The 57671-nt window shown below is 32.4% G+C and carries 47 protein-coding genes and 2 tRNA genes (1 of these 49 running past the window's edge); 18 read left to right on the top strand and 31 right to left on the bottom strand.

The window, feature by feature from the left end; genetic code table 11:
• The 5 genes from CXF54_RS05470 to CXF54_RS05450 form a co-directional block, all read right to left on the bottom strand.
• Nucleotides 1-192, bottom strand: partial view of an OmpH family outer membrane protein gene (locus CXF54_RS05470; protein ID WP_101202762.1) — the 5' portion only. It extends 309 nt beyond the left edge of the window; only the first 192 of its 501 coding nucleotides appear in the window; the start codon lies at nt 190-192; its stop codon lies beyond the left edge, outside the window.
• A gap of 230 nt (nt 193-422) precedes the next feature.
• The gene (locus CXF54_RS05465; protein WP_101202761.1) at nt 423-1283 is read right to left on the bottom strand and encodes a class I SAM-dependent methyltransferase; all 861 of its coding nucleotides are present in this window, start codon (nt 1281-1283) and stop codon (nt 423-425) included.
• Between the two features lie 109 nt (nt 1284-1392).
• Nucleotides 1393-3264 (bottom strand): tRNA uridine-5-carboxymethylaminomethyl(34) synthesis enzyme MnmG, encoded by a 1872-nt coding sequence (gene mnmG / locus CXF54_RS05460; protein ID WP_101202760.1) that lies wholly within the window; start codon nt 3262-3264, stop codon nt 1393-1395.
• A gap of 138 nt (nt 3265-3402) precedes the next feature.
• Nucleotides 3403-3819 carry an rRNA maturation RNase YbeY gene (gene ybeY / locus CXF54_RS05455; RefSeq protein ID WP_101202759.1) on the bottom strand — a complete coding sequence of 139 codons (417 nt, stop codon included), beginning with the start codon at nt 3817-3819 and terminating at the stop codon, nt 3403-3405.
• The gene (locus CXF54_RS05450; protein WP_101202758.1) at nt 3812-7261 is read right to left on the bottom strand and encodes a DUF4175 family protein; all 3450 of its coding nucleotides are present in this window, start codon (nt 7259-7261) and stop codon (nt 3812-3814) included. Before CXF54_RS05450 ends, ybeY begins: the two co-directional genes overlap by 8 nt.
• Nucleotides 7262-7511: 250 nt before the next feature.
• Between CXF54_RS05450 and gltX the strand changes: the two genes are divergently transcribed.
• Complete coding sequence (gene gltX / locus CXF54_RS05445) at nt 7512-9020, top strand: glutamate--tRNA ligase (RefSeq protein WP_101202757.1); 1509 nt, start codon at nt 7512-7514, stop codon at nt 9018-9020.
• Nucleotides 9021-9092: 72 nt separating this feature from the next.
• Here the strand turns inward: gltX and CXF54_RS05440 are convergent, their stop codons facing one another.
• On the bottom strand, nt 9093-9776 hold the full coding sequence (locus tag CXF54_RS05440; protein ID WP_090837104.1) for a hypothetical protein: 684 nt from the start codon (nt 9774-9776) through the stop codon (nt 9093-9095).
• Between the two features lie 77 nt (nt 9777-9853).
• Here CXF54_RS05440 and CXF54_RS05435 point away from each other — a divergent pair, with 77 nt between their 5' ends.
• Both CXF54_RS05435 and CXF54_RS05430 read left to right on the top strand, forming a co-directional pair.
• Complete coding sequence (locus CXF54_RS05435) at nt 9854-10780, top strand: SPFH domain-containing protein (RefSeq protein WP_101202756.1); 927 nt, start codon at nt 9854-9856, stop codon at nt 10778-10780.
• Nucleotides 10781-10850: 70 nt separating this feature from the next.
• Nucleotides 10851-11363, top strand: a complete 513-nt coding sequence (locus CXF54_RS05430; RefSeq protein ID WP_090837100.1) for a hypothetical protein — start codon at nt 10851-10853, stop codon at nt 11361-11363.
• A 35-nt stretch (nt 11364-11398) separates the two neighbouring features.
• On the opposite strand, the gene CXF54_RS05425 is transcribed toward CXF54_RS05430, so the two are convergent.
• The 3 genes from CXF54_RS05425 to CXF54_RS05415 form a co-directional block, all read right to left on the bottom strand.
• Nucleotides 11399-12559 (bottom strand): GNAT family N-acetyltransferase, encoded by a 1161-nt coding sequence (locus CXF54_RS05425; protein ID WP_101202755.1) that lies wholly within the window; start codon nt 12557-12559, stop codon nt 11399-11401.
• A 98-nt stretch (nt 12560-12657) separates the two neighbouring features.
• The gene (locus tag CXF54_RS05420; protein ID WP_101202754.1) at nt 12658-14004 is read right to left on the bottom strand and encodes a TPM domain-containing protein; all 1347 of its coding nucleotides are present in this window, start codon (nt 14002-14004) and stop codon (nt 12658-12660) included.
• A gap of 46 nt (nt 14005-14050) precedes the next feature.
• Complete coding sequence (locus CXF54_RS05415; RefSeq protein WP_101202753.1) at nt 14051-16063, bottom strand: glutamine--tRNA ligase/YqeY domain fusion protein; 2013 nt, start codon at nt 16061-16063, stop codon at nt 14051-14053.
• Between the two features lie 153 nt (nt 16064-16216).
• On the opposite strand from CXF54_RS05415, the gene folB reads away from it, so the two are divergent.
• Together folB and CXF54_RS05405 are read left to right on the top strand one after the other, a co-directional pair.
• A complete protein-coding gene (folB, locus tag CXF54_RS05410) occupies nt 16217-16579 on the top strand; it encodes a dihydroneopterin aldolase (protein WP_090837092.1) in 363 nt (120 codons plus the stop codon).
• Nucleotides 16580-16629: 50 nt separating this feature from the next.
• Nucleotides 16630-16700, top strand: a tRNA-Cys gene (locus tag CXF54_RS05405).
• Nucleotides 16701-16889: 189 nt separating this feature from the next.
• Here the strand turns inward: CXF54_RS05405 and CXF54_RS05400 are convergent.
• The 6 genes from CXF54_RS05400 to CXF54_RS05375 all read right to left on the bottom strand — a co-directional run bounded on the left by CXF54_RS05400 (nt 16890) and on the right by CXF54_RS05375 (nt 22075).
• Nucleotides 16890-17240, bottom strand: a complete 351-nt coding sequence (locus CXF54_RS05400; protein WP_101202752.1) for a ribose-5-phosphate isomerase — start codon at nt 17238-17240, stop codon at nt 16890-16892.
• A gap of 9 nt (nt 17241-17249) precedes the next feature.
• The gene (locus tag CXF54_RS15700; protein WP_410503938.1) at nt 17250-17714 is read right to left on the bottom strand and encodes a GldL-related protein; all 465 of its coding nucleotides are present in this window, start codon (nt 17712-17714) and stop codon (nt 17250-17252) included.
• Between the two features lie 69 nt (nt 17715-17783).
• Entirely contained in the window at nt 17784-18461 is a 678-nt protein-coding gene (locus CXF54_RS05390) for a LysE family translocator (protein WP_090837085.1), read from the bottom strand.
• Nucleotides 18462-18585: 124 nt separating this feature from the next.
• A complete protein-coding gene (locus CXF54_RS05385; protein ID WP_101202750.1) occupies nt 18586-19266 on the bottom strand; it encodes a head GIN domain-containing protein in 681 nt (226 codons plus the stop codon).
• A 61-nt stretch (nt 19267-19327) separates the two neighbouring features.
• Nucleotides 19328-19630 carry a YbjQ family protein gene (locus CXF54_RS05380; protein WP_101202749.1) on the bottom strand — a complete coding sequence of 101 codons (303 nt, stop codon included), beginning with the start codon at nt 19628-19630 and terminating at the stop codon, nt 19328-19330.
• A 186-nt stretch (nt 19631-19816) separates the two neighbouring features.
• Nucleotides 19817-22075, bottom strand: coding sequence for a ribonuclease R family protein (locus CXF54_RS05375; RefSeq protein WP_101202748.1), 2259 nt, complete (start codon nt 22073-22075; stop codon nt 19817-19819).
• A gap of 702 nt (nt 22076-22777) precedes the next feature.
• Between CXF54_RS05375 and rpiB the strand changes: the two genes are divergently transcribed.
• Genes rpiB through CXF54_RS05360 form a run of 3 tightly spaced genes read left to right on the top strand, consistent with a single transcriptional unit; the run spans nt 22778 to nt 24595 of the window.
• Nucleotides 22778-23212, top strand: coding sequence for a ribose 5-phosphate isomerase B (gene rpiB, locus CXF54_RS05370; protein ID WP_101202747.1), 435 nt, complete (start codon nt 22778-22780; stop codon nt 23210-23212).
• Between the two features lie 2 nt (nt 23213-23214).
• Complete coding sequence (locus CXF54_RS05365; RefSeq protein WP_101202746.1) at nt 23215-24126, top strand: cation diffusion facilitator family transporter; 912 nt, start codon at nt 23215-23217, stop codon at nt 24124-24126.
• Between the two features lie 22 nt (nt 24127-24148).
• Entirely contained in the window at nt 24149-24595 is a 447-nt protein-coding gene (locus CXF54_RS05360) for a GNAT family N-acetyltransferase (RefSeq protein ID WP_101202745.1), read from the top strand.
• A 337-nt stretch (nt 24596-24932) separates the two neighbouring features.
• Here the strand turns inward: CXF54_RS05360 and CXF54_RS05355 are convergent, their stop codons facing one another.
• From CXF54_RS05355 to CXF54_RS05315, 9 genes are all read right to left on the bottom strand, one after another.
• Nucleotides 24933-25823, bottom strand: coding sequence for an OmpA family protein (locus tag CXF54_RS05355; RefSeq protein ID WP_101202744.1), 891 nt, complete (start codon nt 25821-25823; stop codon nt 24933-24935).
• 60 nt (nt 25824-25883) lie between these two features.
• Nucleotides 25884-27518 (bottom strand): S41 family peptidase, encoded by a 1635-nt coding sequence (locus CXF54_RS05350; RefSeq protein ID WP_101202743.1) that lies wholly within the window; start codon nt 27516-27518, stop codon nt 25884-25886.
• A gap of 37 nt (nt 27519-27555) precedes the next feature.
• Nucleotides 27556-27930, bottom strand: coding sequence for a ribonuclease P protein component (gene rnpA, locus CXF54_RS05345; RefSeq protein WP_101202893.1), 375 nt, complete (start codon nt 27928-27930; stop codon nt 27556-27558).
• Between the two features lie 143 nt (nt 27931-28073).
• Entirely contained in the window at nt 28074-28574 is a 501-nt protein-coding gene (locus CXF54_RS05340; RefSeq protein ID WP_101202742.1) for a hypothetical protein, read from the bottom strand.
• Between the two features lie 101 nt (nt 28575-28675).
• Nucleotides 28676-30499: a M1 family metallopeptidase gene (locus CXF54_RS05335; protein WP_101202741.1), complete on the bottom strand. Its 1824-nt coding sequence runs from the start codon at nt 30497-30499 to the stop codon at nt 28676-28678.
• A 67-nt stretch (nt 30500-30566) separates the two neighbouring features.
• On the bottom strand, nt 30567-32183 hold the full coding sequence (locus tag CXF54_RS05330; protein ID WP_101202740.1) for a S8 family peptidase: 1617 nt from the start codon (nt 32181-32183) through the stop codon (nt 30567-30569).
• Between the two features lie 19 nt (nt 32184-32202).
• On the bottom strand, nt 32203-33063 hold the full coding sequence (locus CXF54_RS05325) for an MBL fold metallo-hydrolase (RefSeq protein WP_090837059.1): 861 nt from the start codon (nt 33061-33063) through the stop codon (nt 32203-32205).
• 72 nt (nt 33064-33135) lie between these two features.
• Nucleotides 33136-35322 carry a SulP family inorganic anion transporter gene (locus CXF54_RS05320; protein ID WP_090837057.1) on the bottom strand — a complete coding sequence of 729 codons (2187 nt, stop codon included), beginning with the start codon at nt 35320-35322 and terminating at the stop codon, nt 33136-33138.
• Nucleotides 35319-36167 carry a universal stress protein gene (locus CXF54_RS05315; RefSeq protein WP_101202739.1) on the bottom strand — a complete coding sequence of 283 codons (849 nt, stop codon included), beginning with the start codon at nt 36165-36167 and terminating at the stop codon, nt 35319-35321. The genes CXF54_RS05320 and CXF54_RS05315 overlap by 4 nt, the downstream gene beginning before the upstream one ends.
• A 168-nt stretch (nt 36168-36335) precedes the next feature.
• Here CXF54_RS05315 and CXF54_RS05310 point away from each other — a divergent pair, with 168 nt between their 5' ends.
• From CXF54_RS05310 to CXF54_RS05295, 4 genes are all read left to right on the top strand, one after another.
• A complete protein-coding gene (locus CXF54_RS05310; protein ID WP_090837053.1) occupies nt 36336-38180 on the top strand; it encodes a cation:proton antiporter in 1845 nt (614 codons plus the stop codon).
• 103 nt (nt 38181-38283) lie between these two features.
• Nucleotides 38284-40656 carry a TonB-dependent receptor domain-containing protein gene (locus tag CXF54_RS05305; protein WP_101202738.1) on the top strand — a complete coding sequence of 791 codons (2373 nt, stop codon included), beginning with the start codon at nt 38284-38286 and terminating at the stop codon, nt 40654-40656.
• Nucleotides 40657-40677: 21 nt separating this feature from the next.
• Nucleotides 40678-41688, top strand: coding sequence for a sensor histidine kinase (locus tag CXF54_RS05300; protein WP_101202737.1), 1011 nt, complete (start codon nt 40678-40680; stop codon nt 41686-41688).
• A 4-nt stretch (nt 41689-41692) separates the two neighbouring features.
• The gene (locus CXF54_RS05295; RefSeq protein ID WP_101202736.1) at nt 41693-42457 is read left to right on the top strand and encodes a LytR/AlgR family response regulator transcription factor; all 765 of its coding nucleotides are present in this window, start codon (nt 41693-41695) and stop codon (nt 42455-42457) included.
• A gap of 74 nt (nt 42458-42531) precedes the next feature.
• Here CXF54_RS05295 and lepA read toward each other — a convergent pair whose 3' ends face one another.
• Nucleotides 42532-44328, bottom strand: a complete 1797-nt coding sequence (gene lepA, locus CXF54_RS05290) for a translation elongation factor 4 (protein ID WP_101202735.1) — start codon at nt 44326-44328, stop codon at nt 42532-42534.
• A gap of 158 nt (nt 44329-44486) precedes the next feature.
• On the opposite strand from lepA, the gene CXF54_RS05285 reads away from it, so the two are divergent.
• Nucleotides 44487-46886: an outer membrane beta-barrel family protein gene (locus tag CXF54_RS05285; protein WP_101202734.1), complete on the top strand. Its 2400-nt coding sequence runs from the start codon at nt 44487-44489 to the stop codon at nt 46884-46886.
• Between the two features lie 94 nt (nt 46887-46980).
• Entirely contained in the window at nt 46981-47379 is a 399-nt protein-coding gene (locus CXF54_RS05280) for a DUF4345 domain-containing protein (RefSeq protein WP_101202733.1), read from the top strand.
• Here CXF54_RS05280 and CXF54_RS05275 read toward each other — a convergent pair.
• The 4 genes from CXF54_RS05275 to CXF54_RS05260 form a co-directional block, all read right to left on the bottom strand.
• Nucleotides 47350-47568, bottom strand: a complete 219-nt coding sequence (locus CXF54_RS05275; RefSeq protein ID WP_101202732.1) for a hypothetical protein — start codon at nt 47566-47568, stop codon at nt 47350-47352. The two genes, CXF54_RS05280 and CXF54_RS05275, sit on opposite strands and share 30 nt — an antisense overlap.
• Nucleotides 47565-47759, bottom strand: a complete 195-nt coding sequence (locus CXF54_RS05270; RefSeq protein ID WP_101202731.1) for a hypothetical protein — start codon at nt 47757-47759, stop codon at nt 47565-47567. The genes CXF54_RS05275 and CXF54_RS05270 overlap by 4 nt, the downstream gene beginning before the upstream one ends.
• A gap of 62 nt (nt 47760-47821) precedes the next feature.
• The gene (locus tag CXF54_RS05265; RefSeq protein ID WP_101202730.1) at nt 47822-49213 is read right to left on the bottom strand and encodes a radical SAM protein; all 1392 of its coding nucleotides are present in this window, start codon (nt 49211-49213) and stop codon (nt 47822-47824) included.
• 138 nt (nt 49214-49351) lie between these two features.
• Nucleotides 49352-50101, bottom strand: a complete 750-nt coding sequence (locus tag CXF54_RS05260) for a prolipoprotein diacylglyceryl transferase (RefSeq protein ID WP_101202729.1) — start codon at nt 50099-50101, stop codon at nt 49352-49354.
• 70 nt (nt 50102-50171) lie between these two features.
• Between CXF54_RS05260 and dusB the strand changes: the two genes are divergently transcribed.
• Nucleotides 50172-51167: a tRNA dihydrouridine synthase DusB gene (gene dusB, locus CXF54_RS05255; protein ID WP_101202728.1), complete on the top strand. Its 996-nt coding sequence runs from the start codon at nt 50172-50174 to the stop codon at nt 51165-51167.
• Nucleotides 51168-51411: 244 nt separating this feature from the next.
• Here dusB and CXF54_RS05250 read toward each other — a convergent pair whose 3' ends face one another.
• Both CXF54_RS05250 and rbfA read right to left on the bottom strand, forming a co-directional pair.
• Complete coding sequence (locus CXF54_RS05250) at nt 51412-52617, bottom strand: ABC transporter permease (protein ID WP_101202727.1); 1206 nt, start codon at nt 52615-52617, stop codon at nt 51412-51414.
• Nucleotides 52618-53013 (bottom strand): 30S ribosome-binding factor RbfA, encoded by a 396-nt coding sequence (gene rbfA / locus CXF54_RS05245; RefSeq protein ID WP_101202726.1) that lies wholly within the window; start codon nt 53011-53013, stop codon nt 52618-52620.
• 83 nt (nt 53014-53096) lie between these two features.
• On the opposite strand from rbfA, the gene mce reads away from it, so the two are divergent.
• From mce to CXF54_RS05230, 3 genes are all read left to right on the top strand, one after another.
• Nucleotides 53097-53498, top strand: a complete 402-nt coding sequence (gene mce, locus CXF54_RS05240) for a methylmalonyl-CoA epimerase (RefSeq protein WP_090837029.1) — start codon at nt 53097-53099, stop codon at nt 53496-53498.
• Nucleotides 53499-53554: 56 nt separating this feature from the next.
• A tRNA-Ile gene (locus CXF54_RS05235) sits at nt 53555-53628 on the top strand.
• 608 nt (nt 53629-54236) lie between these two features.
• Nucleotides 54237-57671 (top strand): PKD-like domain-containing protein (locus CXF54_RS05230; RefSeq protein WP_157823398.1); only part of this gene is annotated, 3435 nt, incomplete at its 3' end.

Genomic DNA, 57671 nt, shown 5'->3' with positions numbered 1-57671 from the left:
TAACTGAAATACTTGTCTAAAGCTATCCACTTTTTTCTGGAATAAAGAATCTTTAGTATTGTATCTAGATTCTAAATCTAGCTTCTCATTTATTTCGTTTATAATAACACCATTATCAACGAATACAATTTTTTGTTTTTGACAAGACGTAAAAACTAACCCAAGTAATACTAAACCTAATATTTTTTTCATTTTTATTTTTTAAGAATTTGAGCAAATGTAAATAATAAAATAAACTAGAAATAAATTTTAATCACACATTTTAACCCAAATAAGAAATACTTATCACAAATTTGGACATTTATAGGGAATCCCTATCAAAAACGGGGTCAAATAAAGCCATTTAAGCACGTTTTAAAAAAAGCTAATGTGATAACACATTATAGTGCTTAATAAATTAACAGCGAATCTTATATTAAATTTTAGCTGTTTTTAAGCACATAAATCAATGAAGAATACTCTCCAGAAGACTTTGCTTTGTAATTTGATCTAAATCCAATCCAAAATGCTTTAAAGATATTCATCCATCCAGATTTATATTTTTCAGAAAGCAGACTAACATAATACGAGTCAAAAACCATTGGCAACGTTTTTACAACCGACATATTAATTTTTGCAAACAACTTAGAAACTGATTTTTGATTAAAATGCCACAAATGTCGAGGCACATCTAATGCTGCCCAAAACTGTTTATAGTAGTTTGAATCGTAACTTTTATAGTTTGGAACTGCAATAATTAAAACTCCCGAAGGTTTTAATAAGGCTTTTAGTTGAGCAATTTGTGCTTCTAAATTTGGAATATGTTCTAAAACATGCCATAAAGTAATGACATCAAAACTCTCTTTTTCTAAGTTATTTATATAATTAGAATCAAAAACGGATTGATTTGTTTTGCTATTTGCAATCAATCTAGCCTCTTTATTTGGTTCGATTCCTGACACAATCCAATTGTTATTTTGTGCAGTATTCAAAAAATCACCTGTACCACAACCAAAATCTAATAGTGTTTTTTGTTCCGTTTTAAACGAATTAATCAACTTTAATTTACGCTTTAAAGATATTTCTCTGATACTATGATATACCTTTTCAAACAAATTGCGTTTAGAATCTGTATGAGAAATGTAGTCTTCTGTCTGATAATATTCAGGTAATTTGTCTAAAGAAGGCTTAGGAATTGTTTCTAAATACCCATACGTTTTGTTCTCAATTAATTGAAATTCTTCTCCAGAAACAGAGTAATCTTTAACCTTAATAAATGCGTTTTGGATGTTTTGACTTGACACTATTAATTAAATTTAAGCTGAATTTAGATGTAATACTACAGCTGATTTATACTTTTAAAGACAAAAAAAAGCGAACGTTCCACGTGGAACGTTCGCTTTTTTTATTGATTTATCGACCCATAAAAACCAACAACACCGAAATATCTGATGGCGAAACGCCACTAATTCTTGATGCCTGAGATATGGTTACCGGTTGAATTTTAGTTAATTTTTCTCGTGCTTCCAAACTCATAGATTGCAGTTTAGAGTAGTCAAAATTAGCTGGAATTTTTATGTTTTCAAGACGCGTTAACTTGTCTGCATTGTTCTTTTCTTTTGCAATATATCCAGAATATTTCACCTGAATTTCGGCTTGCTCTATAACCTCACCATCCAAATTATTAGTCTCGATATATTCTGAAACCGATGCCACTTGCTTCATATCGTCAATACTAATATTAGGTCTAGCAAACATTTTAAACATCTTATCTTGCTGTCTAATTGATGCAGAATTCTTAGCTTCTAACACAGGATTTATCTCGTCCGGAGTAACACTAGTCTCTCTAAAAAACTGAACAAATTTGTCTGCTGCACCATGCTTTTCTTCCATCCTACGCAGTCGCTTTTCTGAAGCCAAACCAAGATCAAATCCTTTAGGCGTTAATCTAATATCAGCATTATCCTGACGCAATAACGTCCTATACTCTGCTCTAGAAGTAAACATGCGATACGGTTCTTCTGTACCCTTAGTAATCAAATCATCCACCAAAACACCAATGTATGCCTCATCCCTTTTAAGGATAAAAGCCTCACGTTCCTGAACCTGTAATGCTGCATTTATACCAGCCATTAATCCTTGAGACGCTGCTTCTTCATAACCCGTTGTTCCGTTAATCTGACCAGCAAAAAACAAGCCATCAATCAACTTAGTTTCTAACGTGTGCTTTAATTGTGTTGGTGGAAAATAATCATATTCTATAGCATATCCAGGTCTAAAAAACTTCACGTTTTCAAAACCAACAACACTACGTAATGCTTTAAATTGAACATCTTCTGGAAGTGATGTAGAGAATCCATTAATATAATATTCAACCGTATTCCAACCTTCCGGCTCTACAAATAATTGATGTCTATCCTTATCTGCAAACCTGTTAATTTTATCTTCAATAGACGGACAATATCTTGGCCCTAAACTTTTAATTCTACCATTAAACATTGGCGAACGATCAAAGCCTTCACGAAGTAAATCATGAACCTTTAAACTTGTATAAGACATGTGACAAGAACGTTGATGCGTTAATGCTTTTGTAGTATCTAAATAAGAAAACTTTTCCGGGTTTACATCTCCAGGTTGCTCGACCATTTTCGAGAAATCTAAAGACCGTCCATCAACTCTTGGCGGTGTTCCAGTTTTCATTCTACCAGATTCAAAACCTAAATTAACCAACTGTTCTGTAATTCCAGTTGCAGCTCTTTCGCCTGCTCTACCTCCTCCAAAATTTTTATCTCCAATATGGATTAACCCATTTAAAAAAGTACCATTTGTAAGGACAACAGTTTTTGATTTTATCTTCACACCAAGCGATGTTGTAACACCACAAACTTTTCCGTTTTCTACAATTAAGCCCGACACCATCTCTTGATAAAAATCAAGGTTTTTGGTTTGCTCTAAAAGTAAACGCCAATCTTCTGCAAAACGCATTCTGTCACTTTGGACTCTTGGACTCCACATTGCAGGCCCTTTAGATTTGTTTAGCATTTTAAATTGTATTGCAGAGGTATCACTCACAATTCCGGAGTATCCTCCAAGCGCATCAATCTCTCTTACAATTTGTCCTTTTGCAATTCCGCCCATTGCCGGGTTACAAGACATCTGTGCAATGTTTTGTAAATTCATGGTGATAAGCAAAGTCTTGCTTCCCATATTAGCTGCGGATGCTGCTGCTTCACTTCCTGCATGACCACCTCCAACTACAATTACATCGTAAACTTCGTTAAACATAATATTTATTTGACTAAACGATTTTGAAACTAGAACACTCTAACTACAAAATAATTTAAGTATGATTTTTAATAATTGTTCCACGTGGAACGTTTGACTTTTTAAAATAATTTAAGCGTGCAAATATACAACAAACTATTACATTGCATTTAGCAATGCTAAAGCTTCGTTTTCTTTGTTACGCATTTCAGCTGCATCTGCTTCTGACTTATCCTTATATCCACAGTAATGTAAAATTCCGTGAACAATAACACGATGCAACTCAGATTCAAATTCAACCTTAAAATCTTTTGCATTATCTGCAACACGCTCTACAGAAATAAAAATATCACCTTGTAATGTTTTTCCTACACTGTAATCAAAACTAATAACATCCGTTAAAGTATCGTGATCTAAGAACTCTACATTTAATTTATGTAAATACACGTCGTCACAAAACACATAGTTTATCTCGTCCTCCTTGCAGTTTTCGTTATTAATTATATTAGATATCCATTTAGATATTTTAGCGTCGTCAAGAAGCTTAAAATCGGTTTCGTAGTTAAAATTAATCATTTTGCTGTTTAAAATACTGTTGTGCTTTTTGCTTATAAATTTGTTGCAAAGGTAATGTTTGCTTATTCAAAATTTCTGTCGTGTTAAAATATTGTTTTGCCTTATCTTCTTGACTAGTTGTTGTATTCTTAAATTCTTTAGTATTTGATTCCGATTGACGTTTTTGTTCTTGACCTTGTTGCAACGCTGCATTTTCTAATTTTAAAAGTTGATGCTGAATATTTTTCATCTTACTCAACGTTTGATTAGTAAACCCATTATTGATTAAATCTACCTCAACCTGCTCCATATCCTTTAATAACTGTCTCGCCTCTCTGCTGTCTCCTAAACCTTCTTTATCCAAACGTTGTTCTAAAGCTTGACGTAACATTTGTTGTTCTTGATAAATTTTAAATAATTCGCCATTACTATCTTCATTAAAACCATCGCCTCCTTGCTTCTCTCCATTAGGCCCTTCTCCATTCTCTCCACCTTTACCTTTATTACCTCCTTTACCATTTTCGCCTTGTGCTCCATTCTCTCCACCTTCACCACCTTCTCCTTTATCACCAGATTTACCTTTGTCACCCTCTTCTCCTTTTTCGCCTTCCTGACCTTCTTTACCCTTATCACCCTTCTCCATGCCTTTCTCCATCTTTTTGGTCAACTCTTCTTGACTAATAATTATGTCCGGCATTGGCATACCACCTTCGCCTTGACCGGGAGAAGGCATTCCCATTTGATTTTGTAAATTATCTAGAGCGCCACTTAAAAAATCTGCCAAATTATTAGCAGACGTAAAAGCATATTGCTGCGATGACACACCACGATGCAACATATTCTCAGAAAGCTCTGCTAACGCTTTGTCTATATTAAAATACACTTCATTAATTTCTGTATTAATGTCTTCAGAAAACTTAGGTTGACGTAACGATATAGCAAATAAACTATCATCCACATGTTCAAAATGTGTTCTTAACTCTTTTTGCTTTTTAAGATAGGTTGCATATTCATTATGATTAATTTCAATGCTCTTAAATTGTTCCATCAACGCTTCTTCATCCATAGAGAAAATAACCAGATTATCTAAGATTTGACGTAGCATTTCAATATCTTCCTCTAACTGCTCCTTAGCAGCACTAGCCATTTCGCTTTGCATGCTCATGCTCATCTTTTTCATTTCCTGAGCTGCCTTTTTTTGTTTTTGTTTCGCAGATTGTTGCTTAGCCTCTTTTTCTTCCTGACTTCCTGCTTCTTGTTTATTCTTTAAATCCTCGCTAGCGCCTTGCTGATCATCGTTAATGTTTTCCTCAGTATTTTTGTTACGCGGTAAATCCATCGGCTTTTTCAAGTCCTTGTTATCCTTATCTAAAGTATCTAATTGGTCTTGTAGCTCTTCAAACTTACTATTTAACTCGTCTTGCTTTTCTTTAGTATTTTCTTCAGGTTTACTATTAGCTAATTTGTCTTGCTCCTTGGCCAACTTATCAAGTTCCAAACCAATTTTCTCCATTTTTTTAGACACATAATAACGTTTAGTCAACTCTACGATCTGCTCTAAACTACGTTTTTGACTTTTCGCTTTTTTAGCCAAATTATCCAACTTCGCAGAAAATTCTTCTTTACTAAATTTTTCTCTTAGCTTTTCTAATTCCTCAAGCAAACGTTCGTCTTCCTTAAGTTGCTCCTCATTATCTTTTAATCGTTCTTTTAAATCTTTTTTAAATTGATCTTCTTTGTCTTGGTCCTTCTGGAATTCGTCTAAATTATCTTTCAATTTTTTATTGAATTTTCTCATCATCTGCTCCTGCTCCTTTTGACGTTTCAAGAAGTTATCAAATTTCTTTTTATCGTTAAAATTAAGCTCAGACTTTTCTTTTTGATTTTTAGACAACTCTTGTAATTCCTTTTGCTGTTTATCAAATTTCTCTAACGACTTATTTAAATTCTGAATCGTTTGATTTTGCTCTTGAAGTTGTTTTTGTTCTTCTTCGTCTTGTGTTCGTTTTCTATAATTAAACACTGGACTTTTTGTACTCTTACTTTTATTTACGGCATCATTATCAAAAACCTCAAAATACAAATCGTAAGGCGTACCTTCTTCAAGATCTAAAGTATTAGGAAACGCTTTAATAAACTGATCAAAATTAGAATTACTAATAGGAATATTTACCATTTTTTTAGCGCCTTCATTCCCATTAGGGTAATACACTAATTGCAGTTTTCTTAATCCATAATCATCACTAACCTGACCTTTAAAATATAACGTTTGCTGATCTAAACTATCTGTTTTTGCTTCTAGCTTTAACTCTGGATATTGATCTTTAATAACCTGAATGCTATACGCTAGATTCTCGTAATTACGGAGGCTTTTATTACTTGTACTTATATTATAATCAAAGTTAGAGTAAATGCTTTTAGAGGTTTCAAAACCGCCTAATTTGTTGCTAGAAAAAGCAATAGTATCGCGACCAATCAAATCTACCTGTTCCGTTGCTTTAGTCTTTAACTGCCATGTCACCTTTGTCCCTTGCGGCACCACAGCATTACCAATACCTTTTAATATCTGACTACGCTTATTGGTATAATTTGGATAGTTTAAAACCATATCAAAACTAACTAGTGTTGGCACTTCTACCACTTTTAAAGTATACGGTTTAGACGTAATCCCATTAGCAGATAATCTAAATGTAATATCTTGTTTAGGCTGCTCAAAAACATACTCAAAATTACCCGCTTGAAGTTGTTGTAAAACATAAGTTTCTGTGTCAAACGTAATTTTTACATCTTCCGGACTAACCTGACCTTCTGTAGTCGCTAATAATCTAAATTCTTTATTTTCGGTAGTTTCTAAAGTTTCGTTTAAAACAAAAAACTGAAACGGTGCAGGTGGCTCATACGCTGTTTGATAATTAACCACACGTTTGTAGCTATCGCTAAACCAATTCATCTTACCAGAAATAGCAGCAATTACAACTATAGCAACAGGAATTGCTGCATATTTTAAATATTTTACGTTTTGTTTAAAGTTAACTGCTAGTTTAAACGGAATTGGATTAAGCTCTTCCGCCTTTTGATCAATACTTGCTAACAGTAATTCGGATGCATTTTCAGATTCTTTTAACTGCAATACATTAAGAAGCTTATCATTAACTTCTGGAAAATAACTACCAATAATAGTTGATGCTTCTTTATAATTAATTCCTTTTTGAAGCTTAAATAACTTTGCCAACGGTAAGGCAATAAACTTAACAAACAAGGCTAGTTCTACAACTATAAACAACCAAAACAATACGGTTCTAGCAGCCGAATTTAGCCATAGAAAATGTTCTAGTAAAAGCGTGAATATAAAATATAGTAACCCAATGCTAAAAAATAAAATAGCACCTTTTATCAACTCATTAGTATAATATTTTCTAATAAATTGCTCTAATTTAGACTGTATGTTATTAAAGTTATTCAAGTAATTGGTATTTAACTGACTAAATTACTGTTTTATTTTTACACTTATATAGTTACCAATATAAGTTAATGTTAAAGATTACCGCTTTCGCGGAAATTATGCCCTGTTAAAAATTGTTCTTTATTATTTCTTTGCTCTTTCTACTACTCTATTCTATCTTTGCACCTAATATCCTGAAACACGTTTAGGATGACAATTTATAGCTAACTTAAATACATCATGTTTAAGTGCTATTTTTTTACAAAACAACATGTCAGAACAAGTCAGAGTGCGTTTTGCACCAAGTCCAACAGGACCTTTACATATTGGAGGCGTACGTACCGCACTTTTTAACTATTTATTTGCTAAAAAGCATAACGGAACATTTGTATTGCGTATTGAAGATACAGATCAAAATCGCTATGTTGAAGGTGCAGAACAATACATAATAGACGCACTTAATTGGTGTAATATTCCTTTTGATGAAGGCCCAGGAAAAAACGAAAAATTTGGACCATACAGACAAAGTGAACGTAAAGAATTATACAAGCAATATGCAGAGCAATTAATAACTAGCGGAAATGCTTATTACGCTTTTGATACGTCAGAAGAGTTAGATTATCACAGAACAGATCATGAGTCTAATGGTAAAACATTTATCTATAATTGGCATAATCGTTTAAAATTAAGCAACTCTTTAGCACTTACGGAAGACCAAGTAAAAGCTAAATTAGATGCTGGAGACGATTTTGTAATTAGATTTAAAAGCCCACAAGACCAAACATTACATTTAAAAGATATTATCCGTGGTGATATTAAGATAGACACTAATGTTTTAGATGATAAAGTATTGTTTAAATCAGATGGTATGCCAACTTATCACTTAGCTAATATTGTGGATGACCATTTAATGGAAATTACACATGTTATACGTGGAGAAGAGTGGTTGCCAAGTTTAGCGTTACACTACCAATTATACACTGCTTTTGGTTGGGATAAACCTCAATTTGCACATTTACCATTAATTTTAAAACCTACTGGTAAAGGTAAATTAAGCAAGCGTGATGGTGATAAATTAGGTTTTCCTGTATTTCCATTAGAGTGGAATCCTGAGTTTGGAGATACTGCTAAAGGATATAAAGAAGAAGGTTACTTTGCAGAAGCTGTTGTTAACTTTTTAGCCTTTTTAGGTTGGAATCCTGGGACAGAACAAGAAATGTTTACTTTAGACCAATTGATTGCTGCTTTTGATTTAGACCGTGTTAATAAAGCAGGAGCACGTTTTGATCCAGACAAAATTAAATGGTTTAACCACCATTATATGCAAGAGCAATCTAATGAAACATTAGCTGAAACGTTTCAGAAAAACCATAAAGAACTAGCCACTATTGATGTAAACTATATTGCATTAGTTGTAGGTTTAGTTAAAGAACGTGCTACGTTTGTTAATGACTTTTGGGACTTAAGTAGTTACTTTTTTGTAGCTCCAAAAAGTTATGACGAAAAAGCCTCTAAAAAAGCATTTAAGGAAGATACAAAGTCTATAATGACTGAGGTATTAGCTGTAGTTTCTAATATTACAGATTTTGAAGTAGAGCCACTTCAAAAAGAAGTAAAAGGATGGATAACCGCTAAAGAAATTGGTTTTGGAAAGGTAATGATGCCTCTACGTTTAGCACTTGTTGGTGCTTTACAAGGACCAGATGTTTTTGACATTATGTTTATGATTGGCAAAAACGAAAGTATAAAACGTATCGAAAAACTTATTGAAACATTATAATACTAAAAAAAGCCATCTAAATTAGATGGCTTTTTTTATATCATTTATAGTTTTATTACAAAGACTTTTATTTTAAAAAGTAATCATACCTGTAAAGGCAAACATACTTTGATGTCCTTTAAAATCTCTACCTAAAGTTTGATTAAAATCAGAATCATTTAAGGCGCCTAAAATATTAGTAAACCCATAAATGTATTGTGCTCTGACTTTAAAAAATCCCATTCCTAAAGTTGCACCAATAGTACCATTTACGTTAAAGTTATTTAAGTCTTTTACAGCACTAGCTCTAACCGTATCAAAATCGGCTAATATAAAATCTTCTTGCTGATCATCACTTAATTCTAGATCACTATTGTATTGTAACATTGGACCAAAATCAATTGTAAAATGAGAGGTTCTAAACGGTTTTGCATGCCATAAAAATTGTACCTGAGCAGTAAAAATTTTATACTCAACATCCTGTGCTGCTAACGTAGAGGCTAAGTCAAAACCTGTTGTACTAATGGTGTTTTCTGATAATTGCATACCATAACTAACATTAAACCATTTTTGAGGTATATCTACAGTTGCCGTCATATTAGCAATCCAACCATCACCTTTTTTGGTGTCAAAATTGTCTGTAATAATGTCAAATTGAGTGAGTCCTCCACCTAGAGAGAATCCGTTTTTTATTTTGTAACTGGTGTGTTGTGCAAAGTTTTTTGTAACAAAACCTATGGTTAGTGCTACTAATAAGATAAGTTGAAGTTTTTTCATTGTAAATTAAGGGCTTTGTCGGCAAATATAACTTAATTTAGTAAACCAAATAAAGTAACCATTAAAACCATGTACACATGTTAAATCCATTTTTAATAGTAGTAATTGTCTTAGGACTGATCATTTTAATTTCATCAGTATTTACCGTAAAACAGCAAACTGCTGCTGTAATAGAACGTTTTGGTAGATTTCAAAGTATTAGACAATCAGGATTACAATTTAAAATTCCAATAGTAGATAAAATTGCAGGAAGATTAAGTTTAAAAATCCAACAATTAGACGTTATTATAGAAACAAAAACTAAAGATGATGTATTTGTACGTCTAAAAGTATCTGTACAATACAAAGTTATTAAAGCTAAAGTAGAAGATGCGTTTTATAAATTAGACTACCCGCATGATCAAATTACATCTTATGTATTTGATGTGGTGCGTGCAGAAGTACCTAAAATGATTCTTGATGATGTGTTTTTACGTAAAGATGATGTTGCCATAGCAGTAAAATCAGAACTTAACGAAGCTATGCTAGATTACGGGTATGACATTATCAAAACGTTAGTTACAGATATTGATCCAGATGCACAAGTAAAAGAAGCAATGAACCGTATTAACGCTGCAGATAGAGAAAAAACTGCTGCACAATACGAAGGAGATGCACAACGTATTTTAATCGTTGAAAAAGCAAAAGCTGAGGCAGAAAGTAAGCGTTTACAAGGTCAAGGTATTGCTGATCAAAGACGTGAGATTGCTAGAGGACTTGAAGAGTCTGTAGAAGTATTAAATAAAGTTGGTATTAACAGTCAAGAAGCCTCTGCTTTAATAGTTGTTACGCAACATTATGATACGTTACAAGCTATTGGTAGTGAAACTAACAGTAACTTAATTTTGTTACCAAACTCGCCACAAGCAGGAAGCAATATGCTAAATGATATGGTTGCTAGTTTTGCAGCAAGTAATGAAATTGGTGAAGCTATGAAACAAGCCAAACTAAATAAAAAGAACTAAAATTATAACTATTATAAAAAGGTTTATTTCAAGGAATAAGCCTTTTTTTATGACCTTTAAAATAATAAAAATGAAAAAATTAGCCTTAATAATAGTATTACTATGTATCAATTTTGGGTTTGCTCAAACAAAAGAAGATGCGTTGAGTGATGCTAAAATTACTAGCGAAGCTACTTTAAAAGAAGATTATAAAACCGTGTTTAAATACACATTACCAAGTGTTATAAAATTAATGGGTGGTGAAGAAGCAGGTCTTAAAATATTAGAAGATACCTTTAGCCAAATGAAAACACAAGGTTTTGTTTTTGAAAAAGCAGAAGTAATTGCGGTGTCAGACATTGTATTTGAACAAGACCAACACAGATGTGTTGTGGAAGGTTTTAATCAAATGGTAATGAATAATATGCGTATAAAATCTAAAAGTTACCTTTTAGGAATTTATAATGAAGACGCTAAACATTGGTATTTTATTGAAGCAAAACAAATTAAAAACAAAGCGTTGTTAGACATGATTCTTCCAAACTTTGAAACTAGCTTAACCATACCAGAAGATGATATGACAACAGAACCAATAACTGAATAATTAGTAAAAAGCCTCAACTTAACATTGAGGCTTTTTTATACCTTAAAAGGATGTCTTTCTTCCCAATTAATACTAGGATTTAAAGTATTTACAATCCGTTTTAATAGTGGGTTTAAAAACGTTGTATTAGTATGTTTCATGTAAATATGCATGGTTTTAGGCTTAGCACCTACAGAGCTTTTAATCTCCATTGCTGTCCTAGCATATACAATTTGAGTGTACTTATTAACAATCCCAAAACTTAGCATATCATATAACATGTTTAAGTATAATTGATGTTTGTATTGATATTCAGAATTGTAACCCAAAAAGTAGGTTTCTAAGTGAGTATCGTTTAAAATTAAAGTGTAAAAGCCCACCAATTGATCATTTAGATAATATCCAAACAGTTTAAACTGGTCATTTAATTCTTTTTTTAAGTTGAAAAAATGCCTGTCGTGTAATAAAAACGAATTTACTTTAGCATTATCAGACACGGTCTTGTACAAACCATAAATTTGATCTGAAGCAGCTTCAATAGCCTCCAAGTTCAATTCTCTATTTGTTATAACAGAGGCTTTTTTAAGTGCTGTTTTATATCTACTTCTATACTTTTTAGTTAATGCAGTTGTATAATCGTTGATCGTAGTCCACTGTTGTGGAATATCAAAAATCATATTAGGTTGGACCTGTACTTTGTATAATGCATTGGCTGTAAATAAAGCAGCTTCTGTATGGAGGACATCCGTTTCAAAATAATCTTTAAAACACACCATTCTAACGGTTTTATTAAGATCCTGCTTAATCTGTATGGATAAGCTATCAATCGCTTTAAAAACCGTCTCTAAATACGTTGTTTGCGTAATAACTGAAGGATTAAAATACAAACCATGTTGACCAGTATGCATTAAATTACCAACAATTAAAGTATTACCTCTCACTACTTTTGCTATAACTGACTTTGTAACGCGTTTTAAGGCATTATCCGACGTGTTTCTAAACACATTGTCAAGATATAACTCCACACGTTGTATAATAGCAATTCCGGCTATATTATTGTCTTTAAAAATAGCTACATAGTTAGTCTCAATATTATCTGGACAGGATACTTCTAACGCCCTTAAAAACGGTGTTTTTAAAAACACGTCACGCGTAGGTAAACCATCCCAAGACAAAGGAAGATCTGAAACTGATTTATAAATTTTAAAGTGTATCAAATGTGTGAATAAAAAGACTGATTATTACTGTATCAGTCTCTATTAATATAAAAAGTTACAAAAGTTAAATGTAACATTAAAAATAAGGACTTATATAATTACCAACTACCACTTGCCCCACCTCCTGAAGAGCGACCGCCACCTCCAGAATAACTACTACTAGAAGACGATGACGATGATCGTGAAGATGAATACGACGATGACGAATAACTAGAAGATCCAGATGATGAGTAGCCTCTTGCAGATCCTGGATTTAATTCGGAATGTAACTTAGCATCACGTTTAAAAAATGAAAATCCAAAGGTCTTATTATACTCGCCTTTTATTTGATAAATAGCAAAATATATTGCTATAAAATGAAAAAGAATAATAACGGATAAGAAAAAGAATAACACGTAAATAAACTCAACGTTGGCCATAAACCTGTTAATATCTTCACCAAAAACAAGGCTAAGCATAAAAAAGAAACCCATTACAATTGGTAGAGAACCAAATAAAAATCCTGCCACAAACAAAAACAGCGTTGTTGGGATATAAAACAGATAAATAAAAATACCTAATTGCCCCGTAAATAAACTTTTAAAAATAAGAATCGCCCTAGTAAACGCCATCTTTAATAACACAAAATAGCCAATAAATACAAAAATTGATAAAAAGCCCGTTAGCAGTAAACCAAAAAATAGTTTCAAAAAAAACACATAAAAGCTATGAACAATCAATAAAGCAATAGCCGCATAGATTAGAAATTTAGTTTTATGATTTTTATATAATGTTTTAAGCTTAAATGTTTTAAAACTCTTTTTAATTATTAGCCTATAATAAGCATAAACACCAATCCAAAAAAAGAAGACTAACAAAATACATGAGACAATTATCTTAGTCATATAATGCACACCATCTGTAGACTTATCTCTGGTAGACACAGCTTCTTCTTTTATACTATTAGCAAACTCATTAGCATAAATAGGATCTTCTATAAGTTTAATAAGCTCTGTTGTCGCTGCATCAATTCCGTCAAAAAAGCGACCCTGCTTAAATAGTGGTGTAATACGTTCTCTAATAATTCTAGACGCAAAAGCATCTGTAATAATAAACTCTAAACCATCTCCTACTTCTATCCTAACCTTTCTGTCATTTGGAGCAATTAATATTAAAATACCATTATCAATACCTTCTTTTCCAAAGTTATTACCGTCTTCATTAAATACAGAATAAGCATAATATTCAATAGTATCTCCATCTAATCCATGAATAGTTAATACTACAATTTCGTGAGACGATTTTGCCTCATAAGACATTAATTTTTGTCTTAAAGACGCTGCTTCTTTATCACTAAAAATAGCCGCATTATCTGTTACCATATCAGAAATGATAGGGTAATCTTGTGCGTTTGTATAGTGTATACAAACTAACAGGAATAACAGTACTATTTTAAAGTGTTTCAATAGAAAAAAATAACCTACCAAATTGTTACATCGGGTAGGTTTTAAATTAGTTATTTATTGTTTTAGCTTCGTTTACTAACAGGTCGCTTTTATCTTCCAACGCTTTGTTAATAAAGTCCTCTATCGCTTCGTTTTTATCTAAGCCATTATCTAATAAAACACCTAAAGATATCATGGTAATTACACGTGTTCCTGTCTTTTTAACAGACGTACCAAAAAGTGGTTCTAAATCTTGATAAGTCACCTCTTTAGCAAGTGCTTGTATTTCGGCTTTAGCCTGATCTTGCTGTTCTGGCTTCATCCTGTCATACTTTTTACCGTAAGATTTGATTTGATCAATAGCAGATCTAGTACTTTTTTGTGGTTGTTTTTGTTGGTTATTATCAGTGTTAGTTTGTGGTTTTTGTTTTGCCCAACTATCACGTAATCCAACTGTTTTATTAAATACTAAAGCTTCCGATTTAGAATCTGTATCTACATTAAAATACCCTAAACGTTGAAACTGAAACTGCTCTCCTACTTTAGATTCTGTTAAACTTGGCTCTACAAATGCTTCAATAATTTTTAAAGATTTAGGATTTATAAATTCCATAAAATCTTTATCCTCATGACTATCTGGTGCTTCGTCTAAAAATAATCTATCGTATTCTCTAACCTCAGCTTTAACTGCATGTTTAATACTTACCCAATGTAATGTTCCTTTAATACGGCGTTCTGTATCGTCAGAATAGGTACAATGTACTTCAGTAATGTTTCCATCTGCATCTTTAACAACACTATCTGCTTTAATAATGTATGCATTTTTAAGACGTACCTCTCCGCCTAGTTTTAATCTAAAAAATTGACTACTTGCTTCTTCTTTAAAGTCCTCTTTTTCTATAAAAATTTCTCTAGAAAAAGGTACTTTTCTAAAACCTGCAGCATCGTCTTCTTGATTATTTTCTGCTTCAAACCATTCTTCTTTATCTTCCGGATAGTTTGTAATTACCACTTTTAAAGGCTCTAAAACCGCCATTACACGTGGTGCTTTTTTATTTAAATCTTCGCGGATACAAAATTCTAAAAGTGCAACATCAATAATATTATCACGTTTTGCTACACCAACTGTATCAATAAATTTTTTGATTGAGTCTGGTGTAAAACCACGACGACGTAACCCAGAAATGGTAGGCATACGTGGATCGTCCCATCCGTTTACAATACCTTCTTCTACCAATTTAAGTAGCTTACGCTTACTCATTATCGTATAACTAAGGTTTAAACGTGCAAACTCACGTTGTTTAGGTTGCATTGGATACGTGTCTTTACCATAAGTATACACTTGCTCTTTAAACCAATCGTAAAGCTCTCTGTGTGGATTAAACTCTAATGAACATAAACTGTGCGAAATTTGCTCTATATAATCACTCTCGCCATGTGTCCAGTCATACATTGGATAGATACACCAATCGTCTCCTGTTCTGTGATGTGCTTTCTTTAAAATACGATACATTAAAGGGTCACGCATTAACATATTTGGATGTTGCATGTCTATTTTAGCACGTAAAATATGTTCTCCTTCGTTAAACTCGCCATTTTTCATACGCATGAAAAGGTCTAAGTTTTCTTCCACAGATCTATCTCTATTAGGACCATCAACACCTGGTTGAGTTGGCGTCCCTTTTTGCTCTGCCATAGCTTCTGAAGATTGAGAATCTACATATGCTTTGCCATCTTTAATTAACTGTACTGCCCAATCAAATAAGATTTGAAAATAATCTGAAGAGTATACCTCGTTAGCCCATTTGTAACCTAACCAAGAAATATCTTCCTTAATAGCATCTACATACTCTTGTTCTTCCTTAGCTGGATTGGTGTCGTCAAAACGCAAATTTACAGGTGCATTATAACGCTCTCCTAAACCAAAACTAATACCGATAGCTTTAGTATGACCAATATGTAAATAACCATTAGGTTCTGGTGGAAATCTAAAACGAAGCTTACTTTGATCTAAACCATTGGTTAAATCTTCTTCTATTATTTGCTCTAAAAAATTAAGCGATTTTTTATCTTCAGACATATATTTTGTGCTTTACTTTAACAGATTATTGGTCAAATACCAATTTAACTATAAGCTGTAAAATTAGTTATTTTTTAGTTGAAATGAATTTAACCACACTTTAAAATTTAGTAAAGTACTATTTTAGGTACTTTTGCTCAAAATTTATAGAAAATGGGTATAATTAAATTAGAAAATATACGTGTAACTGCTTACCATGGATGTTTAAAAGAAGAAACTGCAATTGGAAGTGACTACAAAGTAGATTTAAAAGTAAAAGCGGACTTACAAAAAAGTACAACTTCAGATAAATTAGAAGATACTGTAGATTACGTGTTTTTAAATAAAGTTGTTGTCGAAGAAATGGCAACTCCAAGTGCACTTTTAGAGCATGTTGCTAAGCGTATTTTAGACCGTATTTTCAAAGAAGATACATTAATAACTGTTGCAACTGTAGCTGTAAGTAAAATAAATCCTCCAATTGGTGGTGATGTACAGATGGTTAGCGTCGAATTAACAGAAAAAAGAAAAAACTAACAGAAATAGGGAAAAACAGTAATTATTTTTATATTTGCTGTCCTATTAAGGGTGTCGTGGCCGAGCGGCTAGGCAGTGGTCTGCAACACCATCTACAGCGGTTCGAATCCGCTCGACACCTCAAGAAAGCGTTACTTTATAAGTAGCGCTTTTTTTTATATCGTGTTTTTAGATGAATTTTAAATGATTAAAAGCATGTACACAATAACAATCATTTAAGAATAAAACTTAGATAAAACATTTATTTTTTCTAATTTATGATTGAAAATTATTTAGAGATTGCTTCGTACCTCGCAATGACTATAAGTAATTAATTAAACCAAACCGCATACCGTTGTCTTCTTAACTGTAATGCTAATGCTTCTTCCATTTTTAAAGCTTCAGCTCTAGTACTTATTGGTCCAATGTGATTATATAAGCTGGGTCTTAGATAAGAACCATATTTCTCCACAATGTTTGAGGATAGTTTATGCCCTTTTTTGTTAATGTAACCAGTCTTATGTTGTAAAAACCGTTCTTTAGGTGTTTTGCTAGTCATACCAACATACAAACACTCTAGTACACCGTTAAATTGAGGATTAGCAGCTCTAAACTTAGTATTTTGAGTAAACACTTTTTTAGATAACTCGACAACATAGATATGATATTGTGTTTTAGCCATACAATTATTTTAATCTCTTACAAAGTAATCAACAGTGACTAAAATTGAAGTACTTGTCACCCCAATTACAAATAATAAATTACTGTAAGGCCAATGTTGAATTTTAAATAGCGCGCCTAAAAAAATACAAGCAACAGCAAAAATTGCAAAAGCAATATACACTACTTTTAAAACCCCTTTAATTTTTATGTTACCAAAATTAAGAACACTAGTCCCTTCATTAATAAACCACCAACCAAATAATAGTAATAACATAACATTAAAAAATACAGGAAGTTGATAGAGATGAAATATGGTAATCAGATAGTTAAAACACCACAATACTACTAATGCGAGTTTGACATAATCCATTGTCGATTTTTCTACAATAGGAATAAATCTTAGTGGGTATAAAATCAGAATTCCTAAGATAGAAATTAGCATTAATGTATTAGAATAAGGCCAATGCATTATTTTAAACAACGCACCAATCAATAAAATTGAGATACAAATACGAAGCAGTAAATTAAATTTTTTAGGTTGAATAGTATCCAAGAAGCTATTTTATAAAGGATTAATTTGCTCAAGTTTTTCCTTAAGTTTTTCTTTTTCTTCTGGAAAAAAGCCTTGCGCAAGTAGTAAGATACCAAATCCTAGAATAACAATAGCAATAACTTTTTTGGTTTTAAAAATTAACCTTGGCGTTAATTTATTTTTAAGACGCTTGGCAGCAACAATTTTAAACAAATCAGTAACAAAATAAGCGATTAACATTGTGCTTACAAACACAATCACACCATTTTCTGAAGTTGTAATTTTATTAGCCAAAACTATAAAACCTAACCAACCTAATAACACACCAATGTTAATAAAGTTAAGTAAAAAACCTTTTATAAAAAGCTTACCATAGTCTTTCTGAATTTCAACTTTATGGTATTCTTTTACAATTGATCTAAACGATCTTGATGTTTTTATAAAAGAAATTAACCCATAAACCACTAGTAAAACACCACCAAAGATTATAAAATTTGGATCGTTTTCAATTTTACCAACCAGTTTTTCGGTACTAAAAAATGCAACAACTATAAATAAAACATCAGCTAAAATTACACCTGCATCAAAGATTAATGCACTTCTAGCACCTTTGGTAGCACTAGTTTCTAATAAAACGAAAAAAACAGGTCCTACGGTAAAAGAAAGTATAATACCAAAAGGAATAGCTGCAAGTATGTCGTCGAACATTGATTTTTGTTGAGTTTATTACAAAGTAAAGAAAATATTTAGTTAACACATAGTACAATAGCTACAAATAAAAAAAGCCTCAAATATAATTTGAGGCTTTTTTGATGTAATATAATATACTATTTTACTCGGTATCCTTTACTCTAATTTTACCACCAAATGTTTGTTTTTTAGTTACATTTTTTGGGTTTCCGTATATATCAATAGTTCCACCAGCAGTGATGCGTGCATCTACAGAGTTGCTTGCTTTTACTTCTGCTTCTCCCGCAGCTCTTACTTTTACAGTAGTATTTTTTGTTTCAAAATCACGTCCCTCGTAAATACCGCCTGTATTAAGCGTAATATCCTGAGTGTTGGCTTTACCTCTAGTTTCTATAATTCCGCCAGAAACAGCCCTTACAGTTACTCTATCGACATCTAAGCCAACAATAATAGAAGCACCTTCTTGCGCACGAAGTTCAATACTGCCTTGCGTAATCAACTCATTACCCACAACCTTTGCACCTTCGTTAGCATCAATAAGCTTTATATCTGAGTAATGTACAGCTACAAATGTCTTGGTACCATCAAAACTACGATCCAGTTTCATGCGGACTTTAAGTAAGTTGTTTTTGATAATAATTTCTACATCATCAGCGTTTTCGCCAGTAATCATAACTTTATTTTCGTCAGATTTTACCAGGCTAACTTTAATTAAATCAAAGACTTTAACTTCATTAAAATCGCCAACATTTTTATTTATAGGATTCTGTGCTACTAAAAAAGTAGTGCTTAAAAAGAATACTGCAAGTAATAAATTTTTCATTTTAAAAGGTTTTGTTTTAATAAAGAGCATTCTTTTTATGGAATGTTACAGTTATTAACAATTATTTATCTGTAGCCACAGAAACGGCTGTTCCAGTAACTGAAACATAAAAGTGAGAGCCATTAACAATTTCCATATCTACACTAATACCAACAACTGCATTTGCATTTAAATTACTAGCATTAGTCTGTAATTCTTGAAAAGCGTGTTCTTTAGCTTCATCAATAACGTCTGTAGTTATATTTTTATTTTTCTCAGTCTTAAAAGAAAATTTTGTTTTCATTTCAAAAGACGTTCCAGTAATAATCCCTTTATATTCTACTATTCTAAATCCTTCAATGGAGTTTGTTGTTGTTAATATCATGGTTATTTGTTTATTTATTAGTTGAAAATTTTATTGAAATGTTACAAGTTTTATCTACAACCCTTATTTCTTAATTGGTACCAAAATAGAAAAATTGTACCATAACTTTAAAAGTCCTTGATACAATTTTTCTTTATTTATTATCACATTCATGGTAGTATGAATGTTAGTAGTGTTGATTATAGATTATTCTGAAACTTCTTTAGGTTCGTATTTTCCTATTAAATCAAAATCTAAATGACGTTTTACTAAATCTGCATTTTTTACTTTAACAATTACTTCGTCTCCTAATTGATACATGGTCTTAGTATCACGACCAATAATAGCGTATTGTTCTTGATCAAACTCGTAATAATCACCTTTTACATCTCTGATTCGGACCATACCTTCGCACTTGTTTGAGATAATTTCTATATAAATTCCCCAATCTGTAGCTCCAGAAATAACACCAACAAATTCTTCATCTTGGTGATCTTGCATAAATCTAATCTGCATGTATTTAGTCGAGTCGCGTTCTGCTTTAGTTGCTAAATATTCCATGTTACTAGAATGTTTACACTTCTCTTCATATTCTTCTTGATTAGCACTTTTTCCGCCATCTAAATAACGTTGTAATAATCTGTGTGCCATCACATCAGGATAACGTCTAATTGGAGATGTAAAGTGAGAGTAATCTCCAAATGCCAATCCGTAATGCCCTATATTTTTGGTAGTATACTCCGCTTTAGACATAGTTCTAATAGCTAAAGTATCTACTAAGTTTTGTTCTTTTTTACCTTGTACATCAGATAATAATTGGTTTAAAGAGGCTGCAACACCTGCTTTACTTTTAAAATCTAATTTATGACCAAATCTAGCAGCTACACCTTGTAAAGACGCTAGTTTGCTTTCGTCCGGCTCATCATGCACACGGTATATAAACGTCCTTGGTGGTGTCATTTTTGATACAAATTCCGATACTTTTTTGTTAGCTAGAAGCATAAATTCTTCTATTAACTTGTTAGCATCTTTACTTGTTTTAAAATGTACACCTACTGGGTTAGCGTCTTGATCTAAAGTAAATTTAACCTCTACTTTATCAAAACTAATTGCTCCCGATTGCATACGTTTACCACGCATTTGTTTAGCCAATTCGTCTAATTTTAAAACAGCTTGTGCTATTTCTGGTGTTGTATTATAAGCTTTATCTGTTATAGATACTTCTGCAGGAATGCTAGTATCAATCTTTTCTGGATTAGAAATAGTTTCAGCTTTATTAAACGCAATATTATTTTCTATAATTGCCTGAGCTTCTTCATAAGCAAAACGTGCATCACTGTACGTTACTGTACGACCAAACCATTGGTCTTTAATTTCCGCTTTTTCATTTATTTTAAACACTGCAGAAAACGTATATTTTTCTTCATGTGGACGTAAAGAGCATGCTCCGTTAGATAAAATCTCTGGTAACATAGGTACGACACGATCTACTAAATACACGGATGTTGCACGCTCATAAGCCTCGTCATCTAAAACGGTACCTTCTTTTAAATAATGCGATACATCTGCAATATGGATCCCGATTTCAAATAAACCGTCATCTAAAACGGTAAATGATAAGGCATCATCAAAATCTTTAGCATCTCTTGGATCAATTGTAAAGGTTAAATCTTTACGCATGTCACGACGTTTTGCTATTTCTTCTGGCTGAATTTTTAAATCAATGTTATTAGCATAGGCTTCTACTTCTTCCGGAAACTCATATGGTAAACCATATTCTGCTAAAATGGAATGTATTTCTGTATTATGCTCACCTGCTTTACCTAAAACTTTAATCACACGCCCATTTGGAGAGTCTGCCTTATCTGGCCATTCCTCCATAGTAACAACAACTTTATCACCATCTTCGGCTTTTAAAGTCTTGTTTATCGGTACAAAAATGTCAGTTTTCATTTTATTACCATCTACTACTACAAAAGCAAAGTTTTTCTTTTCGTGGATTTGAATAATACCAACATACTCTGTTTTAGCACGTTTAATAATATTGGTAATCTCACCTTCTAGTTTACCTTGTTTTCTGCGTTTATAAACGTATAATTCTACTTCGTCACCGTTTAATGCTTTGTTAACATTATTAGAGGCTATGTATATATCGTTTTCAAAAGCATCGCAAATAACGTAACCGTTACCACGTTGTGCTGCATCAAAAATACCGATATGATATTCGTTATTAAGTATAGCTTTATACTTTCCGCGTTCTACCTCTTCTATTTCGGCATCAGCCTTAAGTTTAGCAAGCTTTTTTATAATTTGATTTCTACTACTAGCATCATTAACTCCTATTTTGGCAGCAATTTGCTTATAGTTAAAGCTTTGGTTTCTCTCTTTTTTTAAAATACTAAGAATTGTATTTGTAAGGTTGGAAATCTTATTGTTTGAAGGTTTCCTGTGTTTCTTTTTTGTCATGTAATTTGTAATCTATTGAATCTCTAAGTTACTCGAAATTCTGTTATGTTCAAACTTAATACAAGGAGAAGATTGGTTATTAAGTTTATACAAAGCTACGTTTTTAATATTTAACTAATATTAAACTAATATTAAATCTCTTTTTTAGAGTTATCCACATATATACTATATATCATTTATTTTCTTTTAAAATTTTAAAAAAAAATAGTGATTATTATTGCTTGTTAATAGCGGTATAACTTTTTAAGGTTTTGATTTGATTTGTTTACTAAAGCACTCTATTAACAAGTTATTAAAAGGTTAAAGTAATTGATAATAAACAAAATACTTAGGTTATTAACAACTGTTAACAACGTATGTTGACAATGTATTTTTAATAAGTATTTAATTTTTTCATGTTGGTATGTGTCTTTTTTTTAATGATAAGTCTCCAAAAAAAAAGTGCTAACTTTTTTGGTTGTTAATAACCAATTTTGGTTTGGAAAATTATCTGGATAATCCTAACAAAAGTTTTAAAAAACAATCAGATGTTATTAACAAGTAATTAATAATTAAACACGAGTAGTTAACAATTGATTGTAACGTCTTCATTTTTAAAATAAAGGCGAAATTAAATTTTATCAATAAGTTAATACCTATTACTTATTATTACTTGTAATCAATTATTAACTTTGAAACTTTAATAAACAACACACTACTACTATGAAAATATCAATCGGAAACGATCATGCAGGTACAGACTACAAGTTTACAATCCTTAAACATTTAGAATCAAAGGGTTATATTGTTAATAACTATGGAACGGATAAAAATGACAGCGTAGATTATCCAGATTTTGTACACCCAGTTGCAGAAGATGTGGCTAATAATAAAGTTGATTTTGGGATTTTAATTTGTGGTAGCGCCAATGGTGTTGCTATGACTGCTAATAAACATCAAAAAGTTAGAGCTGGTGTTTGTTGGACAAAAGAAATAACAGCGTTAACAAGACAACATAATAATGCTAACATTATATGTATCCCTGCACGTTATACGTCAGTACAACAAGCAGTAGCCATGGTAGATACCTTTTTAGAAACTAAATTTGAAGGTGGACGTCATCAAAACCGTGTTGATAAGATCCCTGTTGGCTGTTAATAATGGGGCATGATCACGTACATAACCATAATCATAACGATCTAAAAGGTCGTAATCTAGTTATATCCATACTTTTAAATATATTAATTACTGTAGCTCAGGTTATTGGAGGATTAGTATCCGGAAGTCTGGCATTGTTAAGTGATGCGTTACATAATTTTAGTGATGTACTCTCTTTAATTGTAAGCTATATAGCTAATAGGTTATCAAAAAAAGAAGCGTCTTTACAAAGGACGTTTGGTTTTAAACGCGCTGAGATTTTAGCAGCTTTTATTAATGCTTCTACCTTAATAATAGTTGCTATTTTGTTAATAATAGAGGCGACCAAGCGTATTCAAGATCCACAAATAGTACAAAGTAACTTAGTTATATGGTTATCTATTTTAGGTATTTTAGCTAATGGTTTTAGTGTCTTGCTATTAAAAAAAGATAGCCAGGCAAATATGAACATGCGTAGTGCTTATTTACACTTATTAACAGACATGTTAGCAAGTGTTGCTGTTTTGATTGGTGGTTTATTAATGAAATTTTATCAGTTATATTGGGTAGATAGTGCATTAACCTTAGCCATAGCTATTTATCTAATTTGGATGGGCTTTGATTTGTTAAAAGAATCTACTAAAGTATTAATGTTATTTACACCAGATACAATACCTATAGATCAGATTGTAAAAGAGATTAACGCTTTCGCGGAAATTAAAAACGTGCACCATATACATGTATGGCAATTAAATGAAAATGAAACTCATTTTGAAGCGCATATAGATTTTGAACATGATATTACATTAACACAGTTTGATAAAATATTACATAAAGTGGAAGATTTATTGCTTAATAAATTTGAAATTAACCATGTTAACATCCAACCAGAATACGGAAAAGATGATGTAAAAGATGTTATTGTACAGGATTAAAAGTATAGACTAATTAGTAAACATGATAGAAATTAAAGTAAAAACCTTTCAAGACTTAACAACACAACAGTTGTATGATATACTGCAATTACGAAGCGAGGTATTTGTGGTTGAGCAAGATTGTGTATATCAAGATATTGATGGTAAAGATCAAAAAGCATTACATGTTATTGGTTTTAAAGATCAGAAAATAGTGGCTTATACACGCCTTTTTAAACCTGGAGATTATTTTGAATTAGCAAGCATTGGACGTGTTATTGTTAGTCAAGCGCAACGACAATATAAGTATGGTTATGATATAATGAATGCGTCTATTGAAGCAGTTAAAACACACTATAATAAAACCGAAATTAAAATTTCTGCACAGTGTTATTTAAAACGTTTTTACGGTAATCTAGGATTTAAAGAAGTTGGTGACGAGTATCTTGAAGATGGTATTCCGCATATTGGGATGATATATAAAAAATAAAAAAACCGCTTCGGCACGAAGCGGTTTTATAGGAAGGTTAACTAACTACTCTAACCTTACTTAGAAATAAGTCTTATTAATAGCTTAACTAAATTTTAGTTAAGCTATTTTTTATTGGAAGGCAAACATACAATACAGTTTGTGTTTATTAAAAGTTCTCTGTTTAATTTTACTTATTTTAGGTTTAAAAGCAAAGCTTAGGATAAGCAGTAATATCTTAGGATTAACGGTTGTATTGGACTGTATATTTAATAACCTTTTTAAGGTGTATTTTATATATATACATAAAAAAAGAGCCCTAAATAGGGCTCTTTTATGATAATCTAAGATTTATGTTTTACTCTGCTTTACCAACATAAGTAATTAAAATTTCTACACGTCTATCCAATTCTGGTGCACCACCTAATGGAAATTTACGACGCATACCAACGTATTTCATTCGTTTTTTATCTACGCCTTTTCGGGCTAAATAATCGTAGATATATTTTGCTCTGGCTATGGATAAATTACGTTTTTTAGTCTTTTTATCTACTGCATCACGACTCATTTGTGTACAACAAACGTGACCCTGAATGGTAAAATAAAGATTCTTTTTATCTAACATTAGCTTGGCTAAATCCTCTAAAGTTTTCTTGGAGTCTGAAGTAACGTAGCTGTAACTAGTCTTAAAATATATTTTATCTAGGGTTATCTTATCCCCTTTTTTTATTGTCCCATTAGCAATATCGTCCGTAGTTTTTGGACCATCTATTATAGGTTGTGCTTCTTCTACTATTTCTACAACTTCAGGCGTTTCTTCAGGCTGCTCTTCTACTATAATTTCAGGTTGTTTTGGCGTAACAATAATTTCTACTTTACGATTTAATCCTCTTATTTTATGGACTTCGTCTTCGTTTAAAACCTTAAGTAAAATTTCTCCTTTACCGTTAACGTTGGTTATTAGATTTTCGTCAATTCCGTAACCAGAAAATAGTTCTTTTATAGTATTTGCTCGGTTTTGTGATAACTCTAAATTATAGTCATTACTACCCCTATCATCTGTAAATCCGTAAATGGATATTTTTTGAATAGGAATACTGTCTAAGTTAGATATAAATAATAGTATGCGATTTTCTTCTGTTAATGGCACGTCATATTCGTCTGTATTAAAGTACACATCATGCTTTAATTCGCTTTGCGAAAAAACCATAGTGGTACTAAACCATATAAAAAGTAATAGGTGTTTCATATCTTTAAACTAGCATTAAATATACCAAAAATTAAATATGTTAAAATTTATTGGTTGTTTTTAGTTTAAATAGCGGTTATACTGAGACGTATTTGCTAAAATTTCGGTTGCTTTTTTTATCTCTTCATTGTTAGTTTTGTAATATTCATACAAACCTTCTCTGTAGACGTAACGTTTAACAATCTCGTCTGTTAATAAGTTAATAAGTAGCTTTTTATTATCCTGTACAGCTTTTGCTTTAGAGTTGTCTAAATTAGTAATTAGTGTTTTATAATCTTTACTAATGTCATCATCTAAATTCTCTGTTTTAGAGACTTCTAATGCTTTTTTAAGTGCCTTTTCTGTTTCTGTTTCAAACTCAAAACCACTAGTGTTTAAATAGCTTTTAAAGGCATTAAAATCTGCATCTGTTAACTTAAAGTTGTTAATATCTTCAATCTTATGATCATAGTAGTATGTTGTAGCAAAGTCAAAGACACTCTGACTGCTTAGAATAGCATCTGTAATTGCTGTATTTTTTGTGACTTCAATTGCTTCGTCAGGAAAAACACCGCCACCATCAAATACTTTTCTACCATTTTTGGTTTTAAAGACGTTGTAATTTTCTTGTTTTACACGGACAGCATTTCCACTATCGTCCCTATTCCAATAATCTAAAGCTTGTATACAACGTCCTGATGGCGTATAATATCTAGAGATAGTTACTTTTAATTGGGTACCGTAAGTCAATTTTTTTGGGCGTTGCACTAGTCCTTTTCCAAAACTTCTAGACCCAACAACTACTGCTCTGTCTAAATCTTGAAGTGTACCAGAAACAATTTCTGAGGCTGATGCACTACGTCCATTTATTAACACTACAACAGGTATGTTAATATCTATTGGTTCTTTTTTTGTGTAATACGTTTTGTTGTATTTTTTGACTTTAGATTTTGTGGTAACTACAAGCTGTCCTTTTGGTACAAATAGGTTAACTACGTTTACGGCTTCGTTTAATAACCCACCTGGATTACCTCTTAGGTCTAAAATAATTTTTTTAGCACCTTGCGCTTTTAAATCTTTTAAAGCATAACCTGTTTGAGAGGATGCTTTGGCATTAAATTTTTGTAATACAATATAACCTGTTTGCTCATCTATCATAGAAAAATGAGGTACTGCATCTATTTCTATTTCTGATCGTGTTACAGAAGTAGTATTTGATTTACCTTGACGTGTGTAGGTTACTTGTAATGCTGAGTTTGGTGCTCCTTTTAAAAGGTTTGAAGCGTCACCATCATAGCCAGCAACAAACACACCATCTATAGCTGTAATTTGATCTCCGGCTTTTAATCCTGCTTTATCTGCAGGGTAATCTTTATAAGGCTCTACAACTACTAATTTATCTTTTAATGTTCTAATACGTGCACCAACACCAGTGTAATCTCCAGTACGACGTATACGTTCTGCTTCTACATCCTGCTCATTATAAAATTTGGTGTACGGATCCAAATCGTTAAGCATATTTTTAATGGCATTATCCATTAACTCAGCTGGATTAGTCTCGTCAACATAGTTCATATTTAACTCTTTAAAAAGCGTTGTAAATATTTCTATTTGCTTAGCAATTTCAAAAAAATCGTTTTTAAAAGAGGATCCTGTAATTAGTATAACAACAGCAAAAACCGGAATTAAAATGCGTCGTTTAAATATGTTTTTCATGGTGTGTGTATTTTATTCAATCTAAAAATAAACCAAATTATTTATGGTCTTGTTTAGAAATTTGGTCATTAAACTTAGTTAATAACGCTTTCATTTTTTTGTCAATGGTTACAAAATCAGGCATTTCTTTACCAATATATAAAATCATTAGCGTGTAAGACTCAATATTATAGTCTATTAACATAGTTTTATTAAGTCTGTAACCTTCTCTTAGTAATCGTTTTATACGAATTCTATGTACTGCTAATTTAAAATTACGCTTACTTACAGAAACGCCAACTTTTAAAGCGTCATCGTTTTTTAAATAAACTAGTCGCAAAGGATATGCCGAAACTGATTTTCCGGCCACGAATAATTTTTCGATTGCCTTTTGGCTTTTAAGCTTTTCATGCTTGTTATAGGTAAGACGCATTGTCATTTAATGTATTAAGGCTTTTTTGTCACAGCTTTTATTAGTTTTTAGCACTAATATTTAGCGTAATTTGAGATGTAAATATCTTCAAACCCAATTAAAGTGCGAATATACACAATATAAAAAATTATAAATTGTACGGTTTAAAACAAAAACAACAAACGCTCTTGACCGTCTGGTAATCCAATAATATTATTAGCATAATCGTTTTGATATTGTAACGTTCCTTTTTTAATATAACCTTCTGCTTTTGGCATACAAGCGCCCCATGCTCCTGAAGATTTACAATCTTCTAAATCTAATGTTACTATGGTATGATCTTCCACAGTAATTACAGCATGTTTATAGTTTTTAGCTGTTGTTAAAGCATCTTTAATATTAGTTTTAGTGATGTTAATAACCTTTTTTGCTATAGGAGTTGCTTCTTTTTTAAAATTGTCTACTGGATTATTAGAGCTGTCTTTTTCTAGATTTTTAATATTTTCTAAAAATGCAATAGAAGTAGTATTAGTACTTTTTTTAGCTGTTTTTACTGTGTTATTAGTTGTTTCAGTTTTTGAATTATTATCTAATTTTTCTGGTTTAGGGTCTTCTTTGCAACCTAGAATTAGGATACAAATTAATGCTATTGTGATACGTTTCATGTGGTGTGATTTTAATGTGAGTCTTTTCAAATATAATCGTTTCTAAAACAAAAAAGCCGCAACCTAAGTTGCAGCTTTTTGAATTTATTAAAAAAGGAATGTTAGTTTAAAACATTATTCTTTTTATCTATATCAGCCATTAATTGATTTGGATCTATTGTTATAGACTTAATCATACTTTTTGATTTGTTAATACTAAAACTGTACGTTGGCATTGCCCAAGCCCAGTCGTTTAATATTTTAGTAGTTATAGCTACTGGCTTTTCGCCACGCATCATTTGTAATGGTACGTAAAATTGCGCTGTTGTTCCGTCTGTATATTCTACTTCAATATCTAAAGGCATTGGCATTAATCCTATACGCTCTAAATTAACGGTTGTAATGCTATTATTTTCTTCTGTTGAAGTAACAGCATAATCAACGGTATTAGTTGTCTGTGTCCAGTCTGTTAGGTACCAGTTAAGCTCTAAACCTGAAACTTTTTCGGCAGTACGAATAATATCAATTGGTGTTGGATGTTTAAAAGCAAAGTCGTTAAAATATTTTTTAAGCGTTAGTTTTAAATTGTCAGCGCCAATAATATAACCTAATTGAGATAAAAATACTGATCCTTTATTATAAGCAGTAATACCATATGCCATGTTAGTATCATAACGATCGGCATGCGTTGTTTGTGGTTTTTCTTTCCCTGATTTTACTAAATAATAATATCCGTTGTAAGCACCAGCAGCAGGGTTTTTAAGCTTAGAATTATTAACAGCGTCCATTGCATAATCACTAATGTAACTTGTAAATCCTTCGTCCATCCACTCATGTTTAGCTTCGTTAGAGGCTAATAAAAACTGAAACCAAGTATGTGCCATCTCATGTGCGGTAACACCAACTAAACTTCCAAAACTACGTTTTCCTGTAATTAAAGTACACATTGCGTACTCCATACCACCATCTCCTCCTTGAATAACAGAGTATTGATCGTAAGGATATTTACCAACATTTTCAGAAAAATATTGCATTAACTGTACCGTTTTAGGTTGTAAGTCTTTCCAATATTGTAAGTTTTCTGCAGGTAAATCTTTTTTGTAGTAAAAGTTTAGCATTGGACCATTTGGTACTTGCATAGTATCGTGAATATAATCAGGATCTGCAGCCCACGTAAAGTCATGTACTCTTGGTGCTTTAAAACGTAATGTTTTTTTGTTTCCTTTTATTTCAGCGTCTCCTTGTTGGTAACCTGTACCTCCAACAATGTAGTTTTTGTCAATGGTTAAGTTAACTTCAAAGTCTCCCCAAACACCATGAAACTCGCGTCCAATGTATGGATCAGCATGCCATCCTTCAAAATCATATTCGGCTAATTTTGGATACCATTGTGTCATAGATAATGCTACACCTTCTGCATTATCACGACCAGAACGTCTAATTTGTTGTGGTACTTGTGCATCAAAATCCATAGTAAATGTTACACTTTCTCCTGGTTGGATTGGTTTTGCTAAATCTACTTCTAAAACAGTCCCAACCGTTTCATGGTTTAATGCTTTACCGTTTTGTTTTAGGCTGTTTACTTTTATGTAACCAATCTCATTAGGTTTAAGTTTACTAATACGGTCTCCAACACGTCTGTCTGGATCTGCAATAGTACGAGAACGTACATCCATTTCGCTACCTGGTTGGAAGGCATTAAAATATAAATGGTAATACACACGACCTAAAACGTCTGGCGAGTTATTAGTGTACACTAAGGTTTGTTTTCCTTTGTATTGATACGATTTTACATCCATATCAATATCCATTTTATAATCCACATGTTGCTGCCAATATGTAGATTGTGTTTTGCTTTGATTGGTTGCTGAAGCTGCCATTTGTTTGGTAGACTTACAACCTGTAAGCACACCAAAAGCAGTAATTAAAAGTAGTAGTTTTTTCATTGGTATTTAAATTGAAATAAAAAAGCCTCAACTAAAATAGGTTGAGGCTTTTTTTATTATTGAATTGTTATTTAGAAATTTGTGAAGCCACAATTAAAGCATTGTAAGCATTTACAATTTTAGCTGATTTACTTAAATTAGCAAATGGCTGAACGTTAGAAGCATCACCACCAACAACTACTTTAGCAGGAATAGCTAAACCAGAATCCATAATGATTTGTTTAACCTGAGATGCTTTTAGTTTTGGATACTGAGACCAAACTAAAGCAGCAACACCAGCTACAGCAGGAGATGCCATACTTGTTCCTCCCATTGCTTTGTATTCGTTTTCTGGAGTTGTTGAGTACACTTCAGATCCTGGAGCAAATACATCTACGTTTTGTTTTCCATAGTTAGAAAAACCAGAGACTAATTTAGTACCATAACTTGGCGCTAAAGATCCTACTCTAATATAAGTATTTGAAACTTCTACGTAGTCTACATTATCATCCGGGAAGTTAGGTTCTGTATCAACATTTTTGCTATCGTTTCCAGCAGCATGTACAAAAATCACCCCTTTATCACTTGCGTATTTGATAGCATCTCTTACCCATTCTGGGTGCATAGAGAAACTTTTACCAAAACTACCATTAATTACTTTTGCACCATTATCTACTGCATATCTAATAGCTTTTGCAACATCTTTATCATACTCGTCACCATTAGGTACTGCACGAATAGCCATAATTTTTACATTATTAGCAACACCATTTGCACCTAAACCGTTGTTACGCTCTGCAGCAATAATACCTGCAACGTGCGTTCCATGACTTTCAGATTTTTTTGTTGGCATCACATTAGCATTACCATAACCTGGCTTGTCATTAAAATCGTTTGGATCATCTCCTGTTTTACGACCTTTAAACTCTTTGTTAAGGTTTGCATTCAGTTGGTCTGTAAAATACTCTACACCACCTTTAATTTGCTCTTCAGCTTCAGGAATAGAAGTCATCCCGTTAGCATACATAAATTTAGCAGTAGCAACTGCTGTTGCTAATTCTGATCCTTCTGCTGGCGTTAAAGCATTTACTTCTGCAGGTGTATAATCAGACTTTTTAAAATGTGCAGTTAATACTTTGTTTGCACTAGATATCTGAGCATAAATTTGATCGTAACGTTGTTTACCGCTTAACGCTTTTTGATATGCTTCTTCTAATTGTGCATTAGCTTCAGCATATCTTGGAATACTTGTATCCAAGGTAGCAGCAATACGTGTCATTTCTAATTGCTCATCATAAGCATCACCTAAAAAGTTCCAACCATGGATATCATCGATGTATCCATTTTTATCATCATCTATTCCGTTTCCTGCAATTTCTTTTGGATTTGTCCAGATTACACCATCTAAATCTTCGTGTGTAATATCTATTCCAGAATCGATTACTGCAACAATAATTTGCTGTCCTTTTTTACCTTTTATTATTTCGGCGTAAGCCTTATCAACACTCATTCCAGGAATAGTATCTTTAGATAAATCTAAATGTCCCCAATTATGAGCTTCAGTTTCTGTTAAGTCAGATTCTTTAATAGGTGTATTGTCTATATTTTCTATTGGAGTAGATAATATTGGTGCACCACCACCACAACTTGATAACGCTATTGCAGCAAAAGCTGAATATAAAATAGGCTTAAAGTTAATTTTCATTATAAATTTTTTTGAGTTGTTAATTAAAAATTTCGTTGCAAGTATAAGTGTCCTTTAATCGGACACCTTTATCGGTATGTTGCACAGTAATAATTTGATTGTGTGCGTCGTGTTCCAAAAATAAGTAATAATTGTTATCTGCTGCTAAATTGAGAAATTTTTCTTTCTCGTTTAGCGTTAAAAGCGGTCTGGTGTCATAACCCATAACAAAGGGTAATGGTAAATGCCCAGCAGTTGGTAATAAATCTGCCATAAAACAAATGGTTTTTCCATCGTAATTGATCATTGGAATCATTTGTTTGTCTGTATGTCCATTAGCATAAAAGATATCGAAACCGAGTGCTGAATTTTTTAAAATATCACCCTGCGGAATATCTGTGAATTTTAAACGCCCACTTTGTTCCATTGGAAGTATGTTTTCTTCTAAAAACGATGCGACTTCACGACGGTTAGGCTCTGTTGCCCATTTCCAGTGGTCTTTATTACTCCAGAAATGTGCGTTTTTAAAGGCTGATTCTAATTTTGTACGGTCTTTATTATAATTAAAAGCACCACCTGAATGGTCAAAATGAAGATGTGTTAAAAAGACATCTGTGACATCATTTGAAGAAAACCCTGCAGTATTTAAAGATTTTTCTAATGTGTCATCTCCATATAAATTATAATATCCGTAAAATTTATCACTTTGCTTGGTTCCCATACCTGTATCTATTAGTGTCAGACGGTTACCGTCCTCTATTAATAAACAGCGTGCTGCAATATCTATCATGTTATTGGCATCCGCTGGGTTGGTTCTGGTCCACAAAGATTTAGGGACAACACCAAACATGGCACCGCCATCTAATTTAAAATGACCTGCTTGTATTGGGTGTAACTTCATTATAAATTGAATTTTAAAAGACTCTGCAAATTACTAAATAACCAAGAGATGGTTTGTAATATTAAGGTTTTATTAAGAAATCACTTCTTTAAGTCGTTTACCGAAGTCATAAAGCGCTTTAATTTCTTTTATACTAGCCAGACGCTCACGTCCAAATATTAGTAAATCTTTACCGTTAGACTCGATATGAAAATACGGATTACTTTCAAAAAAGTGTGTGATTTGATCTGTAAAAAAGCGTTGTATAGCTTCTGTATCTTCGCCTAATAAATAAAAACGATTAGAGAAATCTGTATGATTTTTAATAGGAATATCTTTAAATCCAGCAAAAGCATAGACTTTTTCTAAAAACCCTTCTTGGTCTAAAGTAAATTCGGGAATATCTTTATCTAATTTAATATGTAGCATGGTACTACGGACCACTTCTTTGGCAATAAATTCTCCTTCAGAAAACTCGATATCAAATAGATTTAAAGAGTTGTCTTTATTATGTATTTGGTTGTATATATAGTTGATTTGCTTAGTTCTAAAAAACAAAAAATTATTTAAAAATAAGGTGTCACGTTCTTTTTTAGAATCGTAATTCAAATCAAAATCGGTAGTCAACTCTTCAATAGTTGTTTGTCGACGTGTTAAGCTATTTTTAATAAGTTTTGGTACTGGCAGTAAGCGACGCAGTGCAAAAGGATGTTCAGACTCAGTATCATGTAAATCTAATCCTAACACTTCAAAATGACCACCACGTTTGGTAAATAATTCTTGGTAATTATTTAGATTTTCCATTACCGTATGATCTACAAATTGACATAACGAGAAGTCTAAAATCACATCTTCGTTTTCTGGAATAGCATCTAGTTTTTCTTTTAACTTATAGAAGTTTAAAAAACTACAAAAATGTTTAACACTAACGTAATAATGTGTGTCTTCCTGGAACATTAAAACATTTGGTTTTAGCCAGTTTTTAGCAAATAAAGTGACATTTTTGTTAATAACAATATGTATAATAAACGTAATAAACACTCCTGATAAAATACCTGAAATTAATCCAATTTTAAGCGTAACAATTAGTGTTACAAAAAAGATAATTAATTGCTCTTTACCAATTTTAAAAATCTTTCTAATATTTTCTGGAGAGGCTAATTTATAACCTGTGTAAACCAATATAGCCATCAAAGCGGGTAAAGGTATACGTGTTAATTGCGTGCTAAATAGTACAATAAAGATTACCAAAAATAACGCATGAAAAAAGTTAGAAGACCTGTTACTACCGCCATTATTGACATTAACAGAGCTTCTTGCAATAACAGTTACCACATTAAGACCGCCTAAAAAACCACTTCCTACAGTTGCTAATCCTAATGCTTTTAAATCGCGATTAACATTACTTCTACGTTTTTCTGGATCTAATTTATCTACTGCTTTGATACTTAATAAAGACTCTATACTAGCAATAAGTGTTAATGCTAATACACTTGTCCAAAAGGGTAAAGTCCCTATTTTACCAAAGTTAACAGTTGGAATTTGAGATACGATTTCTGAAAATTCTGGTATACCAGAGATCATGTATTTAAGGGCAATTGGGTTAGCTTCGTGCGCTACTAATTCAAAATAATAACTAAAACCAATAGATAGAATAACAATCCACATTGGTGCCGGAATAAGTTGTAGATATTTATTTCTGATTTTAGAATAAAATATCATTATTAAAAAACTGATTACACCAGCTAAAGCCGCATAAATTAAGCCTGTATTTTGGTAATGAATGGCATCGTTTATAGTAAACGGAATCTCAAAAAGGTAGTCAATAGTATCTTCGCGTTTTATCCTATGCGCTAGCATAATATGAAACTGTTTTCCTAAAATAATAAGACCAATAGCAGCCAACATCCCTTGTATTGCAGAGGATGGAAAGAAATCTGCTAATTTACCTAATCTTAAAAACCCTAAAACTAAAAGTAAGGCTCCAGAACAGATTATTGCCGCATAAGCACTTTCTAACCCTAAAGTAGCTATAGTTCCTAAAAGCACACCTACTAATCCATTTCCGGGACCAGCAATAGTAACATTACTACCTCCTAAAATAGAAACTACAACACCACCAATTACAGCCGCAATTACACCAGAAATTGGAGGCGCATCACTAGCCATAGCTAATCCTAAACCTAAAGGTAAAGCGATAAGACTGACCACAAAACCAGAAAAAATATTTTTAGGTAATGCTTTAAAAAAGGTCTTTATGTTATTCTGTTTTGGACTCATTGAATAATTAAGACGTCTGTTGGAAGTTCGGTTAAAATATGTTCTATATCGTGTGGGAATAAACGGTCCCAAAAGGTCATTTTTGTTGGTGCATTCATCACTAATAAATCCGCTCGTTTAATTTGTGCATAGTGACCAATGGAATATCCTTGAGTTCCAAAAATTGGTTGCGATTTTATTACAATATTGTTAGTGTGTTCTTTTGGTAGCTCTTCAATAATATGGTTAATTCTTGAAGTTTCACGATTACTAATTCTTGCTTTAATAATGTTTGCATGTCTTAATGATTTGTCATCATCGACTTTAATATCAATTTGATTTTGCTTAATTTCTTCAACAATAGTAAGCTGTTCGGCATTTAATTTGGAAGCCACATAAAAAGCAGAAGCAATGGTCTGTTCTGTTCTAGGATCTTCCAATCCGTTAACTACAATATGGCGACATGGTAATCTTTCAATAGAAGGGTTTATCAACAATAACAAACTACATTTAGCTTGTCTAGTAATTTTTCTAGCAATAGAACCTACGTAGTATTTTACAAAGTTTTCACGTTTGGCTGCACCAATAATTAGCAGGTCAAAGCTTTTTTGTTTAGCGGTACTTAATATTGCATCTACAGGGTTTCCTGATTTAAAAACCACTTCGTACTCAAGATTATCTTTTTTGAAAGCGCTTAAAATAAGTTTTAATTTATTTAATTTTTCTTCAGATTGCTCACCAATATGAATCATCACCAATTTAGCCTCAAAATAAAGGGATAGTCTAGCAGCCTCATAAAGGTTAGCTTTTAGGTTGGGCGAAAACGCCACACCAATTCCGATTGTTTTAAAGGGTTTTAAAGGCACTTAGTTAGTTGTTTTTCTGAAAAGTTGAAAGATACTCTTTTTTTAAGTTTAAAAAAATGCTGAAACTAAAGCCTTTATGTAAATAAACTAAGCTTTTTACGCTAAATTTGACCTAAAACATAGTTCAAAAATTAAAGAATTAGTATTTTCACAAAAAACGTAAACTAAATGTTAGAATTAGGAGGAATCATTATTTTAGGGATACTAGCACAATGGGTAGCATGGAAATTAAAAATACCCGCAATTTTACCTTTAATATTAATTGGGTTATTAGTTGGACCAATTGCTGCCGAATTTTTAAGTGAAGATGGCACCAAATGGATAGAACCAATTTGGAATGGAGAAGAAGGGTTGTTTCCTGGCGAAAGCTTGTTCTATTTTGTATCCTTGGCCATAAGTATCATTCTTTTTGAAGGTGGACTAACCTTAAAAATGAGCGAGATAAAAAATGTAGGACCAGTTATAACCAAGCTTATATCTTTAGGCTCTTTGGTTACCTTTTTTGGAGCTGGTGTAGCTGCACATTATATTTTTGGATTGACTTGGGAGATTTCATATTTATTTTCAGGACTAATAATTGTAACGGGACCAACTGTAATTACACCTATTTTAAGAAATATACCTTTAAAAAAAGATATCTCTACCGTTTTAAAATGGGAAGGGATTTTAATTGATCCTATTGGTGCTTTAGTAGCAGTATTAGTGTTTGAATTTATTAGTGTAGATGCAGGAGGCGAGTTTACTAAAACAGCACTAATAGAGTTTGGTAAAATTGTATTATTTGGAGCCACTTTTGGTTTTACGTTTGCACATGCTATGAATTTTATTATCAATAAAAAATGGGTGCCACATTACTTATTAAATGTGTTTGCATTAGCAGCGGTATTAGGTGTGTTTGTACTGTCTGACGCGTTTGCGCATGAGTCGGGATTACTTGCAGTAGTGGTTATGGGTATGGTTTTAGGTAACTCTAACTCGCCATATTTAAAAGACTTATTATACTTTAAAGAATCGTTGAGTGTCTTGTTAATTTCGATATTATTTATATTGCTTGCAGCAAATATTAACTATAGTGAATTACTATTAATTTATAATTGGGAAACTGTAGCCCTTTTTGCTGTAATTATCTTAATTGTTAGACCTGTAGGTGTCTTTTTAAGTACACATGGTTCTAAACTTAAATTTAACGAAAAACTGTTTATTAGTTGGGTTGGACCACGTGGTATTGTTGCTGCGGGTATTGCTTCTCTTTTTGGTTTAAAATTAGCAAGTAAAGGTATTACCGGCGCAGAATATATTACACCTTTAGTGTTTGTAATAGTTCTGGGAACAGTACTTTTAAATGCAACAACCGCAAGACTTTTTGCAAAATTAGTGGGTGTGTTTTTAACACAATCTAACGGTATTTTAATTGTTGGTGCTTCTAAAACATCAAGATTAATTGGACATTATTTAGAGTCTCATGGTAGACATGTTGTGTTGATTGATAGTAACCAAAACAATATAAACAAAGCAAAAGATCTTGGTTTAGATGCCTTAAATGCTAATATCTATTCTGAAACATTAACGGATAATATAGAGCTTAACGATGTGGGGTATTTAATGGCACTTACTGGTAATAATGATATTAATAAGTATGCTATCACTAAGTTTTCTAAACAATTTGGAGAAAACGGGGCGTTTAGATTAGTATCTACTGAAGAAATGTTGGATGAAAACAATAATCCACATGAAGGTTTATTTTCTCATACTGATGATTTTACAACCTTATCTGAAGTAACTAGAAAGTTTCCAAGTATTCAAGAAATTGAAATTATTGATAAAGACCACTTGTTAGACTTAATAAACACAACCATAAAGGATAAGGATATTATTCCGCTTTTTATTAAAGATGAAGAAGGAGAACTACATATCATATCGTCTTACAATACTAATTTTGAAGACATAGAAGAGGGGAGTTATTTAGTGTATTTAGGTAAACCTTTAGATGTGGAAAAAGTGGATACGGTATAAGATGTTCCCAATTCATCCGTTTTTTATCCCAATTCAGTAAAAACAGTTTTTTATAATTGATTGATAAGCATATATTTAGCATATCAATCAAAATCAAACTGTTATGGCTTTTAAATCACTAAGTATTTTATGCTTTCTTTTTTTCTCTTTTACTAGTATTGCACAACACGATATTTCTGGAACTATTTCAGATCAAAATGGGCAACCACTAGAGTTTACCAATGTAATACTTTATAATTACTTAACTAAAACCGTTGTTACGGGAGTAGTTACTAATAACGAAGGCGTTTACCATTTAAAAAATACGACGTCAGATACGTATTATTTAGAAGTGTCAAGTCTTGGGTTTCAGACTAAATTATCTGATAAATTTGAGCTTAAATCTAATAAAATATTAGACTTTATTTTAGAAGAAGAAAACCTAACATTAGATGAGGTTGTTGTTAAAAGTAAACGCCCAGTAATAAGACAAACCGCAGAAAAGCTAATAGTAGATTTGGAAAAATCAGAAATGATTAATACTAATTTACAGGATGTGATGCGGAAAATTCCAGGTGTTTTAGTCACTAATAACGGGATTTCGATCGCAGGAAAAACAGGAGTAAAGATTCTTATTAATGGAAAAACAACCGAGTATATGGATGTTGAAACTTTACTTAGAGATTTTCCGGCAGACAATATTTCAAAAATAGAATTAATAGAACAACCAGGAGCAGAGTACGAAGCATCAGGTTCTGGAGCCATTATAAACATTATTTTAAAGAAAAACGTCCAATTAGGCACACATGGTAATGTAACGTCTTGGATAGGAGAGGACGAAGGCTTAGAATGGGGTTCTGGATTTTCTATAGCGAGTTATAAAAACAAATTAAATTGGCAGTCTAGTGTTAATTATTCCGAGCCAACATGGCGAGAAGATTTGTTTTTAGTAAGAACGGTTGGTACAGAAACTTATGATCAAGTTACTAAAGAGCCGTATGATCCTAAAAACATTACGATTAGCGGAAGTTTAGATTATTATTTAAGCGAAAATCACTCTATTGGAATCGGCGGAAGATTTAATAACCGAAACTCTACAAGAACAATAAGCAGCAAAACTATTATTTCGGATATAAATACGACTGAAACGCTATTTTCTGAAAACTACTTTGATAGAGACCGCTCTAACTTTAATATAAACCCTTATTACGAGTATAAGACGGACGCTAATAAATTGGTTGTCGATTTTAATTATGTTGATTTTACAAATACCAACACCAATACCTTATCTGATGTTGCAGGAAGTACTATTGATTTTACAGATAGACGCTATAATCAAGACGGAACGTACAATATTAAAACCTATCGCGTTGACTATTCCAGAACGTTTTCTGGTAACTTAAAATTAAGTGCAGGTACACGCTATGCGGATGTCAAAACAGATAACGATTTAGAATCTTTAATTGACAATAATGGTAATTTTGATTTGTTAGATGATGAAAGTAGTCGTTTTGTTATTGACGAAACCATTTTTGCATTGTACTCAAAGATTAGTGCAACGCAAGGTAAGTGGTCCTTTTCAGGAGGATTGCGTTATGAAGATAGTAATACAGACGGTACGTCTACATTTTTAAACAATGGTAGTTTAGTCACTCAAGTCCAGAAAAGACCCATTAAAAAGCTATTTCCAAGTACGTCAGTTAGTAGAGAGCTAACGGATGTTCTAGGGGCTAGTTTGTCTTATAGTTATAGAATACAAAGACCTTCTTATAGTAGTTTAAACTCTTTTGCTACGTTTTTAGATCCTTTTTCGGCAGGAGAAGGAAACCCTAATTTAACACCATCTTATACTAATAATTATCAATTTAATTTAACCTACGATGGCCAACCTTTTTTTATAGTGGGTTATAGTAAAACAGACGATGTTATTTTTGAATTAATCTCTCAAGACAATGCGACAGCACAAATTAGACAGCAACAAGTTAACGTAGAGAATAATGCGAATTGGAATTTTAGATTATATGCTCCGGTTGAGTTTGCTGAAGGTTTGGAAGGTTATACAGGTATCATTGTAACTAATACAGACTACCAGTCCTCAACGTATAATGTAGATTTAAACAAGTGGAACTTTATTTGGTTTTTAGAAGCTAGTTATGAGTTACCTTGGGATATCGATTTTGAATTAAGCGGTAATTATGGAACTGGTGCTTTAGAAGGTCAAATTGAAGTAGACTGGTTTGCAGAATTAGACTTTTCTTTTGGTAAAAAATTCTTTGATGATAAGCTAAAAGCAAATCTTGGATTTAACAAAATGCTAAATAGAGGTTTTATAGGTAATATAGATTACGGTAATGGTCTTGCAGCAGTAGAAAGTAATGAGTCAAGACAAAATGTACAACTTAGATTAGCCTATAGTTTTGGTTCTAAATTTGGTAAAAAGAAAAGTAGAAGTAATTCATCAAGAGATGAAGAGAACAGGATTGATGGTAATGATTAGTAAATTGGTGATATCAAAATTATGAAAAGTAAGCTTAATAAATCAGATTATATTGTTCTTATAATTTATTACAGTGTGTCTTCAATTTTAAACATTATAGATTATAATAATAGTGACAATGCTCTTATTGAATATATTGTAGATATTCCTACAACAATTATTACTTCGTTTATTGTTATTCTTATTTTCATGTACTTTTTGATTCCTAAATATTTGATTCAAAAAAAGTATGTTGCTTTTATACTATTAGCATTAGTTGTTTTAACTTTTTTTGGCACTATTGCGGATACTTTAGGATTTTGGAGCGGAGGAAATTCATTAGATAAATTACCAAAATGGGATAGAGTTATTTTAAACGGAATTTACACCTCCTCAAATGATATTGGATTACTACTAGGGATTCTTTTTACAAAAAAATTCTATGAAGGTCGAAATGAAATAATTAATATTGAAAAACAGCAAAAAGAAAACGAACTTAAGTTATTACGCTCACAATTAGACCCTCATTTTTTATTTAATAACTTAAATACCTTAGACTCTTTAATAGATAGTAATACCGAAAAAGCCAAGGAATACATTAACAGGTTATCTTTAATTTATCGTTACTTAATTAAAACAAAAGATGCTGAGGTTATGGAATTATCTGAAGAAATTAAGTTAGCAGAAAACTATATATTTTTAATCAAAACACGTTTTGAAAACGATTACGATTTTAAAATTGAAATAAGAACAGACTTATCAGACAAGTTTATACCAACAGGAGCTATTCAAGCCTTGTTAGAGAACGTTGTAAAGCACAATAAGCCACAAAACAACAAAGCAATAGAAGCAACTATTTTAATTGAAGAGAACACGCTTAAAGTAATAAACACAAAATCTACACTTGTGTCTAAAAATGAATCTTTTGGTACTGGTTTAAAAAATTTAAAAGCACGATACAAGCTGTTATCAGATAAAGAAGTAACAATAATTAATACAGAAAAAGCGCATATTATTTCAATCCCAATTATTAATTTAATTGAAGAAAACTAAAGTGATGAAACTATTAATTTTAGAAGACGAAATCCCAGCATATCAAAAATTAGTGACTTTTGTTAACACTTATTTTGAAACAGAAGTGCCACATGATTGGGCAAGATCTAACACAGACGGAAAAGCACTACTTAGCACTAATAAGTATGATTTTATACTATCAGATATTCAACTTTTGGATGGTATATCTTTCGATTTATTTAATGATATTGAAACTGATACTCCAATAATATTTTGCTCGGCACATGACGAGTATTTGTTTGAAGCCTTCAATACAAACGGAATTGCATACATACTAAAACCCTACACACAATTAGATTTTATAAAAGCAATAGAAAAATACCAATCGTTATTTAAGAAAGGTGATTACAATGCTTTAGATCAACAAACTATTACCGATTTAAAAACAGCTTTAAGAGAGGAGAAGAGCACTTATAAAAAACGATTTGTTATTAAAAAAGCAAAAGGGATTCAGTTATTAAACGTTGTAGACATTAGTACTATTGAAGCTTCAGGAGATTTTTGTATTGCAACAGATTTTAATGGAAAACGGCATACCATTTCTCAAAATTTAGGGTCTATTCATCAACAACTACACACTACTAAATTTTTTAAAATCAATAGAAGCGAAATTGTGAGTATAGACTTCATTGAAAATTTAGAGAATCATTTTAAAAACAGACTACTAATTAAAATGACTGGCTTAAAAGAAAAAGTAATGACAAGTACAGCGACAACTTCAGAGTTTAGAAAGTGGTTGGAACAGTAAAAAAGTGTAAAAACTAAAAAAACCTTCATTTTATAAATGAAGGTTTTTTTATATTAAGAATTATAATTATCTAATTAATCATTCAACTTTAAAACAGCCATAAATGCTTGCTGAGGTATCTCTACGTTACCTACTTGACGCATACGTTTTTTACCTTTTTTCTGCTTTTCTAATAATTTACGCTTACGCGAAATATCTCCACCATAACATTTTGCAGTTACATCTTTACGTAATGCTTTTACAGTTTCTCTAGCTATAATTTTTGCTCCAATAGCTGCTTGGATTGGAATATCAAATTGTTGACGTGGAATAAGTTCTTTTAATTTCTCACACATCTTTTTACCAATGTTATGTGCGTTATCTGCATGTATTAAGGCAGAAAGTGCATCTACTGGCTGCGCATTTAATAAGACGTCCAAACGTACTAATTTTGATGTTTTCATTCCTAAAGGATGGTAATCAAAAGAAGCATAACCTTTAGACACGGTTTTTAATCGGTCGTAAAAATCAAATACAATTTCGGCTAATGGCATTTCAAAAGTTAGCTCAACACGTTCTGGTGTTAAATAGTTTTGATTAACAATCATACCACGCTTTTCAATACACAAACTCATAACGTTACCAACAAAGTCTGATTTAGTAATTATGGTTGCTTTAATAAAAGGCTCTTCCACACGATTTACTGTTGACGGATCTGGTAAATCTGACGGGTTATTTACAATAAATGCTTTGTCTGGATGCTTATTTGTGTAGGCATTGTATGACACGTTAGGTACTGTAGTAATTACAGTCATATCAAACTCACGCTCTAAACGCTCTTGGATAATTTCCATGTGTAACATTCCTAAAAACCCACAACGGAAACCAAAACCTAACGCAGCAGAACTTTCTGGTGCAAAAACAAGAGAAGCATCATTAAGTTGTAGCTTTTCCATACTGTTTCTAAGCTCTTCGTAATCCTCTGTGTCTACTGGATAAATACCAGCAAATACCATTGGTTTAACATCTTCAAAACCTTCTACAATATTAGTTGTTGGATTTACAAAATCAGTAATTGTATCTCCTACTTTTACTTCTTTAGCCGTTTTAATACCTGTAATTAAGTATCCTACATCTCCAGTTTTAACGCTTTGTTTTGCAACTTGTGTTAACTTTAGTGTTCCAACTTCGTCTGCATTATATTCTTTACCTGTAGCGACAAATTTAATTTTCTGTCCTTTTTTTATTTCACCATTAAAGACTCTAAAATAAGTTTCAATTCCTCTAAAGGTATTGTAAACCGAGTCAAATATTAACGCTTGTAATGGTGCGTCTGGATCTCCTTTTGGAGCCGGAATACGTTCAATAATAGCTTTTAATATCGCTTCTGCACCAAATCCAGTTTTTCCACTAGCATGAATCACTTCAGAAGGATCACATCCTAATAATTCGACAATATCATCAGTAACTTCTTCTGGGTTTGCACTTGGTAAATCTACTTTGTTAAGTACAGGAATAATTTCTAAATCATTCTCTAATGCTAGATATAAGTTAGATATTGTTTGTGCTTGTATACTTTGAGCAGCATCTACAATTAGTAAGGCACCTTCGCAAGCAGCAATAGATCTTGACACTTCATAAGAGAAATCTACGTGACCAGGGGTATCAATTAAGTTTAAAATATAGTCCTCACCTTCAAAGGTGTAGTCCATTTGGATGGCATGCGACTTAATGGTAATACCACGTTCGCGCTCTAAATCCATACTGTCTAATAACTGAGCTTGTTGTTCTCTAGCAGTTACAGAACCTGTAGTATCTAATAAACGGTCAGCAAGTGTACTTTTTCCGTGGTCAATATGTGCAATTATGCAAAAGTTTCTAATGTTTTTCATAGTCAAATCACCTTATAAATCAAGGTTGTTGCAAATATAAAGTAATTATCGGGCTTTTTTTCTTTTTTCTTTGGAAACCAAATTCCTCTTAATTTGTGGTTTTTACCACAGCTAAAAGTGTTTTGTTATTATTATATTGCGCGCTTAACGTATTATAAATGAATCGCTTTAATTTTTTAATTGTCTTTTGTTTATCTGTAACTAGTTACGCTCAGGATTTAACCATTTCTGGGACAGTTGTAGATGACAATAACCTACCTGTGGCTTTTGCTAACGCAATAGTCTATTCTTCTGATGAGTCCAAAGTTATAACGGGATCAAGTACTAATGACCAAGGTCAATTTAGTATTGATAATTTAACCTCTGGAGCATATGTTTTAAAACTATCCTTTATTGGTTTTGAATCTGTTAGTACACCAATCTCTTTGACCAAAACAACCGATGTTGGAGTAATAGTTTTAAAAATAGCTTCTGAAACCCTTGGTGAAGTTACTGTTAATGCAAAAAAACCAACAGTTGATAAGTTAGCAGATCGTTTAATTTTTAATGTAGAAAATACGGCATTGATAGAAGGAAGCATGCTAGATGTTATACGTAATACACCTTCTGTTTTTATTATGGACGATGCTATTAAAATAAGAAACAGCTCGCCGACAGTCTATATTAACGATAAAAAAGTAAATTTAACTGGTGGAGATATTATTCAGCTTTTAGAGTCTTCTTCAGCAAATAGTATTAAATCTATAGAGGTCATTAATACACCAGGAGCTAAATACGATGCCTCAAGTGGGATGGTATTAAATATAGTTATGGGTAAAAATTTGATTATTGGATATTCTGGACGTGTCTTTAGTAAATATAAACAGGGTGTTTTTCCAAATTATGAAGGTGGAATATCTAATTTTTACAAGACAGAAAAAATAAGTTTATCTGCTAATTATAGTTTTTCTAAAGACAAGATTAATCGTGAGAATAACGATCAGATAAATTACTTAAATGATGATAATACTTTAGATCAATTATGGGCATCTAACATAAATAGAAATAAACGAACAGAAACTCATAACGCTAATATCAATTTTGATTATTTTATTGACGATAATAATACTTTAAGCCTGTCTTCAACGTTATTAACAACGCCTTATTATGAGTATTCAATAAAAAATAAAACGCTAATCTCTGATCAAAATAATAATTTGTTATCTAGTTTTAATGCTAATACGTTTTCTTCTTATAATAAAACTAATTTAGGGTTTGATGTAGATTATGTAAGCAGGTTTAAAGATGATAGTAAATTATCTGTAAATACTAGTTATACAAACTTTGATTATTCTAGAGTACAAAATATCAATAGTGATTACTTTTTAGCAGATAATACTTTTGATTATAATAGTGCCTTAAAAACTAATTCTGATCAGGATATTAGCATTGTAAGTTCTAAAGTAGATTACTATATTCCTTTTGATGATGACACTTCGTTGTCATTTGGTATTAAAGGAGGGGAAGTAAAAACAAATAATGATGTCGTAAGATTTAATATTGTGGGTAACCAAGAAACTCTAGATACTGCTAATTCTAATATTTTTGATTATAATGAAAACGTTTTTGCTGCCTATGTCGATTATGAAGAGACCTTTGGGGGTTTTGTTTTTAATGGTGGCTTACGTGCAGAGCAAACTAATGTTAAAGGCGTGTCTCTTGATATTACAAACAAACAAAACTATCTTGATTGGTTTCCAACATTAGTTTTGACACACAATACAACGGAAAAATTAAGCTTATATACTAAATATAAAAGAACCATTTCAAGACCGGATTATTCAGATTTAAATCCGTTTGAATTTCTTTTAAACGATAATATTATAGTTACTGGTAATCCAGATTTAAAACCGGCATATTCAAATCGTTGGGACTTTGGGACTATTTTAAATGATACCCACACTTTTGAAGTTAGTTTGATAACTACCAATGGTAATTTTGCAGAGTTAGGGTTTCAAGATAACGACACTAATATATTAACCTATACACCACAAAATATAGGTAAAACCGCAGAATTAAATTTTGCTTATGAGACGTTTTTTACCGCGTTTGATAGATTATCTATTTATTTTGTAACAGTAATGTATTACACAAAAGAGGAGACAACTGTTAATAACCTAAATGTTACGTTAGATCAATGGAGTAATTATACAGCATTAAATGCTGGGATTAGCTTTTTAAAGGATAATAGTCTAAATACAAATTTTTCTATGACCTACGCTTCTAAAAGAATATCTGGATTTCAAACTGTTAGCGGAATGCTTTTTTCTGATTTATCAATATCTAAATCCATTTGGAATAAAAAAGCAACCATATCTTTACTAGCGTCTGATTTATTTAACACCGCAGATTTTAAAACGTCAACACAATATTTAAATCAAAATTTCTCACAATTTACTAATTTAGATAACCGTTATATAAAATTAGGGTTTAGTTATAAATTTGGTAATAGTACGCTAAAAACTAATGAGAAAGAGAAATATACTACAGAGCGTAATAGAATAAAGACTAAAGATTAAGTAGTTATTATTATAACAAATTTATAGTATGCTAAAGGCATACATATAGATCTTGTGCGTACTGTTAATAGTAGTAATCATGTTGTAAGTAACAATGAAAATCACTAACCAAAACATAATAACAAAAATACACTTAATCATATCTGTATGTATTGTTGTTCCGGTGTCTTTTTTTTATGGTTTTAATCCAAAATCTCAATTCGATATTCAATTAGACACCATAGACGAGCATAATTTTTTTAAAGCTATTATGGGGCTTTATTTAGGGTTTTCTATACTTTGGATTTTGGGTGTATTTAAAGTCAATTATCTTAAAATAGCATTAGTAACCAATATGATATTTATGCTGGGTTTAGGTTTTGGAAGATTGCTAAGTTTAACATTAGATGGTGTCCCAACCTTTGGTTATCAATTCGGGACTTTTGCAGAGCTATTTTTAGGGTTTTATGGATTGTGGGTATTGCTAAGCCATCATACTACCACAAATACCTAAACTAACAATTACATAAACGGCAGCTAGTATAAATAACACTTTAGCTGCTTTTTTGTTTTTTTTAAGTAAAGAAAAACCAATAGTAGCTAATAAAATAGCTGGTCCAAACATAATAGCAGCAAAAAACAAGACTATTCCATCGTAATTTCCACCTCCTCCAGTAGCTTCTATTAAAAAAAATGTATTCATAAAATTCCGCAATAGCCTAAGCTAATTAATACATAAACAGCAGTTAAAATGCCAATAACTTTAGCTGTTTTTCGCTTTTTGTTTCTTAAAGATAACGCAATAATTATTGCAATTAATGGAACACCATAAAAGATAAAAAGCAGCAGTAATATAGTATTTCCGCTAATATTCAAAATCATTACTTGAAGCATATTTTATTTTTTATGATTAAAAATAGTAGTAGCATAACTCTATTTTTAATTGTACTTAGTAATTATAGCTCGTTTCTAAGTTGTTCTAAGCGTGCTTTTTTGTCATCACGATAAAACAAATTCATGGTTTCAAAAGGGATAATTTTATTGTCTTTATCCACAATATGCACACACGATTTTTTAATGGCTCTAACATCAAAGTTATAAGCATCTATAAACTGCATAATAATCACTCTAAATAAATTATCATAACCCAATTCTGGTGCATCTATATTTGGTAAGCAACACATGATAGATTTTAGGTTTTCTTCTGCAACCTCAACCGAGTTTCCTGTGCTAAATAACTCTACCATTTTACCTTGCAGTGCTTCATCTTGCTCGTAAATAATAGTATTTTTGCTATTATCTAATAAATCGTTTGGATTAATATAACGGGTCAAAGGGAATACTTCATCGCCTAATTTAAGCGCATACCCCATCACCAAAGCATCCGGATTACACGGTACAGGCAGCAAGTCGTCAGCATTAAAAATAGTGGTTTGTTCCATTATTTTTCGACGTACCTCAGTAATGGTCATCCGATCCGTTTCTGGATTAAAATTATCTAATCGACCAGCAATTTGAGTTGGTTGTAAGGTCACACCTCTAACACATTTTTGTTTTAAAGCGTAGTCAATAATTTTACCAATCTCGCCATCATTTAATCCCTTTTGTAGTGTGACCACTAAAGTTGTTGATAGGTTTAATTTGTTTAGGTTTTCAATAGCCTGTTTACGGATATCATTTAAATCGGCACCGCGAAGCTCGCGCAACACACTGTTTTCAAACGAATCAAATTGTAAATAAATTTCAAAGTCAGGAGCGTAGGTTTTTAGTCTTTCCGCGAAAGCGAAATCTTTAGCAATTTTAATCCCATTAGTATTCAACATTAAATGCCTAATCGGTAACGTTTTGGTATAGTCCATAATTTCCCAAAATTGGGGATGTATGGTTGGCTCTCCACCAGATATTTGTACCACATCAGGTTCCTTTTCATTTTTAACAATAGTGTCCAACATGGCCTTAACTTCGTTCAAAGTACGATGTCTGCCATAGGTTGGTGATGAGCCCGCATAACACGTCGGACAAGTCAAATTACAGCGGTCCGTCACCTCAACAACCGTCAAACAACTGTGCTGCTCGTGGTCTGGACACAAACCACAATCGTAAGGACAACCATAATCCGTTTTAGTGTTAAAAGTATAAGGTGTTTCGCTAGGCTTATTGTAGTTGCGTATGTTTTTATAATACGCAATATCATCAGCAATTAACACCTTGCTATTGCCATGTTCCTTGCAACGTTTTAACATGTAAACATTATCATCTTCAAAGACAATTTTAGCATCCACACGTTTTAAACACTCAGGACACAAGCTTAATGTAAAGTCGTAATAGGTATAATTTCTAACTGGCATTTTCTGTAATTTATGTTATTTTGGCGTTACCACAAGGGTCGCGCTATCCACTAAATCTTTTTTACTTGTTCTCGATACATTTTGCTCATGCTTCACAAAATACTCGAACTGACGTAAAAAAGGATACCGTTTCTATCGCTAACGCGGGTGTTTGGTAAGTAAAAGACTAGCAATAAATTTGCTGTAATACAACCAACAAATTACACATAATATTTGGATACTACTTAAACCAAAAGTATAAAACACATTAGGTTTTAAAAACTCGATACAAAACCTAAAGCCAAAATAACTGAGCATAAAAATCTTAAACAAATCTCCGTTTTTTAACTGTAATCTATTGTTTACAGTTTTTAAAGCTATAAATAAAAAGATTAAAAAAAACAACTCATATAAAGAGGTAGGATGTCGCAGTAAGCCATCACCTAAATTCATTCCAAAAGCAGAAGTAGTGACCTTACCATAAGTAAACTCGTTAATACCAGATAAGAAACAACCAATACGACCAATAAAAATCCCTAAAATTATAGGGAAGACAAATAAATCTCCAGACGAGTGCTTTTCGTTAATTATTTTCTTTGCCAATTCCACACCAAGTAAACCGCCAAATAAACCACCCATTATGGTTTTTGTGTTTAGTAATGTAATGGCATTATTTAATGTAAATGCAATTAAAGGATTTTCTAAAAACCCAACCAATCTTGAGCCAACTAAAGCACCTAAAGCTGCACCTAAAATAATAGAGAGTCGGTTATTGGTGTTAATAATATCTGTACTGTGTTTTCTTAAAAACACATAATATCTATACGCTATAAAAAAGGCGAGATATTCTAATATAAGGTGAATATTTATGTTAACGCCAAAAAGCTCAGGGTTGAAGGGTAGGTCCAAATAATGATAGATTATTAGTTAAATATACACAATTACCTAAAAAACACTAATTTTGCACCAAAATTGTATCGTGGTAAAAATAGGTAATATAGAACTTCCAGACTTCCCGTTGTTGTTAGCACCAATGGAAGATGTGTCAGATCCACCATTTAGAGCGTTGTGTAAAGAGCAAGGTGCAGATGTGGTGTATACAGAGTTTGTAAGTAGCGAAGGTTTAATACGTAACGCAGCAAAAAGCGTTATGAAATTAGATATTTACGAAAAAGAACGTCCCGTTGGTATCCAAATCTTTGGAGCTAATTTGGATAGTATGTTACAAACCATTGATATTGTAGCAGAGTCAAAACCAGATATTATTGATATTAATTTTGGATGCCCTGTTAAAAAAGTAGTTAGTAAAGGTGCAGGAGCAGGAATCTTAAAAGACATCTGTTTAATGGAGCAACTAACTGCAGAGATGGTTAAACGCACCAATATCCCTATAACTGTAAAAACACGTTTAGGTTGGGATCACGATTCTATTAGAATTGTTGAGGTAGCAGAACGACTTCAAGATGTAGGGTGTAAAGCTATAGCAATACATGGTCGTACCAGAGCGCAAATGTATAAAGGTGATGCGGATTGGAAACCAATTGCACAGGTAAAAAATAACCCACGTATGAACATTCCTGTGTTTGGAAATGGAGATGTGACTACACCAGAACGCGCAATGGAAATGCGTGACCAGTACGGCTTAGATGGCTGTATGATTGGTCGTGCAACCATTGGTAATCCTTGGTTTTTTAAGCAAGTAAAACACTTTTTTGAAACCGGAGCGCATTACAGACCAATTACTATGCAGGAGCGTGTAGAAGCAGCTAGAAGACACTTACAAATGTCTATTGACTGGAAAGGAGAAATTCTTGGTGTTTTTGAAACCAGACGTCATTATACAAATTACTTTAAAGGTATTCCGCATTTTAAAGAACACCGCATGAAAATGGTGACTAGTGATGCATCTGTAGATGTATTTGCTGCTTTTGATGAGGTTTTAGAAAAGTTTGGAGACTTTGAGTTTACTGAATAGTAAAATCGAATTTTAAATCTTATTTATATATATATTATAAAAGCACCTCTCTTTAGTAAAAGAGAGGTGCTTTTATTTGTAGTCTAAAGTGTTTGGTTTGTAAATTACAATGCATCTATTTAGTTAAGCAAAGCGCTAACTAAGCACAACAGTAAGCGCAAGAAGGATGAAGCAATGTGTTTGAGCTCCTCGAAGAGAGCGAGTTGCGCGAGCCTGTTTGCCTGCTAAGGCAACTTGCCCAAAATTAACTAGTCTTAACTAAGTTTTGTGTAATTCTAGAGGCTGCAATTTTTGAAGCAATTATCCCTAAAACAGAGATTGTAAGCATGACTATCACAAAGTTTTTAAAGTGAATAGCTACAGGATAAGGTAGGCTTGGTGTGATCATAATCAGGTTAAAGCTAGACTGTAATTGCACGATTATATAACCAATTACTAGTCCTAAAAATCCACCAACAATAGTCATTAAAATCCCTTGGTAAAAAAAGATGTTTCTAATGTCTTTTACTGTAGCACCGATGTTGTAAAGGGTGCTAAGGGTTTTCTTTTTATCCAAAATCATCATGACAATGGAGCCTATAACGTTAAATAAAGCAATAATTAATACTAAGGTAAAGATTAGATAGACCGCTAAATTCTCTGTGTTTAGCATTTTGTATATCGCGTCGTTAAGTTGGTCTTTATTTTTGACAATAACGTTTTGACCAATTATAGTTTTAATTTTAGCTTTTATAGCATCCTGGTCTGCATCTTCTGTTAATTTAAATTCTAAGCTGGTAATTTGATTAGGCTCGTAATTTAATAACTGACGTGCAGTGGCGATAGATGCAAAAATGTATTTATTGTTTAGCTCTTCGTTAATATCATAAATACCAACGTTAATGGTATTAACCTGATTTAAGGCTTGACTTTGCGAGCTTATTTGACCTTTTCCTGGTTTTGGTACGGATAGGGTAATGGTTTTTCCGTAATCGTTTACAAAAGCCGATAACCTATTGGATATTGCCCAACCAAGTACAATTTGTGGGGTGTCTTGATATAGCCACGTACCATAAGGAATTATGGAGTCTATGGCTGTTATTTTGTTGTAGTTTTCATCTACACCTTTGATGTAAGCGGGATGATTGTTACCCTCTGAAGAGGCAATAACGCGTTCTTCTATTATTCTAGAAAAGTTAACTACGCCATCAATAGCATGTAGTTGTTTGTCTTGATTATCGTTTAAAGTAAAAGATTTACCTATGGTGGTTTCGACTTTTAAATCGGGATCGATAATGCTGGTAAATTCTAATGTAAAATCACGTAAACCAGCAAAACCCGACAATACAATAAACAATGATGCAGCACCTAAAACAATACCAACAATAGCAATTATTGTTATAAAGTTAATGGCATTATTACTGCTTTTACTGCGTATGTAGCGTTTTGCTATGTATAACGGAAAATTCAATTATCCTTTTTTACGATTATCTAATAAATCAGGATTTTGGATTGGGTTATCTTCCCCTTTAAGTGATTTTTCAATTTTATCAATATGCTCTAAACTGTCGTCCACATAAAACTCTAATACAGGCATTCTGCGTAGTTGGTTTTTTGTGCGTTGTGCTAGCTCATGTCTGATCATTGGTTTGTTAGCTCTAATCCCTTCTAAAAGCTCCTTTGCTTTGTTATTAGGGAATATGCTTAAATAAACCTTAGCATCTGTTAAATCTGCAGTTACTCTAACTTTAGATACAGATATAATTATACCGCGCATTCCACCTTGTGTAGCAGCTCCCTGAAGGATATCTACTAAATCACGTTGTAAAACCGAAGCTATTTTTTTTTGTCTTTGACTTTCTTCCATGGTGCAAAAATAGTTGTTATTACAAGAATATATTACTTTTAAGGCATAATTAAGCAATTTTTGTACCTTAAATTATATAAAAAATGAAAAAAATAGAACATATAGGTATCGCAGTCAAAAATTTAGAGGAATCTAATGCTCTTTTTGCGAAGCTTTTTGGCAAGCCTCACTATAAAATTGAATCTGTAGAGAGTGAAGGTGTAAACACTTCTTTTTTTAAAGTAGGTCCAAATAAGGTCGAATTGCTAGAAGCAACAACCCCTGAAAGTCCAATTGCGAAGTTTTTAGAGAAAAAAGGAGAGGGGATCCATCACATTGCTTTTGCTGTTACAGATATTAAAAAAGAAATTTTACGATTAAAATCAGAAGGTTTTGTTGTGCTAAATGAAACACCTAAAAAGGGCGCAGACAATAAGTTAGTCGCTTTTTTGCATCCAAAATCATCAAACGGTGTACTAATAGAGTTGTGCCAAGAGGATAACTAATTAAAAAAAGGTTTGCAAGACTTTAAAATAAGTAGTAATATTGCAATCCGATTTCGGGTCCTATAACTCAGCTGGTTAGAGTATCTGACTCATAATCAGAAAGTCCCTGGTTCGAGCCCAGGTGGGACCACACTCTAAAGTCTTTAAGAGCTTGTTTATCAAGTAATTAAAGGCTTTTTTGTTTTTTGTATTCCCGAGAAATTCCCGATTATATGTTGTTATTACCTTGCTTTACAGTAATGTATATCATCTTACATTAAAGTATGTTTTATTAAAATTTATAAAATACTTTCTTCATTTCTTTTTCTACAAAACCATTATATCTGTTGTTATATTCTAAATCGCATAGTTCCTCTGGGTCTACAACATCCGTGTAAGTGTTTTCGAAATTTTGATCTATTGCGTCTTTAATAATAGATTTATAGTATAATTTACTGTGATTATAGCTAATTCCTGATAAATTGATAGTTGATCTTTGTTATTTACCTGATTAAAGTCTTTAATTTAACAAGTGATAGGTGTTTTGGCTTAAAAAAACACACTTAAACGTTTAAATATAGTTATTTTGATTATTTTTAGGTGTTCATCTGTTTTTTTTTAATTTATTTGATAGTTGATAGTTGAAAGATTTAAATTGCCTACCATACTATTTCACTACTAAAAATTTATATATTAGTTATACCTCAAATCCAACATTTTATTTGGACTTGTTTTTACAAATAGAAAATCAATATCAATATGATTAAAAAAACTACTCCTCAAAGTAAATTTATTTTTTGTTTTTTATTCGTGCTATTTCTTGTATTTAGTTCAGCTGTAAGTGCGCAAACACAAACTTTAGCTGAGATTCAATCTAAGCCAGGTTGTGCTACAATAACACAAGCTATTGTAAACGAGTTTTATAATCCTATTCCTGCTGGTGGCGGAAACCCAGGAGATGCAGGTATAGTTGTAGATATCGATATTACTACAGAAAATACAGCTGGTGCTGCTAGCTCTTTTGAATATCAGGCTGAAACATCAGGTAATTTAACTGATGCCCAATACTGTCAAGTTGGGACAGAAGGTCCAGATTTTCTTTATAATTTTACAGTTCCAGATGGAGAAAGGGTTACTTGTTCTAATGCTACAACAGTAATTAGTAGTGAGGGTGATTTTAACAGTGGTACGGAGTGGTTAGTCGTAATTGATGAAAATAATGAAATAATAGGAGGGATTCCGCCAAGTGGAGGACCTGAGTGTTCGGGTGTAACATTTACTGTTACAATAGATTTAATAGGAGACGATATAAGTGCCTTAGCAGCTGATGGAATTGTGAGCTTAGAATTAAGATCAAAAGGTGGTTCTTCAGGAAATAGTGGTAACGAAACAGATGGGCCATGTCCTTCTCCAGGAAACTGTGCACGTATAGATAGTATTACTTGGGATGTTCTTGCAAGCCCTATTCTTAATACACCACTAATATCACCAGATATTTGTGTTGGTGAGTCTACCACATCAACTGCAGATGCTAGTGGTGATTTACCTATTACATATAACTGGACCGTTGTATCAGGAGACGTTTCACTTACAAATGCTAATCAACAAACGGTAACAATCCTTGCTGGCACAACTCCGGGTACTTATGAATTAAATGTAGATATTTCATATGCAGGTGAGCCTGGTTGTACCGAAAAATTTTCAGATTCTGCTACAGCACAAGTAAGACCTAATCCTGTTTTTGGAACTTATATAATTGAAGAATGTGAGGAATCTTCAATACAAACCTTAGATGCTAACAATGTATTGCCGTTAGGACCAGGTGAAAGTGTTGTTTGGTATAATGCAGCAACAGGAGGAGCTGTTGTTCCTAATCCTACTTTAAATACAGTAAACACTATTGTGTATTATGCCGAAGTTAGTAATAGCTTTGGTTGTGTTAGTGCATCAAGATCTGATGTTACTCTTACAATTTTTGATGCTCCAACAGGTACTAATACATCTGAAGCTGTTTGTTCTGGAGAACCATATACTTTCGATCTTACAACAATATCAACTGGTACAACTTTTACATATACAGTAATTTCATCAAATCCAGGAATAACTCCTGCTCCTGCAGCAGGAAGCGGTACTTCCATTTCAGGAACTTTTGATAATTTAAGTCAAAGTCCAGTTAATCTTACATACACAGTAACTCCTATTGGACCAGCGCCAAATAATTGTTCAGGAGATTCTTTTGATGTTATAGTAACAGTTAATAGACTGCCAAGATTAGTTAGTACTGTCGATTTAATAGAATGTGGTGATTCACCTACATTACAAACGCTTAATGCCAATAATGCAATTGCTAAAAATGCTAATACAGATGTAGTATGGTATGATGCTATAACAGGAGGGAATATAGTTGCAACTCCAGAACTTAATTCAATTGGTGTTATTTCTTATTTTGCAGAAATTAGTGATCCTGCTACTGCATGTGTTAATCCTTTAAGAGAAGAAGTAATTCTAAGATTAGTAGAACCGCCTTTTCCAGATTTTACTGAAGCAGCTTGTTCTAATGTAGCCTTAAATATAAATATCTCATCTTTTACTTCATCATATACAGTAACTTCCTCAGATCAATTAAATGTACCAGCAGGACCAAATCGTCCAACTGCTAGTAATGATTTTATAACAGATACTTATGTAAACACAACTGGAGGGCCAGTAACAATAGTTTATACAGTAACTATAGAAGATACAACACCTTGTGATGGGCAAATATTTGATATAACTGTAACAATTAGTCCTGAACCTGAAGTTTCAAATGTACTTGACACAACAGTTTGTAGCGAAGAAGCAATAGGAGTTGTTTTAGATGTATTACCTACAAGCTCTGCTGCAGCTACTTGGGAAATTGTAAGTGTTACTCCTCAAGGAGGTTTAATTGCAGGAGGTTCTAATGCAACAGCAGCAACAGGTCTTTCATCAAATGCTATTGCTAATGATGTATATACAAATAATACAACAGGAGATTTAACGGTAGATTATATTGTGCAAGCGACTTCTTCTGCAGGTTGTGAAGGAAATCCAGAAACAATTACAATAACAATATCAACAGCACCAACATCAGATGTTGGAACGGATAGTTCAGATTCTATCTGTTCAGACGCTATGTATACGTTTACAGACGGAACATCAACAGGCGGAACAATAGCTTGGACAACCAGTGGATCAGGAGCATTTAGTAGCAATTCAGCAGAAAACCCAACATACACACCAAGTGGAGCAGATGTAACAGCAGGAAGTGTAACATTAACAAAAACAGTAACAGGAACCGGAAGTTGTTCAACAACTACAGTTTCAGATGATTTTGTTTTAACAATAAGTGAAGCACCAATAGTAGAAGCAGGATCAGCAACAACATTATGTAGTGGTTTTGGAAGCTACCAATTAGTAGGATCAAGTATTGACGATGGTGCAATGACAGGAATTTGGACAGTAAGTACCAATCCAGGAGATGGAACTGTAACACCAACTACAGCAACAGGAACGCCAGACACAGCTAATTTTAGTGCAACAACAGCAGGAACATATATTTTAACATTAACAACAGATGCAACATCACCTTGCACAATAGTAAGTGATACTGTAAGCATAATAGTTGAAGCAGCACCAACATCAGATGTTGGAACGGATAGTTCCGATTCAATTTGTTCAGACGCCATGTATACGTTTACAGACGGAACATCAACAGGAGGAGTAATAACTTGGACAACAAGTGGATCTGGAGCATTAAATAATATTTCAGCAGAAAATCCAACTTACACACCAAGTGTAGCAGATGTAACAGCAGGTAGTGTAACATTAACAAAAACCGTAACCGGAACTGGAAGTTGTTCTACAACATCAGTTTCAGATGATTTTGTTTTAACAATAAGTGAAGCACCAATAATAGAAGCAGGATCAGCAACAACATTATGTAGTGGTTTTGGAAGCTACCAATTAGTAGGGGCTAGTATTGGCGGAGGAGCTACTACAGGGATTTGGACTGTAACAAGTGGTCCCGCAGGTAGTTCGGTTACTCCAAATACAGCAACGGCGACTCCAGACACGGTAAATTTTAGTGCAACTACAGCCGGATCTTACGTGTTAACATTAACAAGTAATGCAGTGGGACCATGTATAGCGGTAAGTGACACCGTAAATATTACT

Source organism: Olleya sp. 1-3 (assembly GCF_002836085.1).
GTDB classification, from domain to species: Bacteria; Bacteroidota; Bacteroidia; order Flavobacteriales; family Flavobacteriaceae; genus Olleya; species Olleya namhaensis.
The sequence above is the reverse complement of the archived record's forward strand: the minus strand, read 5'-3'. Positions and strand labels throughout refer to the sequence as shown.

Excerpts from the sequence above, each read along its gene's own strand:
- mnmG (WP_101202760.1), bottom strand. The coding sequence starts at position 3,264 with ATGTTTAACGAAGTTTACGATGTAATTGTAGTTGGAGGTGGTCATGCA.
- ybeY (WP_101202759.1), bottom strand. The coding sequence starts at position 3,819 with ATGATTAATTTTAACTACGAAACCGATTTTAAGCTTCTTGACGACGCT.
- gltX (WP_101202757.1), top strand. The coding sequence starts at position 7,512 with ATGTCAGAACAAGTCAGAGTGCGTTTTGCACCAAGTCCAACAGGACCT.
- CXF54_RS05440 (WP_090837104.1), bottom strand. The coding sequence starts at position 9,776 with ATGAAAAAACTTCAACTTATCTTATTAGTAGCACTAACCATAGGTTTT.
- CXF54_RS05435 (WP_101202756.1), top strand. The coding sequence starts at position 9,854 with ATGTTAAATCCATTTTTAATAGTAGTAATTGTCTTAGGACTGATCATT.
- CXF54_RS05430 (WP_090837100.1), top strand. The coding sequence starts at position 10,851 with ATGAAAAAATTAGCCTTAATAATAGTATTACTATGTATCAATTTTGGG.
- CXF54_RS05415 (WP_101202753.1), bottom strand. The coding sequence starts at position 16,063 with ATGTCTGAAGATAAAAAATCGCTTAATTTTTTAGAGCAAATAATAGAA.
- folB (WP_090837092.1), top strand. The coding sequence starts at position 16,217 with ATGGGTATAATTAAATTAGAAAATATACGTGTAACTGCTTACCATGGA.
- CXF54_RS05400 (WP_101202752.1), bottom strand. The coding sequence starts at position 17,240 with ATGGCTAAAACACAATATCATATCTATGTTGTCGAGTTATCTAAAAAA.
- CXF54_RS05390 (WP_090837085.1), bottom strand. The coding sequence starts at position 18,461 with ATGTTCGACGACATACTTGCAGCTATTCCTTTTGGTATTATACTTTCT.
- CXF54_RS05385 (WP_101202750.1), bottom strand. The coding sequence starts at position 19,266 with ATGAAAAATTTATTACTTGCAGTATTCTTTTTAAGCACTACTTTTTTA.
- CXF54_RS05380 (WP_101202749.1), bottom strand. The coding sequence starts at position 19,630 with ATGATATTAACAACAACAAACTCCATTGAAGGATTTAGAATAGTAGAA.
- CXF54_RS05375 (WP_101202748.1), bottom strand. The coding sequence starts at position 22,075 with ATGACAAAAAAGAAACACAGGAAACCTTCAAACAATAAGATTTCCAAC.
- rpiB (WP_101202747.1), top strand. The coding sequence starts at position 22,778 with ATGAAAATATCAATCGGAAACGATCATGCAGGTACAGACTACAAGTTT.
- CXF54_RS05365 (WP_101202746.1), top strand. The coding sequence starts at position 23,215 with ATGGGGCATGATCACGTACATAACCATAATCATAACGATCTAAAAGGT.
- CXF54_RS05360 (WP_101202745.1), top strand. The coding sequence starts at position 24,149 with ATGATAGAAATTAAAGTAAAAACCTTTCAAGACTTAACAACACAACAG.
- CXF54_RS05355 (WP_101202744.1), bottom strand. The coding sequence starts at position 25,823 with ATGAAACACCTATTACTTTTTATATGGTTTAGTACCACTATGGTTTTT.
- CXF54_RS05350 (WP_101202743.1), bottom strand. The coding sequence starts at position 27,518 with ATGAAAAACATATTTAAACGACGCATTTTAATTCCGGTTTTTGCTGTT.
- rnpA (WP_101202893.1), bottom strand. The coding sequence starts at position 27,930 with ATGCGTCTTACCTATAACAAGCATGAAAAGCTTAAAAGCCAAAAGGCA.
- CXF54_RS05340 (WP_101202742.1), bottom strand. The coding sequence starts at position 28,574 with ATGAAACGTATCACAATAGCATTAATTTGTATCCTAATTCTAGGTTGC.
- CXF54_RS05335 (WP_101202741.1), bottom strand. The coding sequence starts at position 30,499 with ATGAAAAAACTACTACTTTTAATTACTGCTTTTGGTGTGCTTACAGGT.
- CXF54_RS05330 (WP_101202740.1), bottom strand. The coding sequence starts at position 32,183 with ATGAAAATTAACTTTAAGCCTATTTTATATTCAGCTTTTGCTGCAATA.
- CXF54_RS05325 (WP_090837059.1), bottom strand. The coding sequence starts at position 33,063 with ATGAAGTTACACCCAATACAAGCAGGTCATTTTAAATTAGATGGCGGT.
- CXF54_RS05320 (WP_090837057.1), bottom strand. The coding sequence starts at position 35,322 with ATGAGTCCAAAACAGAATAACATAAAGACCTTTTTTAAAGCATTACCT.
- CXF54_RS05310 (WP_090837053.1), top strand. The coding sequence starts at position 36,336 with ATGTTAGAATTAGGAGGAATCATTATTTTAGGGATACTAGCACAATGG.
- CXF54_RS05305 (WP_101202738.1), top strand. The coding sequence starts at position 38,284 with ATGGCTTTTAAATCACTAAGTATTTTATGCTTTCTTTTTTTCTCTTTT.
- CXF54_RS05300 (WP_101202737.1), top strand. The coding sequence starts at position 40,678 with ATGAAAAGTAAGCTTAATAAATCAGATTATATTGTTCTTATAATTTAT.
- CXF54_RS05295 (WP_101202736.1), top strand. The coding sequence starts at position 41,693 with ATGAAACTATTAATTTTAGAAGACGAAATCCCAGCATATCAAAAATTA.
- lepA (WP_101202735.1), bottom strand. The coding sequence starts at position 44,328 with ATGAAAAACATTAGAAACTTTTGCATAATTGCACATATTGACCACGGA.
- CXF54_RS05285 (WP_101202734.1), top strand. The coding sequence starts at position 44,487 with ATGAATCGCTTTAATTTTTTAATTGTCTTTTGTTTATCTGTAACTAGT.
- CXF54_RS05280 (WP_101202733.1), top strand. The coding sequence starts at position 46,981 with ATGAAAATCACTAACCAAAACATAATAACAAAAATACACTTAATCATA.
- CXF54_RS05275 (WP_101202732.1), bottom strand. The coding sequence starts at position 47,568 with ATGAATACATTTTTTTTAATAGAAGCTACTGGAGGAGGTGGAAATTAC.
- CXF54_RS05270 (WP_101202731.1), bottom strand. The coding sequence starts at position 47,759 with ATGCTTCAAGTAATGATTTTGAATATTAGCGGAAATACTATATTACTG.
- CXF54_RS05265 (WP_101202730.1), bottom strand. The coding sequence starts at position 49,213 with ATGCCAGTTAGAAATTATACCTATTACGACTTTACATTAAGCTTGTGT.
- rbfA (WP_101202726.1), bottom strand. The coding sequence starts at position 53,013 with ATGGAAGAAAGTCAAAGACAAAAAAAAATAGCTTCGGTTTTACAACGT.
- mce (WP_090837029.1), top strand. The coding sequence starts at position 53,097 with ATGAAAAAAATAGAACATATAGGTATCGCAGTCAAAAATTTAGAGGAA.